Below are 56,039 nucleotides of genomic sequence, written 5' to 3' on the forward strand. Positions count from 1 at the left end.
GCGGCGGTGTCGTCGTCGAGCCGCCCGGCGAGCCGGCCCAGTTCGGCGGCGAACACCAGGCCCACCGACACCGCGGCGCCGTGGCGCCACTGGTAGCGCTCCCGGCGTTCGATGGCGTGCGCGAGCGTGTGGCCGTAGTTGAGGATCTCGCGAAGTTGCGACTCCTTCTCGTCGGCGGCCACCACCTCGGCCTTGACCGCGATCGCGCGGCGGATCAACTCGGCCAGCACCGGGCTCTTCGGGTCCAGCGCCGCCTCGGGATCGGCCTCGATCATGTCGAGGATCACCGGATCGGCGATGAAACCGGCCTTGACGATCTCGGCCATGCCGGCGACCAACTCGTTGCGCGGCAACGTTTCCAGGGTGGCCAGGTCGACGAGCACGGCGGCGGGCTGGTGGAAGGCGCCCACCAGGTTCTTGCCGGCGTCGGTGTTGATGCCGGTCTTGCCGCCGACGGCGGCGTCGACCATGCCCAGCAGCGTGGTCGGGACGTGCACGATGTCGATGCCGCGCAGCCAGGTGGCCGCGGCGAAGCCGGCGACGTCGGTGGCCGCTCCCCCGCCCAGGCTGATGATCGCATCCTTGCGGCCGACCCCGATGCGGCCCAGCACTTCCCAGATGAACCCGACCACCGGCAGGTCCTTACCCTTCTCGGCGTCCGGAATCTCGATGCGGTGCGCGTCGATCCGATTGTCGGCCAGCGTGATTCGGATGGCTTCGGCGGTCCGCGCCAGCACCGGCTGGTGCAGGATCGCGACCCTGTGCCTGCCCTGCATCCGCTGCTCCAGTTCGGTGAGCAGGCCGGTGCCGATGATCACCGGATACGGCGGGTCCACGTGTACTTCTACGGTGACGGGTTCAGTCACGGTTGGCCTTCTGGTTGCGGGCGGCGAGCGTGGCGGGCGACGGCGGCGCCGCCGTGCTCGGTTCTGCGGTCAGCGACGAGGGGCCGCGCCGCCACGGTGAGCGGCGCCGCCGGCGCGGCGGTTCGGGAGCGTCGGGGTTCTCCAACCGGTTCACGATGTGGCGCACGACCGCGCCGGGGTTGCGCCGATTGGTGTTGACCCGCATGGTGGCCACCTGCCGGTACAACGGAACACGTTGGGACATCAACGCTTTGAACTTCTCAGCACGGTCGCCGCCGGCCAGCAGCGGGCGCACGGTGCTGCCGCCGGTGCGGCGGACCCCTTCTGCGGCGCTGATCTCCAGATAGATGACGGTGTGTCCCTTCAGCGCGTCGCGCACCCCGGGGGTGGTGACCGCGCCGCCGCCCAGCGACAGCACCCCGTCGTGGGACGCCAACGCGTCGCGGATGACCTCTTCCTCGATGCGGCGGAATTCCTGCTCGCCGCCGGTTGCGAAGATGTCGGCGATGGTGCGGCCGGTCTTCTCCTCGATCGCGGCGTCGGTGTCGAGCAACGCGAGATCCAGCGCTTTGGCGAGTCGGCGCCCGATGGTCGACTTACCCGACCCGGGCAGGCCGACCAGTACCGCTTTGGGAGCCATCAGCCCGACGCCTGCACCGACTGCGCGGACGGTTCGCGCTCGCGCACCGTGCGCAGGTAGTTGTCGATGTTGGCCCGCGTCTCGGTCAGCGAGTCGCCGCCGAACTTCTGCAGTGCGGCCCGGGCCAGCACCAGGGCCACCATGGTCTCGACGACCACACCCGCGGCCGGCACCGCGCACACGTCCGAGCGCTGGTGGATCGCGGCGGCCTCCTCGCCGGTGGCCATGTCGACCGTCGCCAACGCGCGCGGCACGGTGGAGATCGGTTTCATCGCCGCCCGCACCCGCAGCGGCTGGCCGTTGGTCATGCCGCCCTCCAGGCCGCCGGCCCGGTTCGTGGAACGCACGACGCCGTCGGCGCCGGGATAGATCTCGTCGTGGGCGACGCTGCCGCGGCGCCGCGCGGTCTCGAAGCCGTCGCCGATCTCGACACCCTTGATCGCCTGGATGCCCATCACCGCGCCGGCCAACTGGCTGTCGAGCCGGTTCTCGCCGCTGGTGAACGAGCCCAGCCCGACCGGAAGGCCGTGCGCCACCACTTCGACGATGCCGCCGAGGGTGTCGCCGTCGCGCTTGGCGGCCTCGATCTCGGCGATCATGGACTTCTCCGCCTCCTCGGCATACGCGCGCACGGGGCTGGCGTCGATGGCGGCCAGGTCCGACATCTGCGGCGGCGGCCCGTCATATGGATCGGAGGCGCCGATCGAGATGATGTGGGACAGCACGTCGATGCCGAGCGCCTGTTTGAGGAACTGCTTGGCGACGGTGCCTGCGGCGACGCGGGCCGCCGTCTCGCGGGCACTGGCGCGTTCCAGCACCGGGCGGGCGTCGTCGAAGCCGTACTTGAGCATGCCCGCGTAGTCGGCATGCCCGGGCCGCGGCCGGGTCAGCGGGGCGTTGCGCGCGGAGTCCTCCAGCGCGGCCGGGTCGACGGGGTCCGGCGCCATCACGGTCTCCCATTTCGGCCACTCGGTGTTGCCGATCTGGATCGCGATGGGGCCGCCGAGCGTGACGCCGTGCCGCACCCCGGCCAGCATCGTGACCTCGTCCTGTTCGAACTTCATCCGGGCGCCGCGGCCGTAGCCGAGCCGGCGACGGGCGAGCTGAGCTGCGATGTCGTCGGTGGTGAGCTGCACGCCGGCAACCATGCCCTCGAGCACGGCCACCAGCGCGCGGCCGTGAGATTCACCAGCTGTGGTCCATCGCAACACGCCGCCATTCTCTCATGGCGATTTGGGCGCGTTCACGGTCGCTGAGCGGGGGTTGGCGCGCCGAAATCGCAACGCGGGTGTCACGTGAGCGAAACAGGTCCGCGGCACAGTTTTGCCCATGGAATCCCGAACCGCATTGACGTTGAGCATCGGCGTCCTCGGTGGGCTGGCGGTGGTGGTCACCGCCGAGGTCATCACGGTGCCGATCTGGGTGGTGTTTCTGTCGTGGGCGTCGTTCTTCTTCGTCGGTGGCGCGGTCGCCGGCTGGGTGCGCTCACTGTCGTGCAACCTCGCGGGCGTGCTGATCGCCTCGGCCAGCCTGTACGCGGCCGAGCTGATGGGCGGGGGCCTGTGGGTCACGGCACTGGCGGTCGGTGTCGGCAGCGCGGTGATGGTGGCGGCGTCCCGGGTGCCGCTGCTGTCGACGACGCCGGCGGTGGTGGTCGGGTTCGCCGGCACGGTGTCGACGGTGGCCGGCACCGGCAACGCCATCACGGTGACCTCGGTGTCGCATCCGGGGCTCGTGGCCGCGACGGCGTGCGTGCTCGGCGCCTCGTTCGGGCTGCTCTCCGAATACGTGGCCAACGTGCTGACCCGTGAGGCCGCGACGGAAGGCAGCCCGGCGTGAAACTGCAGCACTATCTCGGGGGTCTGGAGGGCCTGCCCGAGCCGTTGCACTTCGAGAAGCGGGTGTTCGTCGAGGAGTGGGAGAAGCGGATCTTCGGCATCCACGTCGCGATGATGGGGTTGTCCAACCATCTGGGCTCGGCGCTGCCGCAGTACCCGATCGACGAGGTGCCGACCACGTTCAAGGACGAGTGGACCTGGGCCGACCTGCGCACGGGCGCAGAGGCGATGAACCCGTTCGACTACTTCAAGTTCCGTTATTACGAGAAGTGGCTGGGCGGGATCACGCAGTTCTTCATCGACCAGGGCTACGTCACCGACACCGAGTTGTCCTCGCGGCAGGAGGAGTTGGCCGCTTCGAAAGCCCCTCCGCCGCCGGAGCCGGCGCCGGCCGTCGACGCCCAGGTGATCGACTATCTGCGCAAGGGCGACAGCCCGCGCCGCGACGTCGCGCATCCGAAGTTCGGTGTCGGCGACCGGGTTCGGGTCACCAACGTGCCCGCGGCCGCACACACCCGGCTGCCCGGTTATCTCCGCAGCCGCGAAGGCACGATCGAGCGGGTCTTCGAGGGTGATTACGCGTATTTCGTGCACACCGGCGACGGGATCGGTGATCCGATGCCGATTTACATCGTCGCGTTTCCGCCCGAGGAGCTGTTCGGCGCACGCGCCGAAGACGGCCCGCTGACGATCTACGCCGAGCTGTTCGAGGCGTACCTGGAAGGAGTTCAATGACCGGCCAGTTCCAGTATCCCGACGACCGGGAATCCGCCAGCGCCGCCAAAGTCGCTGCGCTGGAGTCACTTCTGGTCGAGAAGGGGGTGATCACCAGCCAGACCGTCGACAAGGTGCTGTCCTATTTCGAGTCGGAGATGACGCCGCTGAACGGGCGCAAGATCGTGGTCAAGGCGTGGACGGACCCCGACTTCGCGGCCCGCGTGGTCGTCGACACGCCCGCGGCGATCGCCGAACTCGACCTGCCCGAGGGCATGGCGGGCGCCGAAGGCGAGCACCTGCAGGCCGTCGCGAACACCCCCGGGGTGCACAACCTGATCATCTGCACGCTGTGTTCGTGTTTTCCGTGGCCGGTGCTGGGCCTGCCGCCGTACTGGTACAAAGACCCGGTGTTCCGGTCGCGCGCCGCGCGTGAGCCGCGCACGGTGCTCAGCGAGATCGGCCTGGATCTGCCCGCCGACACCGAGATCAAGGTGTGGGACAGCAGCGGGCACTCCCGCTGGTTCGTCATCCCCGAACGCCCCGTCGGCACCGAGGATTTCACCGACGAGGAGTTGATGGAGTTGGTGACGACGGAGTCCATGATGGGCGTCGCGCTGGCGGGCAAGGCGTCATGATGCTGCACGAGACCTGCAGGACCGACCAGGCCGCACCGCAGTTCGACCACGAGTGGCAGCGCCGCGCGTTCGGGCTGGCGTTGGCGCTCTCGGAGTTTCGTCACTTCGACTGGAGCGACTTTCAGCAGAGCCTGATCGAGACGATCGGCCGATGGGAGAACACCCCGGAGGACGAACGGGACGATTGGGAGTATTACGACCACTGGGTCGCCGCGCTGGAGAAGGTGATCGACGACCACCAGCTGCTGACCGCGCCGGCCAGGGCCAACGGGGACGGCCATGGCTGAGGCGCGGGTGGCCACCGGTGTCGCCGGTCTGGCCGCGGCTGTCTGGCTGACCGGGACGACGTTCGTGGCGCTGGTGGTGCTCTACTTCGTCGGGTTCGATCAGGGTGCGACGTCGGTTTTCGGGTCCAGCACCGTCGTGCACGAATTCGTCCACGACGCACGGCATCTGCTGGGTTTCCCCTGCCACTAGCGGATCGCCAGCGCGTCCAATACGCGGCCGATCTCGGCCAGTGCCTGGCGGTGGGCGGCCCTCTGGTCGTCGGCGCGGGCGACGATCATCGCGGTCTCACAGAGCCCGCCGTAGAGAAAGTTGGCCAGCGGAGCGGTCGGGCGCCGCGCGATGCGGCCGGCGTCGATCGCGCCCGCGATGCCGCGTTCCATCATCTGCAGCAGCGGCGCTTCCAGGCGGCGCACCTGCTCCCAGCCGATGGCCGCGGGCGCGTCGAGCAGCATGATGCGTTGCAGCTCGGGGTCGAGGCACTCGTCGAGAAACGCGCGGCAGCCCGCGGCGAACGCGTCCCAGGGATCCTTCCTGCGGCCGTAGGCGGCGGCCACCGGCGCCATGATGCGCTCGACCTCACGGGCGAACACCGCCTCGAACAACTGCCGCTTGCCCTTGAAGTGGTGATACACCGCGCCTTTGGTCACCTCAGCGCGGGCGGCGACCGTGTCGAGCGACGTCGCGTCGTACCCGTCGCGGGCGAACAATGCGCGCGCCGCATCGAGAAGCGCCGCCGTGGTCGCCTCGGTGCGCTGCGCTTGGGTGCGTCGTGCCACGTTCGTCGCCACAGCATGACGATAGCCGGAGGTCACCTGGTGGTCGGCTCGGTCGGCTTCAAGGCGATCAGCGGCAGGGGCCGTTCGGTGAACCGGGGATAGTGCTCGGCCTGCGGATACATCTCGACGAACCGCCGCAGCAGCCGGTCACGTTCGGCACCCACCAGCTCGCGCGGCGCGACCGTGATGCGCTGGCCGCCGACGATCGCCTCGCCGACGCCCGCCGCCTGGAGGTTCAGCCACCACGCGGGCGTCCTACTGGCGCCGGCGTTGGCCGCCATCACCACCAGCGCGTCGCCGTCGCGCAGATAAAGCACCGGGGCGCTGCGCTTTTCGCCGCTACGACGGCCGACGGTCTCCAGCACCATCACCGGAGCGCCCGCGAACCACCGGGGCAGCAGGCGCCCGCCGCTGATCCGGTAGATCCAGGCGTGGATCCTCGACATTCTGCGCTGGGCACGCGGCCACCTGCGCACCACCCGATTCGACTGGCGGGCAAGGCGTTCATGGTTCGGCATGGTTGTCACAGCACCTGATAGACGCGGTAGTCGATGTGGTTGGGCGACAGGATGTTGTAGCCGACGGCCACGATTTCGTTCAGCCACGCGTAGCGTTCGTCGGCGGTCTGGAAACTCGGGGTGGTGCGCACGTAGGTCTCGTCGAACGCGAGCACCTCGCCCGCGGCCAGCCGGTCCATGCCGTCCGCCGGGATCTTGATGACCCCGCGGGCCTCGTAGTGGATCAGCGCGCCGTCATGGCTGCGCAGCGTCGCGCGCACGTCGACCTGACCGACGCCGTCGCTGCCCACCACCAGCCAGTCACCTCCGCCGGGCAGGATCTCGCCGCGCAGCTTGGGTCCGTCGAGCACACCGCCGGTGGTGACGAAGGTCAGCCGGGTGCCGATCGGTGTCGGGATCGCCTGGGCCGGCAGCAGATCGACCGCCATGTCGAAGAGGTGTTGCACCGGTAGCTCATCGACCATCGGCACCTGGTCGACGTGTGTCGTCGCGGTCATGACGTCGCCCCGCTCAGCGCGGCCCGCAGCTGCACCGGGTCGATGAACGTGTCCTTGCGGACGACCAGCCCGTCGGGTGACACGTTGACGACGTCGAGGCAGTCGAACCGGATGTCGCCGGAGATCAGCGCCCAGTCCAACACCCAGTGGTCTTGACCGTAGAGGACGCGGTAGACCTCGAACGAGAATCCCGGGAACTGTGTGAAGAGTTCGCCGATCGCCGCCCGCACATTGTCACGTCCGACCACGGGCTCGCCGCCCGTGTGCGTCCAGAACCGGGTGTCGGCGGAGTGCAGAGCGGCGATGGCGTCGGGATCACGTCCCGCCCATGCGTCGAAATAGCGCTCGGAGAGGGCTTTGAGATCCAGTTGTGTGCCGGCGGTTCGGGTCACGGGTGGGCTCCGTTCATGAGTTACATACCTTAGGTAGGTATTAACCTACCACGAGTATGTAATGCGGTGCCAGTCCGAACTAGATCACCGCCAGCGTCACCGCCGCCGCGGCGGCAAGGCACATCGAAGGTCCGTGCGGCACGGTCGATTCGCCACGGCGAACCAGCGCGACGATCGCCCAGCCGGCGGTCAGCAGCGGGGCCGCCAGTGCCGCCAGCAGCCATACGTCGACGCCGAACGCGCCGGTAAGCGCCCCGAGGCCGGCCGCGAGCTTCACATCCCCTGCGCCCATCGCCGTCGGGCGCAGCAGATGCACGGCCAGATACAGCGCGAACAGCGTGACGGCCCCCACCGCGGCCGGGGCGCCCCGTCCCGCCAGCGTCGCGCCCGCGAGAATCACCACCGCGCCCGGCACCGTCAACCAGTTCGGTAACCGGCGTTCGGTGAGATCGAAAACGCACAGCGCCGCCAGCCACGCCAGCGTCGCCGACCAAATCATCGCCCCCACTGTCGAAGGCTAACGGCTGGGCGGGGCCTCGCCGGTCACCGATTTCTGCGCCAGGGCTGCGGAACCGCGCGCACCACAGCCCAGGGGCAGAACTGGGCGCGAACAGCTACTGCTCGTCGAGCGCGGCCCGCATCGCTTCCTTGGGAGCGGGCAGCCCGGTGAACTGCTCGACCTGCGCGAACGCCTGATGCAGCAGCATCTCCAGACCGCTGATCACGCGGCCGCCCCGTGCGGCGACCGCGGCGGCCAGCGGCGTCGGCCACGGGTCGTAGATCGCGTCGAGCAGCACGGGTACGTCGGCGACCGAGTCCGCGAACCGCGCCGCGACGTCGGCGGGCAGGGTGTTGACCACCACGTCGACGTCGACCAGCGGCGTGCCCAGCGCGACCCACCGGACCTCGACGCCCAACCGGGCACCCAACTCGAGTAACGGGGCGGCCTTGTCCGGGTTGCGGGCCACGATCGTGATGTCCTGCACGCCAAGCTGACTGAGCCCCACGATGACGGCGGGGGCGGTGCCGCCCGAGCCCAGCACCGCCGCCTTACCGGACGCCTCCCCCAGCGCGCCGGCCACGCCGTCGACATCGGTGTTGTCGGCGCGCCAGCCGGCCGCCGTGCGCACCAGCGTGTTGGCCGAGCCGATGAGTTCGGCGCGTGGGGTGCGTTCGTCGGCGAACCGCAGCGCCGCGAACTTGCCCGGCATCGTCACCGACACCCCGACCCATTCCGGTCCGAAACCGCCGACCAGCGACGGCAGTTGCTCGGCGGTGCACTCGATGCGCTCATAGGTCCAGTCGTCCAGGCCCAGCGCGCGGTAGGCGGCCAGGTGCAGCTGCGGCGAGCGCGAATGCGCGATCGGTGACCCCAGCACCCCGGCTTTCCGGCGATTTGTGCGCGGTTTGTCGCGCTCGGCGCGCCTAGACGCACACAAATCACTCACCTCGCGGAGTCAAGGACGCCATTGCCCATCGCCAGTTGGATGTTCGCCAAATGCTGCTCGTAGTCGCGGGTGAACAGGGTGGTGCCCTGCATGTCGATGGTGACGAAGTACAACCAGTCCCCCGGCTCGGGTTTCTCGGCGGCGGTCAGCGCGGGCTGCCCCGGCGAGCAGATCGGGGTGGCCGGAAGACCGGGCCGCACATAGGTGTTCCAGTCGGTGAGCTGGGCGCGGTCGGCGTCCGTGGTGGCCACCTCGATGCGGTCGAGCGGGTAGTTCACCGTGGAGTCGAACTCCAGCGTCCGGTTCTCGGCCAGCCGGTTGTAGATGACCCGGGCCACCTTCGCGAAATCCTCCGGGGTGGCTTCGCGCTGCACCAACGACCCGACCGTCAGCACCTGGTACGGCGACAGGTTCATCGCCTGCGCGGTCTCCAACAGCCCGCCCTTGGCGTACTGGGTCGCACTCGCCGAGATCAGCGTCGACAGAATCTGTCCCGGTGACGCCGACGGGTCGATGTTCCACATCCCGGGCGCGATCAGCCCCTCCAGCCGACGGTGGTCCTGGCCCAGCGCCGTGACCGCGTCTCGAGCCCAGTCCGGCACAGCCAGCGCCGCGGGAGTGGCGGTGCTCGCGGTGTCCTTCAGATCCTCCGCGGACACACAGTGCTGTTCACCGTCGAGGTCCACGCACGTGGCGCGCGAGATCAGCGAGAGTATGCCGTCGGTGACGGCGTTGGTCTTGACGTCGCGCACGTCGTCGAGCTGCCGTCCCTCCGGGATCACCAGCTTGCCCACCCGGTTGTGCGGATCGGTAAGCCGCTCAACGGCATTGGATGCCGGTATCTCGGTACGCACCTTGTAGAACCCGGGCTGGATCGACGAGATCGCGGGGTTACCCTCGGCGGCGCTGACGAACGCCCCGACCGTCGCGACGACGCGATGCTCATGCAGCGTCTGACCGATCGCGGTGGTGGAGTCACCGTCGTGTACCTGGATGACCACGTCGTTGACGCCTTCGCCGGCGTAGTCGTTGGCGGTGCCGAACATGGTGTGCCACAGCTTCGATCCCAGAAACACCGCCGCCACGGCGATCACGATCAGCGTGGCCAGCGTCAAGACGCCGACGATCCGACGCCGACGGCGGTTGCGCGCCTCTCGGATCCGCTGGGCGCGGGTCATCGTGCGCCTGGGCGGACCGACGGCGACGGGCTCTGCGCGTTCGCGACCCCATTGGTCAGTCATCCCCGACCTCTCCGTGCGCGGCCATCGCAGTGCGGCGCTGATCCAACCAGTTCTGCAGAATCCCCACCGCGGCCGCCTGATCGATCACCGAGCGCTGCCCTTTGGCGCGGACCCCGGCTTCGCGCAGCGACCGCTGCGCCACAACCGTGGTGAGCCGTTCGTCGGCCAACCGCACCGGTGTCGGCGCGATCCGGCGGGCCAACGCGTCGGCCACCGCGATCGCATCCTGCGCCGAGGCACCCGACCGGTCCGCGAGCGTGCGCGGCAGTCCCACCACCACCTCGACCACGCCAAGTTCATCGACCAGCGCGGCCAGCCGTCGGATATGACGGTCGGTGCGGTCACGGCGGACGGTCTCCAGCGGAGTGGCGAGGATGCCGTCGGGGTCGCTGGCCGCCACGCCGATCCGCACACTGCCCACGTCGACGCCGAGCCGTCGTCCCCGGCCCGGGTCCGGAGGATCAAGCGAAGGTCCGGGTCGATCGGGCACGCGGTCGGTATGGGCCACGAGGTCAGCTCCGGTCGATCTCTGCGCGCAGCGCGGCCAACGCCGCGTCGATACCCGCCGCCCCCCTGCCGGCACCCTGCGCCAGATCGGCCTTGCCGCCCCCACGGCCATTGACGGGCCCAGCCAGCGTCTTCACCAGGTCGTTGGCCCGAAGGCCGAGATCCTGCGCCGCCTGGTTGACCGCCACCACGAACGGGACGGTGTCGTTGTCGCCCTCGGCGATCAATGCGACGACCGCGGGGTCGCTGCCCAGCTTGCCGCGGATGTCGCCGACCAGGGTGCGCAAATCTGCGGGCGACGTCCCGGCGGCCATCCGTTGCGCCACCACTCGGACCTTACCGATAAGTTCCGCGCCCGCGGCGGCATTGGCGGCGGCGGCCTTGGCGTTGGCCAGCCGCATCCGCTCGAGTTCCTTCTCGGCCGTCCGCAGCCGCTCCACCAGGTTGGCCACCCGCTCGGGCACCTCCTCGGACGGCACCTTCAGCGTCGACGCCAGGCTCGCCATCAACGCACGCTCCTTGGCCAGATGGCGGTAGGAGTCGAGGCCGACGTATGCCTCCACCCGGCGCACGCCCGATCCCACCGACGACTCACCCAAGATCGTCACCGGGCCGATCTGCGCCGAGCGGCGCACGTGCGTGCCGCCGCACAGCTCCAGCGAGAAGGGTCCGCCGATCTCGACCACGCGGACCTCGTCGGGATAGGACTCGCCGAACAGCGCCATCGCACCCATCGCCTTGGCCGTCTCCAGTTCGGTGGTGAACGAGTGCACCTCGTAGTCGGCCTCGACGGCCTGGTTGGTCACTTCCTCGATCTGGTTGCGCTGATGCTCGGTGAGCGCGCCCTGCCAGTTGAAGTCGAAGCGAAGGTAGCCGGGCCGGTTCAGCGAGCCGGCCTGAACGGCGTTGGGGCCCAGCACTTCCCGCAATGCCGCGTGCACCATGTGGGTTCCCGAGTGGCCCTGGGTGGCGCCGTGCCGCCACCGCGGGTCGACCGCGGCGACGACGGTGTCGCCCTCGACGAACTCGCCGGACTCGACCTTGACGCGGTGCGTCCACAGCGTCTTGGCGATCTTCTGCACGTCGGTGACGGCGGCCTTGGCCGAGACCGACGCGCCGGTGCCGGTGATGCTGCCCTCGTCGGCGATCTGGCCGCCCGACTCGGCGTAAAACGGTGTGCGGTCGAGAATCAGCTCGACGTTGTCGGACGCGGCAGAGGTTTCCTGGTTGACGACCGGAACACGCCGGCCGTCGACGAAGATGCCGAGAATCCTTGCCTCCGAGGTCAACTCGTCGAATCCGGTGAACTCGGTGGGCCCGGTGTCGACCAGTTCGCGGTACGCCGTCAGGTCCATGTGGGCTTGCTTGCGCGCCGCCGCGTCGGCCTTGGCGCGCGCCCGCTGCTCGGCCATCAGGCCACGGAAACCCTCCTCGTCGACGGACAGCCCTGCCTCGGCGGCCATCTCGAGGGTCAGTTCCAGAGGGAAGCCGTAGGTGTCGTGCAGCGTGAACGCGTCCTCACCCGACAGCACCGTCGCACCCGAGGCCTTGGTCGCGCTGGCGGCCTCCTCGAACAACCGCGACCCCGAGGCAAGCGTGCGGTTGAACGCGGTCTCCTCGGCCACCGCGATGCGCTGGATCCGCTCGAAGTCGCTGACCAGCTCCGGATACGACGGGCCCATGGTGTCGCGCACCGTGGCCATCAGGTCGCCGACGATCGGGTCGTCGACGCCCAGCAGCTTGGCCGAGCGGATGATGCGCCGCAGCAACCGCCGCAACACGTAACCGCGGCCGTCGTTGCCCGGGCTCACGCCGTCGCCGATGATGATGGCCGCCGTGCGGCTGTGGTCGGCGATGATCCGGTAGCGCACGTCGTCGTCGTGCCTGCCCTGCCCGTATCCGCGCGGCGCCCGTGCGGCCACCGTGTCGATCACCGGGCGCAGCAGGTCGGTCTCGTAGACGTTGTCGACCCCCTGCAGCAGACACGCCACCCGTTCCACGCCCATACCGGTGTCGATGTTCTTGCGCGGCAGCGGGCCGAGGATCTCGAAATCCTCCTTGGAGGTGCCCTCGCCGCGGACGTTCTGCATGAACACGAGATTCCAGATCTCGATGTAGCGGTCCTCATTGGCCACCGGGCCGCCCTCGACGCCGTATTCCGGGCCGCGGTCGTAGTAGATCTCCGAGGACGGTCCGCACGGTCCGGGAATGCCCATCGACCAGTAGTTGTCGGCCATCCCGCGACGCTGGATCCGCTCGGCGGGCAGGCCCGCGATCTCCTGCCACAACGCGAAGGCCTCGTCGTCGTCGAGGTAGACCGTGGCCCACAGCCGCTCGGGGTCCAAGCCGTAGCCGCCCTGGTCGACCGGGTTGGTCAGTAGCGTCCAGGCGTATTCGATCGCGCCCTCTTTGAAGTAGTCGCCGAACGAGAAATTGCCCGCCATCTGAAAGAACGTGTTGTGGCGGGTGGTGACGCCCACCTCGTCGATGTCGGGCGTGCGGATGCATTTCTGCACGCTGACGGCCCGCTTCCACGGCGGCGTGCGTTGGCCGAGGAAATACGGCACGAACTGCACCATTCCGGCGTTGACGAACAGCAGGTTGGGGTCGTCGAGGATCACCGAGGCGCTGGGCACCTCGACGTGGCCCGCTTTCACGAAATGATCGAGGAAACGCTTCCTGATCTCGTGTGTCTGCACGTTGCTACTGTCCTCGCCGTCGTGTGTGGTTCTGCAGTTACCTGCGACTATTCGACCGCACTACAGTACCGGTCGCGGTTGGCGGTCTTGAAAGGTCAACGAACCGGCGCGGCGGCGAGTGCCGCGTCAGGACGTGACGAAGCTCAACCGCACCGACCGGCGCGGGTTGTCCCGATTCAGGTCCACCAGCACGACGCTCTGCCACGTTCCGAGCAGCGGGGTGCCGTCCTGCACCGGCAGCGTGACCGACGGCGAGATCAGGGCGGGCAGCACGTGGTCGGCGCCGTGGCCGGGGGAACCGTGGGCGTGCCGGTAGCGGTCGTCGCGCGGGAGCAGTCGTTCCAGCGCGTCGACGAGGTCGTCGTCGGAACCCGACCCGGTTTCGATGATCGCCAGGCCCGCGGTGGCGTGCGGCACGAACACGTTGCACAGGCCGTCGCCGCGGCCGCGGCAGAAGTCACGCACCGCGTCGGTGAGGTCGACGGTGCGGTCGCGGGTGGTGTCGATGGTCAGCACGTCGGAGTCCACGGCATCGAGCCTACGAGCCTCCGGGTTGGTGCTTTTTCGCCCAAAGGGACAAACGGGCGGGAAAGTGCGAGGGGATCACCAAGAGGTCGATCTCGGCGGGGTTCGGTTGACGCCCGCGTTTATTCGTGGGGTGCGTGGGTATTGCACTTGCAACCAGACTTTTGGAGTAGACATGACCATCACCAGCATCATCACTGCAATTCTCATCGGCATCGTCGTCGGCGTGCTCGGGCGCCTGGTACTGCCCGGCCGTCAGCCGATCGGGTTCCTGGTCACCATTCTGGTCGGGATCGTCTCGGCGTTCATCGGCACCGCACTGGCCAGGGCGCTCGGCATTCCGACGGCGACCGCCGGCATCGACTGGTTGGAACTGCTCGTCCAGGTGATCGTCGCCGCGATCGGCGTGGCGTTGGTGGCCGCGCTGATGGGTCGCCGGCGCACCGGCATGATGGGCACTCGCCGCGGCATGCTGCGGTAGCCGCGGGGGTTGGGGTACCCAACGTTGCCGTCGGGGTCGGTGAACCGGTAGAGCGCGTCCCCCCAGCGCGTCCGCCGGTCCAGTGCCGCCCCGGCGGCAACCCCATGCCGCTACAGGTTCTTCAGCAGCTCATCGAGTTTCTCGTAGCCCTCGGCCATACCGCCCTCCATTCCCGAGGACAGCAGGGCGTCGCGGGACTCGACGCTCGGGCAGATCGACCGGCCCCGGAGCCGACTGCGGCCCTCGCCCAGGTCCTCGAACCACAGGTACTCGATGTTGACCATGTCGGGGGCGCCGTCGAATTCGAAGGTCTGCAGGATGAACTCGTTGTCGCGGACGGTGTGGAACGTCCCGTTGAACTCGTACTCGCCGTGCTCGTCGCTGTGCCGGTAGCGGTAACCGCCATGGCTGGTGAAGTTCCATTCGGTGATGTCCATCTTCAGCCTGTGCGGACCGAGCCACTGCTTGACTAGTTCGGGTTCGGCGTGCGCGCGGTACAGCGCGGCCACCGGAGCGTCGAAGTCCCTGGTGAACTCCATGGCCAAGGTGTCCACGGGAGCGTTGAGGTTCAGTGCGTTGGTCATCGGGATTTCCTTTCCTCGTCGGTTATCGACGCCAGCAGGGTGTCCAGCCGGCGGTAGCTGCGTTCGGCGTCGAGCCGGTAGCGGTCGATCCACGCGGTCAGCCGTTCCAGCGCGGCGGCATCCAGGTGCACCGGCCGTCGCTGCGCTTCGCGCGTCCTGGTGACCAGGCCCGCCTGCTCGAGGACCTGAATGTGTTTGGACACCGCTTGTTTCGTGATGTCGAACGGCGCGGCCAGCTCGTTGACCGTGGCCGGCCCGCGTGACAGCCGCGCCACGATGGCGCGCCGCACCGGGTCGGCCAGCGCGAGGAACGCGCGGTCCAACTGAATGTCGTCATCGCCTTCGCCCGCCACTAGTCAACCATATCATTGATCAACTGATTTGTTGAATACGATTTCGCCGAAAGGGACAAACGGGCGGAAAAGTGCGCGTGAAATCCACCAAAACGTCGATTTCGGCGGCGGGACGGGCGCGGGTGAGTCAGCGGTTGCGCCGGATGATGGCGCGCAGCTTGCTCAGTCGGGTGGCGATCTCACGTTCGGCGCCGCGGTTGGTCGGCCGGTAATAGTCGACACCGACCAGCTCGTTGGGCGGATACTGTTGGGGCACAACGCCATCGGGGTCGTCGTGGCTGTACTTGTAGCCGATCGCGTTGCCCAGCTTCTCCGCGCCCGAATAGTGCCCGTCGCGCAGATGAGCGGGCACCAACCCCGCCTTCCCCGCGCGGATGTCGCTCATCGCCGCGCCCAGCGCGGTGGTGACCGCGTTGGATTTCGGCGCGGTCGCCAGGTGCACGGTGGCGTGGGCCAAGGTCAGCTGCGCCTCCGGCATCCCGATCAGCTGCACCGTCTGCGCAGCGGCCACGGCGGTCTGCAGCGCGGTGGGATCGGCCATGCCGATGTCCTCACTCGCCAGGATCATCAACCGCCGGGCGACAAAACGCGGGTCCTCACCGGCGACCAGCATCCGCGCCAGATAGTGCAACGCCGCGTCGACGTCGGAGCCGCGGACCGACTTGATGAACGCGCTGACCACGTCGTAGTGCTGGTCGCCGTCGCGGTCGTAGCGCACCGCGGCCTGATCCAGCGACTGCTCGATGGCCTCGACCGTCACCTCCTCCCCCGCCTCCGCGGCGACCTCGAGCGCGGTCAACGCGCGTCGCGCATCACCGGCCGACAGCTGCACCAGCAGCTCGACGGCGTCGTCGGTGACCGCGACCTTGCCGCCCAGCCCGCGCGGATCGGTGATGGCGCGACGCACCACGGTGCGCACCGCCTCGGCGTCCAGCGGCTGCAACTGCAGGATCAGCGACCGCGACAGCAGCGGCGCGACCACCGAGAACGACGGGTTCTCCGTGGTGGCGGCCACCAGCAGCACCACGCGGTTCTCCACGGCCGACAACAACCCGTCCTGCTGGGTCTTGGAGAACCGGTGCACCTCGTCGATGAACAGCACGGTCTGTTCGCCATGGGCGGCCGCGCGGCGCGCGACGTCGATCACGGCGCGAACCTCCTTGACACCGGAGGACAGCGCCGACAACGCCTCGAAGCGGCGGCCCGTCGCCCCCGAGATCAGCGCGGCCAGCGTCGTCTTTCCGGTGCCCGGCGGGCCGTACAGGATCACCGAGGCGGCGCCGGAGCCCTCGGCGAGCCGGCGCAGCGGCGAACCGGCTTGCAGCAGGTGGTCCTGGCCGACCACCTCATCGAGCGTTGCGGGGCGCATGCGCACCGCCAATGGCGTCGACGCCCCGACCGGCCCGCCCGCGGTTACGCTCGGCTCACCGGGAACGTCGAACAGACCGTCGGACACGCTCCCTGCTTACCACGCCGCTATGACTGCGGGGCCGCCGTCACGAAGTCGATCAGCTCCTCGACGCGCCCGATGAGCGCCGGCTCCAGATCGTTCCAGTCGCGCACCCGGCCCCGGATGCGTTGCCATGCCCTTGCGATGTCGGCCTGCTCCGTGTGCGGCCATCCCAGCGCGCGGCACACGCCTCGCTTCCAGTCGACGCCCTTCGGGATCACCGGCCACGCCGAGATGCCCAGACGCGCCGGTTTGACCGCCTGCCAGATGTCGATGAACGGGTGCCCGACCACCAGCGTGTGCTCGCCGCCCGGACCGCGGCGCACGGCCTCGGCGATGCGGGCCTCCTTGGAGCCGGCGACCAGGTGGTCGACGAGCACACCGAGCCGGCGCTGCGGTGCCGGCGCGAAGTCCTCGACGATGGCCGCGAGATCGTCGACGCCGCCGAGGTGTTCGACGACGACGCCCTCGATGCGAAGGTCGTCGCCCCACACCTGCTCGACGAGTTCGGCGTCGTGGCGGCCTTCGACGTAGATGCGGCTGGCGCGTGCGACTTTGGCCCGCGCGCCGGGGACGGCCACCGAACCCGACGCCGTGCGTGTGGTTTTCGGCGCGGACCGTTTGGGCGCGGTGAGGATGACGGGCCGACCGTCGATGAGGTAGCCGGGCCCGACCGGAAACGGCTTGCGGCGCCCGTGCCGGTCTTCGAGTTCCATTCGGCCGTACTCGATTCGGACCACCGCGCCGACGTATCCGGTCTGGGCGTCCTCGACCACCAGACCCAGCTGCACCGGATGCTCGGTGGAACGGGCCCTGCGGTGGTGCGGATTGTTGGCAAGGACGTCGGAGCCATAGCGATCAGCCACCGGGTGATCGTAGGGTCACCTGCGTGCTGCTCACCCGCGACACGGCCGAGGGAATCGCTAACGGGACCATCACAATGGTGCTGCGCCGCTGGGATGCGCCACGGGTGAAGCCGGGTCCAGCGATGATGGAACCGTGGCAGATCTGAGTGCGTACGGACCCTGGGCGGTGATCGCGGGCGGCTCCGAGGGGGTCGGCGCGGAATTCGCGCGCCTGCTCGCCGAGGCGGGGCTCAACCTGGTGCTCATCGCGAGGAAGCCCGCACCGCTTGAGCAGACGGCCGAGGCGTGCCGGCGTCTGGGCGTCGAGGTCCGCGCGCTGGCAGTCGATTTGGTGGCCCCCGATGCGGTCGGCCGGATCGTCGCTGAGACCGCCGATGTCGAGGTCGGCCTGCTCGTTTACAACGCCGGCGCCAACACCTGCAGCGAGCATTTCCTCGATGGCGCGTTGACCGAATTCCAGAAGGTGATCGACCTGAACATCACCACCATGCTCGCGCTGGTGCAGCACTTCGGCCGGCCCATGCGCGAGCGCCGCCGCGGCGGCATCCTCATGGTCGGATCGATGGCCGGGTATCTGGGCTCGGTGCGCCACACCGTCTACGGCGGGGTGAAGGCATTCGGGCGGATCTTCGCCGAGAGCCTGTGGCTGGAGCTGCGCGACCACAACGTCCACGTGCTGGAGCTGGTGCTCGGGGTGACGCGTACCCCGGCGATGGAGCGGGTCGGCCTGAACTTCGACGTGCCGGGGCTGCGGGTGGCCGACCCGGCCGAGGTCGCGCGCGAAGGGCTCGAGCAGTTGGCGCACGGGCCCGTCTTCGTGGCGGGCGGCAACGCCGACGACGTCGCGCGCCGCAACTATCCGGACCGCGCCAAGGTGGTGCTGGGCACGCACCGCTTCATGCAGAAGCTGATGAACGACGGCTAGTTTCGTGCCCCGGCGCCGACCGCCGGCGACCGACCCGGGTAGAAACGTCATCGTGCGGATGGGTCTGTCGACGCCGGTGGTGGTGCAAGTGCCTGGGGCCGCGTCGGCGTGGGAGCACGACGCGGGCGTCGACGACATCGCGCGTATCGCCGCGGTGGCCGACGAACTCGGCTTCGACCACCTCACCTGCTCCGAGCACGTCGCGGTGCCGGTCGACGACGCCGACGCCCGCGGCGCGACGTACTGGGATCCGTTGGCCACGTTGGCATTTCTGGCCGCCCGCACCTCCCGGATCCGGCTGGTGACATCGGTGGTGGTGCTCGGCTACCACCATCCGCTGGCGATCGCCAAGCGCTACGGCACGCTGGACCGGCTCAGCGGCGGGCGGTTGGTGCTCGGCGTCGGAGTCGGCTCGCTGGCCGCCGAGTTCGATCTGCTGGGCGGCCACTGGACCGACCGCGGCGCCCGCGCCGACGACGCGATCCGCGCGCTGCGGGCGTCGCTGTCGGAACGCCTGCCCAGCTACCAGGGCGAGTACTTCGCATTCGACTCGATGATCGTCGATCCCTGCGCGGTCCAGGCCCGCGTCCCGATCTGGGTGGGCGGCCGCACCCGCCGGTCGCTGCGACGCGCGGTCGAGTTGGCCGACGGGTGGATGCCGTTCGGGCTGCGCCGCGACGAGCTCGAGCGGTTGCTCGCCGAGGTGGAGCGTCCCGACGGCTTCGACGTGGTGCTGTCGACGCGGCCACTGGATCCGGTGGGAAACCCGGACATGGCCGTCGACCAACTGCGCAAGCTCGGCCGGCTCGGCGCCACCGCCGTCTCCTGCTCGGTGTCGGCGACCTCGGCCGGGCACTACTGCGAGCAGTTGGCCGCACTGCACGAAATCGGAAGGGACATCGGATGACTGACGACCGGCTCGCCGAACTGGAACGCCGCCTGCGTCGCATCGAGGACGAGCGCGCGATCGAACGGTCGATCGCGTCCTACGGCCCGCTGGTGGATGCCGGCGACGCCGACGCCGTCGCCGCGTTGTGGGCCACCGACGGCGGCTACGACGTCGAGGGCTGGCAGATGAACAGCCGCGAGGACGTCGCGGCCATGGTGCGCTCGGACGCGCATCAGGGGCTGATCGGCCGCGGCTGCTGCCACTTCCTCGGTCCGGCGGTGGCCACGGTCGACGGCGACGACGCGGTGGCGGTCTGCCAGTCGATGCTCGTCACTCGCCGCGATGACGGGTTCGCGGTGTGGCGGGCGGGCGCCAACCATTTTCGGCTGCGGCGCATCGACGGCAGGTGGCAGGTCGTCCAGCGCACCACCCGCGCGCTCGACGGCAACCCCGACGCGCGCGACCTGTTGTCCGCCGGGATTGCGGGGCTGCCGCCGCGAACCTGAGCTTGTGCGCGAGAATTCGCCGAAATCTCGTACACAACTTCAGTTTCGACGCTTGCCGACCCGTACGGAGAGTTCTTCGGGAGGTACCCGGTGGCCGTCGGCGCAGCGGATCTCGACGGTCGCCTCGGCGCCGCAGCCCCGGTGTGCCAGGCGCAGTGGGGTGCGGTTGGGCAGGTGCCGTCGTCCCCACTCGAACATCGCCCACACCACCGGCATGAACTCGCGGCCCGCGTCGGTCAGCACGTACTCGTCACGGCTGCGCTGCCCGGGTTCCTGATAGGGCCGCCGGACCAGCAACCCCGCCGCGACGAGGTCGTTCAGCCGCGCGGCGGCGGCGGCCTTGGTGATCCCGACCCGCCGCCAGAAGTCGTCGAACCGGGTGGTGCCGTAGTAGGCCTCGCGCATGATGAGCATCGCCGACTTCGTCCCGAGCACCGCCATCGTCTTCTCGATCGGACACTCCCCGACCGCCGACCAGGCGTCACGGTCGGCCAGTCGCCCCTCCAGCACTGTCATGGAAATCACCATACCCCTGAGTTGATTTCGCTATACCTAGCGGGTATAGCTGGGTATAGATGCCATTACTCAGCATTGAGGAGAGAGCCATGGCGGGAATCACTGGCCGCGACGCGGTCATCGTCGGCGCGGTGCGCACACCGATCGGCAAGGGCAAGGCCAGCGGGGCGCTGCACGACGTGCTTCCCGTCGACCTCCTCGCTCACAGCCTCAAGGAAGTGGTGGCCCGCACCGGCATAGACCCGGTGCGCATCGACGACGTCATCGCCGGCGCGGTCACCCAGGTCGGTGACCAGGCGGTCAACATCGCCCGCAACGCGGTGCTGGCCGCAGGCTTTCCGGAGACGGTCCCCGGCACCACCATCGACAGGCAGTGCGGCAGCAGTCAGCAGGCCATCCACTTCGCCGCGCAGGGGGTGATCTCGGGCGCCTACGACATCGTGGTGGCCGCGGGCGTCGAGTCGATGTCGCGGGCCCCGATGGGCTCCAGTGTGCTGCCGGGCAGCGACCCGTTCGGGGCGATGGCACAGCGCTATCCCGAAGGCCTTGTGCCTCAAGGGATCAGTGCTGAGCTGATCGCCGCCAAGTGGGGTCTGTCCCGCCAGCAGCTCGACGAGTTCTCCGCGGGCAGCCACGAAAAGGCCGCCGCCGCGACCAAAGAGGGCCGGTTCGACAACGAGTTGGTACCGATCGCCGGGCTGACCAGCGACGAGATCATCCGGCCGGGGACCACGGTGGACACCCTGGCCGCGCTGAAGCCGGCGTTCTACAACCCGGCCTACGAGCAGCGGTTCCCACAGATCGGCTGGCACATCACGCCCGGTAACTCGTCGCCGCTCTCGGACGGCAGCGCCGCGGTGCTGATCACCACGAGCGACGTGGCCAAGCGACTGGGATTGCGCCCGCTCGCACGGATTCACTCGATGACCGTGGTGGGATCCGACCCGCTGTACATGCTGACCGGCGTCATCCCCGCGACCGAAAAGGTGCTGCAGCGCGCCGGTTTGGCGTTGACCGACATCGACCTGTTCGAGATCAACGAAGCCTTCGCCCCGGTGGTGCTGGCGTGGACCCACGACGTCGGCGCAGACCTGGCCAAGACCAACGTCAACGGCGGCGCGATCGCGATCGGACATCCGCTGGGTGCGTCCGGCGCGCGCATCATGACCACGCTCGTCAACGCGCTGGAGCAGCGTGGCGGGCGCTACGGGCTGCAGACGATGTGCGAGGGCGGCGGTATGGCCAACGCCACGGTCATCGAGCGCCTCTAGCGGTCGTACAGCCCCGGTTCACAGACGCGACGCGCCGGTCACAGCGTATGAAACCGCACAATCGCGGCAATCAAGCTTTCTGCAGCTCGAACAGCGGGATGAGGCGGCTGGTCTTGGCCTGGTACTCGGCGAAGACCGGCGCGATCTCGGCCACCTTCGGATAGAGCTCGTCGCGCTCGGCGGTCGGGAGTTCGCGGGCGATCACGTCGTAGGACGTCGTGCCCACCTCGACATGGGCCCGCGGCTCGGCCCGCAGGTTGTGCACCCAGGCTGGGTGCACGTCGCCTCCGGCGTTGGAGCCCGCGACGAGAATCCTGTCGTCGATGGAGAAGTACGCCAACGGCGAGATGCGCGGTTGGCCCGATTTGGCCCCGGTGGTGGTCAGCAACAGCAGCGTCGCATTCTCGAACGGGCCGCCGACCTTGCCGCGGTTGGCGCGGAACTCGTCGACGATGTTTGCGTTGAAAGCCCTGCGGTCAGTCAGGTCGGTCATGTGCAGTTGAGCGCGCGAAGCCGCGCCGCTATTCCCCGGCCCGCATAATCAACCCCATGCGGGTGATTGTCACGGGCGCCAACAGCGGGGTCGGCAAGGCCACCGCCGCCGCGCTGGCCGCCGAGGGACATAGCGTTCTCATCGGATGCCGGACCGTCGCGAAAGGTGAGCAGGTCGCCGCCGAGATCGGTGGCGATGTCGAGGTGCGCCATCTCGACCTGGCCGATCTGGCCAGCGTCAAGGCATTCGCCGACACGGTGGAAAGCGTTGATGTGCTGGTGAACAACGCCGGCGTGATGGGGCTGCCGTTGAGCCGGACCGCCGACGGGTTCGAAGCCCACATCGGCACTAACCATCTCGGGCACTTCGCGCTGACGTGCCTGCTCGCCGACAGGATCACCGACCGGGTGATCTCGGTGGCCAGCGCGATGTACCTGTTCAGCCGGATCGACCTCACCGACCTCAACTGGCACACGCGCAAGTACTCGAAGTGGGGCGCCTACGGGCAGTCCAAGCTCGCCAACCTGTTGTTCGTCGCGGAGTTGGCCGCCCGCGGGGTGCGCGCGTACGCCACCGACCCCGGCGCCACCGACACCGACATCACCCGGTCGTTGGGTATGGCCGAGCACCGGCGCGTTCGACGGCTGTTGCACACCCCGGCGCAGGGCGCGCGCGCCACCCTTCAGGCGGTCACCACCGACCTGCCCAGCGGCACCTATCTGGCGCCCCGCTTCAACCAGTTGGGACCGCCGAAGGTCACCAGGCCATTGGCCAAAGCACGCGATCGCGTGATGGCGCGCCAACTGTGGGACCTGTCCGCGGAGTTGACCGGCTGCGACTGGCCGCGCTAGTCGGCGTCGACCTTCGGCTTGGCGTCGATCCCGGATTCCTTGCGCTGCTGGGGCGTGATGGGCGCGGGCGCGCCGGTCAACGGGTCCACGCCGCCACCGGATTTGGGGAACGCGATCACGTCACGGATCGAGTCCGAGCCGACCAGCAACGCGGTGATGCGGTCCCAACCGAACGCGATCCCGCCGTGCGGAGGCGGACCGAATGTGAACGCCTCCAACAGAAATCCGAACTTCTCCTGGGCTTCCTCCGAGCTGATGCCCATCACCTTGAACGCGCGCTCCTGGACGTCGCGACGGTGGATACGAATCGAGCCGCCGCCGATCTCGTTGCCGTTGCAGACCAGGTCGTAGGCCTCGGACAGGACGCTGCCGGGGTCGGTGTCGAGGCGGTCCTCGAACTCGGGCTTCGGCGCGGTGAACGCGTGGTGCACCGCGGTCCACGCGCCGGATCCGACGGTGACCTCGCCGTGTGCGGCCGCCTCGTCGGCCGGCTCGAACATCGGAAAGTCGACCACCCAGACGAAGGCCCACGCGCCTTCCTCGATCATGTCGAGCCGCTTGGCGATCTCGACGCGCGCCGCGCCGAGCAGCGCCCGCGAAGTCTTGGCCGGCCCTGCCGAGAAGAACACGCAGTCACCCGGTGACGCGCCGACGGCCGCGGCGAGGCCCTCGCGCTCGGCGTCGGAGAGGTTCTTGGCGACCGGCCCGCCCAGGGTGCCGTCCTCGTTCACCAGGACATAGGCCAGCCCCCGGTGGCCGCGCTGCTTGGCCCATTCCTGCCAGGCGTCCAGCGTGCGTCGTGGCTGCGACGCACCGCCGGGCATCACCACGGCGCCAACGTAGGGCGCCTGGAACACCCGGAACGGCGTGTCCTTGAAGAAGTCGGTCATCTCGACGAGTTCCAGGCCGAACCGCAGGTCGGGCTTGTCGGTACCGAACCGGCGCATCGCCTCGGCATAGGTCATCCGCGGCAGCGGCCAGGGCACCTGGTAGCCGATCAACGCCCACAGCGCCGCGATGATCTCCTCGGAGATCGCGATGACGTCCTCGGTCTCGACGAAGCTCATCTCCATGTCGAGCTGGGTGAACTCCGGTTGCCGGTCGGCGCGGAAGTCCTCGTCGCGGTAGCACCGCGCGATCTGGTAGTAGCGCTCCATGCCCGCCACCATGAGCAGCTGCTTGAACAGCTGCGGGCTCTGCGGCAGGGCGTAGAACGAGCCCGGCTGAAGGCGCGCGGGCACCAGGAAGTCGCGTGCCCCCTCGGGCGTCGAGCGCGTCATCGTCGGCGTCTCGATCTCGACGAAATCATGACGGGCGAGCACCTCACGCGCCGCCGCATTCACCTTGGAACGCAACCGGATTGCGTTGCCGGGGCCCTCGCGGCGCAGATCGAGATAGCGGTATTTGAGGCGGGTTTCCTCGCCCGGCTGCTCGTCGAGCTGAAACGGCAGCGGCGCGCACTCCGCCATCACCCGCAACGCTGTCGCGTTGACCTCGATCTCCCCGGTGGGGAGCTCGGGGTTCGTGTTGCCCTCGGGCCGGATCTCGACGACGCCCTCGACGGCGACGCAGAATTCCGCGCGCAGCCGGTGGGCGGCTTCCAGCACGTCAGCTTCGCGGAAGACCACCTGCGACACCCCGGACGCGTCGCGCAGGTCGATGAAGATGACCCCGCCGTGGTCGCGACGACGTGCCACCCAACCGGCCAATGTCACCTTCTGACCGGCGTCGGCGGGCCGCAACGACCCGGCGGCGTGACTGCGCAGCACTGAAACTCCCTGGAAATCGGCTGATGGGACAACTGTCCCAGTGTAAGGGTGTCGTTTGCGCCGGTAGCGTGGCCGTCGTGCGGACTCCCATCGCCGTCGTCGGTCCCGGCGCCATCGGTTCCACCGTGGCCGCGTTGGCGTACGACGCAGGTCACAAGGTGCTGCTGTGCGGGCGCAGCGCCCGCGACTCCATCGAGGTGCGGCCCGACAACGCGGCGCCGATCGTGGTGCCTGGTCCGGTGCTGACCGACCCGGCCCAGATCGAGGGCCCGGTCGACGTGGTGCTGCTGGCCGTCAAAGACACCCAGACCCCGGACGCCGCGTCCTGGTTGCGCCGGCTGTGCGACGAAGGAACAGTGGTGTGCGCCCTGCAGAACGGCGTCGAGCAGGTGGCGCGCGTCGGCCCGCACTGCCCGACGGCGACGGTGGTGCCCGCGGTGTTGTGGTTCTCGGCCGAACCGCACCCCGAAGGCGGGATCTGGTTACGCACAGCGGTGCGAATTGTGTTGCCCGCCAACGACGCAGCATCACGGGTGGCCGATGTGTTCCGCGGCTCGTCGGCGACGGTCGAACTCGATCCGGACTTCGTCACCGAGGCCTGGCGCAAGCTGCTGGTCAACGCCCTCGCCGGGCTGATGGTGCTGAGCGGGCGTCGCTCGGGGATGTTCCGCCGTGACGACGTGGCCGCGTTGAGCCGTCGCTACCTGGCCGAATGCCTCGCCGTCGCGCAAGCCGAGGGCGCCAAGCTCGGTGCCGGGGTGATCGAGGAGACCGTGAGCTTGTTCGCGCGGGTGCCCGAGGACCTCACGACGTCGATGCTCACCGACCGCGAGGCCAACCGGCCGCTGGAGTGGGACATCCGCAACGGGGTGATCAGGCGCAAGGCGGCCGAACACGGGATCGCCACCCCGATCAGCGACGTGGTGGTGCCGCTGCTGGCCGCCGCGAGCGACGGCCCCGGCTAAGAGCTGCGCGGCCTGCACCCAGACCGACGCAGTGGTCGATTCGGCGGCCAGAAACCAGCCAAAGCGTCGGTCTCGGCGCGCCTGCACCCAGACCCGCCGCCAGCGACGGGCCCGGATCACCGCGCGGCCGACGCTGAACGGCGATATCGTGTCCGGGCACTAACGAGCGACGGCCTCTTGGAAGCGGCGGATGGAAGCACCGGTGCGCTGCCCCACCTGCGCTACCGAAGCGCGCGTCGGCGCCCGGTTCTGCGACGGGTGCGGAACTCCGCTGGATCAGCCTCGCGTCGCCGAGTACAAGCAGGTGACGGTGCTGTTCGCCGACGTGGTTCGGTCGATGGACCTCGCCGCGACGCTTGGCCCAGAGCGGCTACGGGAAGTGATGACGGAGCTCGTGCGGCGCGCCACGCGCGTCATCCGTCGCTACGACGGCACCGTGAACCAGTTCACCGGCGACGGAATCATGGCGCTGTTCGGGGCTCCCAGAGCGTTGGAGGATCACGCTCGCCGGGCATGTCTGGCCGCGCTCGAGGTCCAGAAGGAGATCCGCGCGCTGGCCTCGGAGACCGCCCGCAGTGACGGGATCTCCCTGCAGCTGCGGATCGGGCTCAACTCGGGAATGGTTGTCGCCGGCGACATCGGCGCCGAGGCGCTTGCGTACACGGCGATGGGCGAGCACGTCGGGATGGCCCAGCGGATGGAATCGGTCGCCCCGCCCGGTGGAGTGATGCTCAGCGAATCGACGGCGCGATTGGTCGAAGACGACATGCGGCTCAGCGATCGCCGGCCCGTGCGAATCAAGGGGGCGTCCGAGCCGGTGTCCGCACGCCAGCTTCTCGCCGCCGGCGGCCATCGCATCACGCACCAACGGAGCACCCCGCTGATCGGGCGACAGGAAGAACTGGACGCGGTCGCGGCAGCACTTGACGACGCGCTCGATGGTCGGGGACGCGTGTTGGGAATCAGCGGGGTGCCCGGGATCGGGAAGAGTCGCATCGCCCAGGAGGCTGTGGCGATGGCCAGGACGCACGGTATCGACGTCTTCTGCACGTACTGCGAATCACATTCCAGCCAGGTGCCGTTCTTCGCTGTGGGCGGGCTGCTGCGCGCCTTTTTCGGTGTCGACGAGCTGGAGCCGGCCGACGCGACACGAAGAATTCGAAAGATGTTGCCTGCGGCGGATTCCGATGATCTCGAACTGCTTCACGATCTGTTGGGCATCGGGCAGCACAGTACCGACAGCGGTATCGATCCCGACGCCCGCAGGCGTCGGCTCACCAGACTGCTCGACGCAGCTCTTTTGGCACGTGCCGAACCCGCCATCTACGTCATCGACGACGCACAGTGGATCGACGCCGTGAGCGAGTCGATGCTCACCGACCTTCTCGCCGCGGTCCCGAAAACCCACGCGCTGGTGCTGATCACCTACCGACCTGAGTATCAGGGTGCCCTGACCCGGTCGCCTGGCTATGACACGATCTCCCTTGCCCCGCTTGATTCTTCCGAGACGGCCACGCTGATCGCCGAGATGTTGGGGTCGGATCCGTCGGTCAAGCACATTGCCGCACGGATCGCCGAGCACAGCGCCGGGAACCCGTTCTTCACCGAGGAGATCGTGCGTGATCTGGCCGAGCGCAAGATCCTCGACGGTGTGCATGGCGCCTATGTCTATCGGGGCGATGGCGAAGTCAGCGTTCCGCCGACTGTTCAGGCCGCGATCGCCGCACGGATCGACCGCCTCAGCGCGGCTGCCAAAAGGACGCTCAACGCGGCCTCGGTGATCGGCTCCCAGTTCGGCGAGCGACTGCTGAAGATGATCGGTGTCATCGAGGTGGCCGAGTTGGTTGACGCGAAACTCGTCGAACCTGTGTCGCCCACCGAATTCGCCTTCCGGCACCCGTTGATTCGCGCGGTCGCATACGAATCACAGCTCAGGGCAAGCCGTTCGCAACTTCACCGGCAGGTCGCCGGCGCCATCGAACAGCTGGATCCATCGTCAGCCGAAAAGAATGCCGCGAGGATCGCCAATCATTTCGAGGCCGCCGCCGACCTGCATGAGGCATTCGACTGGCATATGCGTGCCGGCGGCTGGTCGGTACACCGCGACATCGGCGCTGCCCGGATGAGTTGGGAGCGGGCGCGTGCCGTTGCCAACCAGCTTCCCGAAGGTGATCCCGCCCGATTGACGATGCAGATCGCGCCACGAACCCTGTTGTGCGCCACCATTTGGCGCGTCGGCGGAAGCCTTGCCGACGTGGGATTCGACGAGCTGCGCCGGCTGGCGACAGAGGCCGGTGACAAGCGATCGTTGGCGCTGGGGATGACGGGGCTGGTGCAGATGTTGAACTTCTACGGCAAGTACTCGGAAGCGTCGCGCCTGGCCACCGAGTTCATCGACCTGCTGGAATCTATCGACGATCCCGAAATGACCGTGGGTCTGATGCCCATCCCGATCATCGCGAAATGGGATGCAGGCGAAATGACCGAGGCCTTGAGTCTCGCAGATCGGGCCATCGAGCTTTCCAATGGTGACCCGTGCATGGGCAACATGATCATCGGTTCGCCACTTGCGTTCACCCTTGTGCTTCGCGCGTCGGCCGCATCCATCCTCGGAATCAACGGGTGGAAGCAGGATTACGATCGAGCCATCGAGATGGCGCGTGCGTTCGACAAGTTCACCTTCTGCGCCGCGGTGATGTTCAAGTACATCTCGGTTGAGAATTGGGCGTTGCTTCCGGACGAGGCGGCATTGCGCGACACCGCTGAGGCACTAGCGGTAGCGCAGCAGTTCGGCGACGACTTCTCGCTGACCACTTGTGAATTCGTGCGGGGCACGGTGTTGGTACGGCGAAACGACACCGATCGCGAACACGGGTTCGAACTACTCGCCAAGTGTCGGAAGGTGGCCCTCGACCACCGCTTCACGATCATCGCCGCATGGTGCGCCGACCTTGATGTTGCGGCGGACAAGATACGAACGGGCGACTTCGATACGGCGATCGAACTGTGTCGCGGTGTCCTCGAAGATGAGATCCGCTGCGGCGAGATGATGAATCGAGGATGGACCACCACGGTGCTCGTCGACGCGCTGCTTCGGCGTGGACGACCTGGAGATCTGGAACAAGCCCAGGCCGCCGTGGATCGTTTGGCCGCCATGCCGACCGAGCCCGTTTATCTCTACCACGAGTTACCACTGATGCGGATGAGGGCCCTGTTGGCGAAGGCACGAGGCGAGGATGCGGCCTACCGCGATCTGCGGGACCGCTACCGCGCGCGTGCGGAGTCCACCGGTATGGAGGGGCACATCGCGCTCGCTCACGCGATGGACTAGACACTGTCCTTTAGGGTGTATGGCCATGCACGCATGCGAGCGCGTCGGCCTGGACTTCATCGAGAGCGCACCGTATCGGTTCGTCAGCACCGTCGACCTCAACATCACGCCCGAGCAGTTGTTCGAGGTGCTCGCCGACGCGGACTCCTGGCCGCAGTGGGCCACGGTGATCACCAAGGTCACCTGGACCAGCCCCGAGCCGCGTGGTGTCGGCACCACCCGCACCGTGCACATGCGCGGCGGGATCGTCGGCGACGAGGAGTTCCTCGCGTGGCAGCCCCACAGCCACATGGCGTTTCGGTTCAACGAAGCCTCCACCGGCAGCATCGCCGCGTTCGCGGAGGACTACCGGGTGGTGCAGACCCCGGGCGGCTGCCATCTCACCTGGGTGATGGCGATGAAGCCCAACGGCGTCGCGGCCCGCGTCGGCATGGCGCTGGGGCGCCCGGTGATGGGCTGGATGTTCCAGAAGTTCCTCTACAACCTGCGCGACTACACCAACGAGCGCTACCGGGTGTCCTGACCCGAAGACCGGCCGCGGTGAATGTGCAAAGCTGGTCGACATGACCTTCAACGAGGGCATGCGGATCGACACGAGCACCACCTCGACCAGCGGCGGAGGCCGCGGACCCGGCCGGGGAATCGCGATCGGCGGCGGGGTCGGCGGGCTTCTGGTCCTGGTGGTGGCGCTGTTTCTCGGCGTGGACCCCAGCACCGTCGTGCCCCAGCAGCAGATCGGCACCGGCGCTGTCGACGCGCCGGGCTTCGACCTGAGCCAGTGCCGGACCGGCGCGGACGCCAACGAGATACCCGAGTGCCGCGTGGTCGCCACCGGCAACTCGCTCGACGGGGTGTGGTCTCAGCAGATGCCGGGCTACACCCGGCCGCATGTTCGGCTCTTCGCCGGCAGCGTCGACACGCGTTGCGGTCCAGCAACCAGTGCGGTCGGGCCGTTCTACTGCCCGGCCGATCAGACCGCCTATTTCGACGTCGACTTCTTCAACGTCCTGCGAGACGACTTCGGCTCGAGCGGCGGGCCGCTAGCGCAGGAATACGTTGTCGCCCACGAGTTCGGGCACCACATCCAGAACCTCACCGGTGCGCTGAGAGAGTCGCAGGGCCCCGGCGCCGCGGGCGCAACCGGCGGCGGTGTGCGCACCGAACTGCAAGCCGACTGCTACGCGGGCGTGTGGGCCCACCACGCCACCATCACCAAACAGGAGGGCACCGACGTGCCATTCCTGGAACCGTTGAGCGACAAGGACATCGCCGATGCGCTGTCGGCTGCGGCGTCGGTGGGCGATGACCGCATCCAGCAGCAGACCACCGGACAGGTCAACCCTGAGGCGTGGACGCACGGTTCGGCAGCGCAACGCCAGAAGTGGTTCACCGAGGGGTACCGCACCGGCGACCCGAACGCGTGCGACACCTTCACCACGAACGATCTTGGCTAGGCCGACGTCGGCGGTCGACGCCGTCGCCGAACGCTACCTGGAAGTGTTCGCCGCCCTGGATCCCTGCGCGGCAACGGAAATGGGGATCACCGGACACGATGACAACATCACCGACTACTCCCCCGCCGGTGTCGCCGCGCGCGCTGATGCGGCCCGCGAGGCGTTGCGCGAACTCGACGGCGCGCAACCCACGGACGACGTCGACCACGTCACGATCGCCGCGATGCGCGAACGGCTCGGAATCGTCCTCGAACTCCACGACGCCGGTCTCGACGTCGGCGCGCTGAACGTGACCGCGTCGCCGCTGCAGTCGATGCGCGACGTGTTCGACCTGATGGCCACCGAAACCGAGGACGACTGGGCGCTGATCGCCAAGCGGTTGTCCCGGCTGCCGGACCGGGTCGGCGGCTATGCGGACGCCCTTCGCGCGGCGGTGGCCGACGGGCGCGCGCCCGCCGTGCGCCAGGTCGTCCGCGGTATCGAGCAGGCCACCGGGATCCAGCAGTTCTTCGTCGACATGGTCGCCGACGCCGTGCCGGACAACGCGGCCCTGCAGGAGGAGCTGCGCCAGCACGCCGCCAACGCCGCCATGGCCTACCGGGAGCTGGCCCGGGTCCTGGGCGACGAGATCGCACCGCACGCACGCCAGCACGACGGCGTCGGCCGCGACGAGTACCGCCTGTGGTCCCGGTCGTTTCTGGGTACGACGGTCGACCTCGACGAAACCTACGAGTGGGGTCTCACACAGCTGGAAGGCATTGTCGGCGAACAGGAATCCATCGCCCACCGGCTCTATCCGGACGCGACGGTGGCCGAGGCGCTGAGCCGCCTCGACGAGGAGAAGCGCTACGTCGTGCACGGCGTCGACGCGCTGCAGGCCTGGATGCAGGGTCTGTCCGACCGTGCCGTCGAGTCGCTGGCCGACACGCATTTCGACATCGCCGCGCCGCTGCGACGGCTGGAGTGCCGCATCGCGCCCACCCACACCGGCGGCATCTACTACACCGGTCCGTCGGAAGACCTGACGCGGCCGGGACGCATGTGGTGGTCCGTGCCGCACGGCGTCGAGACCTTCCACACCTGGCGCGAGACCACGACCGTGTATCACGAGGGTGTTCCCGGACACCACCTGCAGATCGGGCGCGCCGTGGTGTTGGCCGACCGGCTGAACCGGTGGCGCCGGCTGGGCTGTTGGGTGTCCGGGCACGGTGAGGGCTGGGCGTTGTACGCCGAGCGCCTCATGGCGGAACTGGGCTGGCTCGACGATCCCGGCGACCGGATGGGAATGCTTGACGCGCAACGTTTCCGGGCTGCCCGGGTCTGCATCGACATCGGGGTGCACTGTGGCCTGGCGGCGCCCGACGGCGGGGTGTGGGACGCCGACCGGGCGTGGACGTTCCTTCGGTCCCACAGCGCGATGAACGACGAACACCTGCAGTTCGAACTGGACCGCTACCTGGGCTGGCCGGGTCAGGCCCCGTCGTATGCGATCGGCCAGCGGATCTGGCAGCAGCTGCGCGACGAATCGGCCGCCCGCGGCGTGGGGCTGAAGGAATTCCACAGCCGGGCACTGGATCTGGGTGGCTTGCCACTGGACGTGCTCAGGTCGGCGCTGATGAGCGATTTCGCCACGGGCTGATTCTCTGGCGATCGGCGCCGGTCGGCCTCTAGCGTCCTGGCATGGACACCTTCCCCGTCACGCCCCACCTCACCATGCTGCGGGTGCACGGCTGGCAGGTCTATGTCTGGAATGACGCGGGCACGGTCACGCTGATCGACACCGGCGCACCCGGCTCGGGCGCGCAGATCGCCGCCGCGGTCCCAGGGATCGACAGGATCATGCTGACCCACGGCCACGTCGACCACGTCGGATCCGCCGCCGAACTGCGCAGCCTGACCGGCGCCGCCGTGTGCGCGGGCGCAGGAGACGCGGCCGCGATCCGGGCGGGCACCGCGCTGCCACCACCGGTGTTCGAGGACTGGGAAGTACCGATTCATCAACAGGTTTCGGTGGGCCTGCCCGACGCCGCACCGCCGGTCACCGTCGACCGGGAGCTGGTCGACGGTGACGTGCTCGACTTCGGTGGCGGCGCCGAGGTCCTCGCGGTGCCCGGTCACACCGAAGGCAGCATCGCGATCCACCTGCCCCGGTACGGGGTGCTGTTCACCGGCGACACGGTCGCCAACGTCGGCCGGGTCATGCTGGGAACCTTCAACCAGGACCGGGCACGAACCGTCGCGTCGTTCCGGCGGCTCGCCGAACTCGATGTCGAAACCGCCTGTTTCGGCCACGGCGACCCGATAGCGTCAGCTGCCGGTGTGCGGCTTCGTGAAGCCGCGGCGGCGTTGTAGATCCGAGGAGGTCAGATCATGCGCATCGCGGTGGCCGGAGCGACCGGCAACATCGGGGCTCGCGCGGTCAGATTCCTCGAGCGGGACGGCCACGACGTGGTCCGCATCAGCCGATCGCTCGGTGTGGACCTGATGACCGGTGAGGGGTTGGACGCCGCGCTCGAAGGGGTCGACGCGGTCCTCGACGCCGTCAGCGCACCGCCCACCGACCGTGAGCAGACCGAGGCCTACTTCGGCACCACCACCGCCAATCTGCTTTCCGCGGAACAGCGCGCCGGGGTGCGCCACCACGTGTTGTTGTCGATCGTGGGTATCCACGGCATCGAGGGCAACCCTCACTACGCCGGAAAACGCGCGCAGGAGCGGCTGATCACGGAGGGCCCGGTGCCGTGGACGATCGTGCCCGCCACGCAGTTTCACGATTTCGCGGCCATGGTCGCCGGGTGGACCGAGCAGGACGGCGTGGCCACCATCGCCCCGCTGCTCGTCCAGCCGATCGCGCCCGACGACATCGCCCGCGTGCTCGCCGAAGTCGTGACGGGGGACCCACAGGGCCGCCATGTCGACGTGGCCGGCCCCGAAACCCAGGACCTCGTCGACATGGCGCGCCGCACGCTGGCCGCCAGGGGGCGCCAGGTCAAACTGGTGCCGACGTGGTCGGGCGTGTTCGGGGTGTCGATGGCGGGAAACGTGTTGCTACCCGGCGAGAACGCCCGCATCGAACCGACGACATTCGACGACTGGCTGGCCGCGGGCGCGGAGTAGACAGGAGAACCCGGCATGACCGAACTCGACGCCCCGTTGGCGGGCAAGGTCGCTTTCGTGACGGGTGCGGCCCGCGGGCAGGGGCGCTCGCACTGCGTACGACTGGCGCGGGCCGGGGCCGACATCGTCGCGATCGACGCGTGCGGCCCGGTCGCCGAGCACAACGGCTATCCACCCGCGCTGCCCGAGGACCTCGCCGAGACCGTCAGCCTGGTCGAGGGCGAGGGCCGCAAGATCCTCGCCGATCGCGTCGACGTGCGTGACGCCGACGGGCAACAGCGCGTGGTCGCCACCGCCGTCGAGCAGTTCGGCCGTCTCGACATCGTCGTCGCCAACGCCGGGGTGATGAATTGGGGCCGGCTGTGGGAGATTTCGGCGAAGCAGTGGCAGGACGTGCTCGACGTCAACCTGACCGGGGTGTGGAACACGATCAAGGCCGTGGTGCCGCCGATGATCGAGGCGGGCAGCGGCGGGTCGATCATCACGATCAGCTCGGCCGCGGGGATCAAGGCCGTTCCGGGTTGCGGGCACTACTGCGCCAGCAAGTTCGGCCTCGTCGGCTTGACCAACTCACTGGCAGTCGAGTTGGGCGAGTTCGGTATTCGGGTCAACTCGGTGCACCCGTACGGCACCGACACCCCGATGGGTAACGACACCTCGATGTGGCAGATCTTCGCCGACCACCCGAACTACATCCACAGCTTCTCCCCCGGCGCGCTGCCGACGGATTCGCTGGCCGACCCCGACCTGATCTCCGACATCGTGGTGTGGCTGGCCAGCGACGCGTCGTCCTTGGTGACCGCGGCGCAGATACCCGCCGACAAGGGCTATCTGAAGATCTGAGCGGTCACCTTCTTCCCGCGAGCAGACGCGTACACCCCCAATTCCCCGCCGAATCGGGGGTGTACACGTCTGCTCGCGCCTAAAAAAGCTCGCGCTGAAAAAGTTAGAGCCGAGACTGTTCCTTGATCGCGGTGTCGGTGGTGCGCAGCGGACGGATCAACGCGTCCTGGGCGAAGGAGGCGATCAGCTCACCCGCCTCGGTGTGCACCGTGCCCCGCACATAGGACATCCCCGCGCCGACCTGCGTGCTCTCGTGGCTGTACAGGATCCAGCCGTCCCAGGCGAACGGCTCGTGAAAACTCACCGACACCGTCATCGGCGCGGTCGACACGGTCAGGTGCGCCTGCGCGGTCCCGATCCCCGCGTGCGCACGCATCGTCGTCGAAATGCCGAGGTGCCCGGTGAAATACGCGATCAGCGCCTTGGCTAGGTCATCACGGCTCGGGATGGGGTCGTAGTGCAGCCAGGCGTGCAACTCCGGCGGGCCGACCTCGTCGGGACTGTTGACGTCGACCACATCCACCAGCCGCAGCTCGCGCCCGACCATCGGCATCTCCGAGACGTTGGCGTCGGCAGGGCCCGCCACGTCGGGGCGCGGCAGGTGGTGGCGGATGACGTCGGCGGTGGGCACGTCGGCCAGCACCGTCACCGTGATGCACCGCTTGCCGTTCTGCTTGGCCGCGATGACAGCCGTTGCGGTGGAACGTCCTTCGGCGACGACGTCGACCTCCAGCTCGACCGGGCCGGCGCCGACCATCACCGCCCGCGCGAACACCGCGTGTGCCGAGCGCACCGACTTGTCCGGAAACCGTTTGGCCGCAGCGACAATCGCCTGTGCGAGCACCTGAGTGCCTTCGACCACCTGACGTTCATCCTCGCCGGCGGGACCGGTCTGTGCCAGAAAACGGTCCTGCCCGTCGGGGTCGACGTCGAACAGGTCGAGCAGTCCCTGAACCGTCCACGGCGTCTGCGCTGAATCTGTCGTCATGGGACCGAACAGTAACCGAGCTTCGGCAAAAGCGGTAACGTCATTACCAGCCAGTCATCGCGAGCCCCGGAAGGTTGTCCACCATGGCGAAGAGCACCGGCCGCTCGGCCGGCGCCGCCCGGCAGGCATCACCCGGGGACGCCGCCGTCGACCCGGAGTCGCGCTCCAAGCGCTTCATGAAGTCGGCGCTGGCGATTCTGGGCGAGACGGGTCGCACCGACTTCACCGTGCTCGAGGTGGTCGAGCGGTCCAAGACCTCGCTGCGGTCCTTTTACCAGCACTTCTCCACGAAGGACGAGTTGCTGCTGGCCCTGATCGACAAGATCATGTCGGAGTCCACCCGCAGGTGGCGCGAGGAGACCGCCGGGCTGCCGAGCACGACGGCGCTGCGCGTGCTCATCGACCGGATCTGCACCCCGGCCGAATCGTCCACTCAGGACAAGGTCAACCGCGGCCTGACGTACTACAACGACCATCTCGCCGAGACGTTGCCGCGGGAGTACGCGCGCGTGCTGTCCCCGCTGCACGAGCTGATCAAGGACATCATCGAACGCGGCATCGCCGAGGGAGTGTTTCGGGCCGGCCTCGACGTCGACGCCAAGGCCGCGCTGATCATGCAGTCAGCGCTGGGCGCGATGCGGCTGCAGGTGCTCGGCGCCGAACTCAACGGCGTGCCGATCGACGCCGACGACATCTACGAATTCTGTGTCGGCGGGCTGCGAACCGGTTCCGACGACCGCGCCTGACCTGCGCAACACCGGCCCAGAAGCCCGCGTCTCGGGGGTGGTGTTTACGCTGGTACAGACGTGGTAATGTCATTACCAGCAGTGCAGAACGCGACTTCCAGGAGGCGGAAATGGCCCGCAAGCTCCCCTATCCGGTGTTCGACGCCGACAACCACTTCTATGAGCCCAAAGAGGCGCTGACCAAGTTCCTGCCCGACCACCGCAAGAACGTCATCGACTACATCGAGGTCCGCGGCCGGACCAAGATCATGGTGCGCAACCAGGTCAGCGACTACATCCCCAACCCGACGTTCGAGATCGTGGCCCGGCCCGGCGCGCAGGAGGAGTACTTCCGGCACGGCAGCGGCGGCAAGAGCTTCCGCGAAGTGATGGGCAAGCCGATGAAGGCGATCCCGGCGTTCCGCGACCCCGCGGCGCGCCTCGAGGTGATGGACGGTCTCGGCCTGGACTACTCGCTGATGTTCCCGACCCTGGCCAGCCTGGTCGAGGAACGCATGAAGGACGATCCCGCGCTGATCGCCGACGTCATCCACGCGCTCAACGAGTGGATGTATGAGACGTGGCAGTTCAATTACGAGGACCGGATCTTCTCCACCCCGGTGATCAACCTCGGCATCGTCGACCGCGCGCTCGAGGAGCTCGAGTGGTGTCTGGAACGTGGCGCGAAGACCGTGCTCGTCCGCCCGGCGCCGGTACCGGGCGTAGGTGGCTCCCGCTCGTTCGGCCTGCCCGAGTTCGACCCGTTCTGGCAGGCGTGCGTGAAGGCCGGAATCCCGGTGTCGATGCACGCATCGGACTCCGGGTACGCCGAGTACCTCAACGACTGGGAACCCGCCGCCGAGTACCTGCCGTTCAAGCCGACCGCATTCCGGATGGTCTCGATGGGCAAGCGTGCGATCGAGGACTCGATGGCCGCGCTGGTGTGCCACGGTGCGGTGACCCGCAACCCCGATCTGCGCATCCTGTCCATCGAAAACGGCGCCGACTGGGTGCCGTACCTGTTCAAGCAGTTCGACAGTGTCTACAAGAAGATGCCGCAGGAGTTCCCGGAGAACCCGATCGACGCCTTCAAGCGCGCGGTCTACGTGGCGCCGTTCTGGGAGGACGACTTCACGCAGATGGCCGACCTCATCGGCGTCGACCGGGTGATCTTCGGTTCGGACTGGCCGCACCCCGAGGGGCTGGCCGAACCTACCCACCTGATCGACGACCTGCAGGGCCTCGACGAGGAAGGCCAGCGAAAGGTCATGGGCGGCAACATGATCGACCTGTTCAAGGTCCCCAACGAGATCGTCCACAACCCGGATGTGCCGCCTCTCGTCATCCCCGCCTGATCCGTTTCGGCGCCGGGGAGCGTGCCGCCGACATCGGCCCGCTCCCCGCCGCACGAGAACCGACTCTCGAAGAGGCTGAACTGATTCCATGACCGACGCCGCAAACCCCGAGGTCCTGCTATTCGCCTCGACGACGCAGTCGTTCCTCGAGAAGGAAGCGTCGCTGACCCGGCTGCGCGAACTGCACGATGCCGGAACCTCGTTCGACCGCGATTGGTGGCGTCGCGCCGCCGAACTGGGCTGGACCAACCTGCTCGTTCCCGAAGACCTCGGCGGCGGCAGCGTCTCCGGCGACGGGGTGAAAGACCTGGCGCTCGTCGCCGAACTAGCCGGCAAGGTCGTCGCTCCCGGCCCGCTGCATCCCGTCAGCACGGTGCTCGCCGCACTGGCGGAGGCCCCGGAAAACCACGGCGACACCATCGAATCGCTGGTGTCCGGCGAAACCGTCGGGGCGTGGGCTGTCTATGAGCCCGGCAAGCGGTGGTCGTCGACGCAGCCCTCGGTCACCGCCACCCCGACCGGCAGCGGTTTCCGCATCGACGGGGTGAAGGACCGCGTCGAAGCCGGCGCCGACAGCGCGCTCCTGCTGGTGGTCGCCCAGTGCGACGGCGCCGTGCGCCAGTTCCTGGTGCCGACCGCTGCCCCAGGCGTGCGCGTGGAACGGCAGCGTTCGATCGACATGGTGAAGTCCTATGCCCGTGTGCATTTCGACGGCGTCGAGGTTGACGACTCGGCGCTCGTCGGGTCGGCCGAGCAGACCCCGGCGATTCTCGCGAGGCAGAACCAGATCGCGGTGATGCTTCAGTGCGCCGAGATCGTCGGCGTGCTGGACACCGTGTTGGACTTCACGATTCAGTGGGGCTTCGACAGGCATTCGTTCGGCCGACCGATCGGCTCGTATCAGGCGCTCAAGCACAAGTACGCCGACCTGAAGATCTGGTTCGAGGCGTGCCTCGCGACGACGAACGCGGCCGTCGCCGAGGTGGCCGCACGCTCGCCGAGGGCCGAAATGGCGGTCAGCGTCGCGAAATCCTATTGCGCAGAACATGCCCCGGGGATGTTGCAGGACTGCATCCAGCTGCACGGCGGCATCGGTGTGACATGGGAGCACGACCTGCACCTGTACCTGCGCCGCGTCACGTTGTATCGCTCGCTGTTCGGCACACCCGAGGAACACAACCTCCGCGTGTACACGCTCACCAAGGCAGGCGGGGAATTGGAGCAGGCTTCATGACCGAGATCGCATCGGCGCCAACGGAGACGACGGAGTCCGTCGAGGAGTTCGCCGCCCGCGCGCAGGCGTGGCTGGCGGAGAACATGCCCCGGATCGATCCGAACAACCCGCCCGAACACGACCGGGGCGAAGAGAAACCGTGGCTGCGGGCCCGGGAACTGCAAAGGCGGCTCTGGGAGGGCGGATTCGCCGGGATCTGCTTCCCGAAGGAGTACGGCGGCCTCGGCCTTCCGATCGCGTATCAGAAGGCGTTCGACGAGGTCTCGCGCTGTTACGAGCTGCCCATCATCCTCAACACCCCGACCTTCACGATCTGCGCGGCCACGATCCTGGACACGGCCGGCGAAGAGCAGAAACAGAAGCACATCCCTGCGGTGCTGCGCGGCGACGAGGTTCTGGTGCAGCTGCTCTCGGAGCCCAGCGGCGGGTCCGATCTGGCCGGGGTCATCACCCGCGCCGACCGCAGGGGCGACAAGTGGGTGATCAACGGCGCCAAGACGTGGAGCACCAGTGCGTTCGCCGCCGACTACGGGTTGATGCTGGCGCGCACCGACTGGGACGCGCCCAAGCACGAGGGCCTGACGATGTTTCTGGTGCCGATCAACAGCCCGGGCATCACGCTGCGCCGCATCAAGCAGGTGAACGGTTCGGTCGAGTTCTGCGAGGAGTTCTTCGACAACCTCGAACTCGGCGACGACGCCGTCGTCGGCGAGGTCAACGGCGGCTGGCAGGTGGCCTCGCGGCAGCTCTACCACGAGCGGCGCGCGGTGGGTGGCGGCTCGGAGTTCGCCAGCGGCATCGGCGCCGAGGGCAAGTCCGATGTGCCCATCGACTACGTCGCCCTGCTGGAGGCGACCGGTCAGGCCGACAACGAACGTGCCCAGGAGATGGCCGGCCGCGCCTTGGTGCACCGCGCCGTGCGCGAGCAGCTCATCGAGCACGTGTACCACGGTGTGCTGGACGGGTCGCTGCCCCCGGCGGCCGGGTCGATCATCCGCGTCACCCACGCCGACATCCACCATCTCGAGTTCGACACCGCGCTGGCGATCACGGCCAGTGCCGGTGTGGTGGACCTCGGCGATGAACTGATCCGCCACGGTGAGCGCTACCTGTCGCGGCAGGCCGCTGCGCTCGGCGGGGGCACCACCGAGATCGCGCGCAACATCATCGGCGAGCGGGTGCTGGGCTTCCCCCGGGAGTACGCCGCCGACCGCGGGGTGCCGTTCAAAGAGGTCAAGCGCAACAAGGGCTAGCTAGAACAGCGTGGGCTGCAGGGGTTCCGCGGGAGCGGCGGCCGGCGTGGTCACCGTCCGAAACGAGCGACGGTCCGGGGCCAGCCCGTGTTTGGCGATCAGCGGCGTCGCCCGTTCGTGCAACATCGCGCGGTAGTCCTGCGGCAGGTACGCCCCGCGCCGGTACAGGTCGCGGTAGGGCGCGACCAGTTCGGGATGTGAGCGCGCCAACCAGTCCATGAACCAGCCGCGGGTGGAACCGCGCAGGTGCAGCCCGAACGCCGTCACGCCGGTGGCGCCGGCAGCGGCGATCTGGCCCAGCAGCGTGTCCAAATCCTCGGCCGAGTCCGTCAGGTACGGCAGCACCGGCGCCACCATGACGTGGCAGTCCAGGCCGGCGTCGCGGATGGCCGAGATCAGCCCGAGGCGCGCCTGCGGGGTCGGCGTGCCCGGTTCGACGTCCTTGTGCACCTCCGGGTCGGCCACCGCCAGCGACACCGCGACGCTGACGTCGACCCGGCCGGCGGCCTCGGCGATCAGCGGCAGGTCCCGCCGCAACAGCGTGCCCTTGGTGAGGATCGAGAACGGTGTGCCCGAATCGGCGAGGGCGGCAATGATTCCGGGCATCAACCCGTAGCGTCCTTCAGCGCGCTGATACGGGTCGGTGTTGGTGCCCAGCGCGACGGTCTCGCGCGACCACGACGGCCGCGACACCTCGCGGCGCAGCACCTCGGCCACGTTCGTCTTGACGACGACCTGGCTGTCGAAGTCGGCGCCGCAGTTCAGGTCGAGGTATTCGTGGGTGGGCCGCGCGAAGCAGTACCGGCAGGCGTGCGAGCACCCGCGATAGCCGTTGACGGTGTATTTGAACGGCAGTTGCGACGCCTTCGGAATCCTGTTGAGCGCCGACTTGCACAGCACTTCGTGGAACGTCACGCCGTCGAACTGCGGGGTGCGCACGCTGCGCACGAAACCGATGCGCTGCAGGCCGGGCAGTGCGCCGTCGTCGACGCTGACCGCCTGACCGTCCCACCGCATACCCATCATTCGAACTGACGTTCGAGCTGATGTCAAGGTGGTCGCGGGCGCGTCGGTACGCTGCCTTTGGGTGGGGCAGGTTTCCGCGTCGCGGCGGCTTGTTTTCACGAGTGGCATTTCGCGAGGCGTACGCCAGGATCGTTCGATCGGCGGCGTTCACATCCCTGGTGTGCAACTCGCGAACGAAAATGACCGCCTGAACGGAAGCCCTCGGTGCTTCCCCTTTCACCATACCGCGCACAGGGGGGCTTGCGGCAAGACCGGGGTGATGCGTCAAACTCCTTGGCCGAAGCGCTATCTCACGAAATGAGGCATGTGACAACTCGCGACTACGAGATCGAACTGCACGCCGAGCGGGACCACGTGGCCGGGCTCTATGCGCGGCTGGACGCCGAGCGCGCCCGGCTCAAGAACAAGTACGACGCCGCCCTGCGCGCCCCCATCGACAAGCAGGACGGCGGCACGCTGGTCGAACGCGATGCCGCGGTGCGCGGGCTGGCCGCACAGATGGACCGGCTCAACGTGGCCGACCACGGATTGTGTTTCGGACGCCTCGACAGCATCACCGGTGAGCGCTCCTACATCGGGCGCATCGGGCTGTTCGACGACGACAACGGCTACGAGCCGCTGCTGGTCGACTGGCGGGCGCCCGCGGCACGCGCCTTCTACGTCGCCACCGCCGCCAACCCGGAGGGCGTGCGTCGTCGCCGCCAGTTCCACACACTGGGGCGTCGGATCCTCGACTTCACCGACGAGGTCTTCGTCCGCCCCGGCGAGGCCAGCGGTCCCGACACCGCCTTCGCCGGGGAGTCGGCCCTGCTCGCGGCGATCAACGCGCCCCGCGGAGAGGGGATGCGCGACATCGTCGCGACGATCCAGGCCGAGCAGGACGAGATCATCCGCCTCGACCATCCCGGCGTTTTGGTGATCGAGGGCGGGCCGGGCACCGGGAAGACCGTCGTGGCGCTGCACCGGGTGGCCTACCTGCTCTACACCCACCGCAAACGCATGGAAAGCCACGGCGTGCTGGTGATCGGGCCCAACCCGGCATTCCTGGATTACGTGGGCCGGGTGCTGCCGTCACTGGGCGAGACCAACGTCGTGTTCATGACCACCGGTGACCTGGTGCCCGGCTTGCGCGTCACCGCCCAGGACACGCCGCGGGCCGCCCGGCTCAAGGGGTCGCTGCAAATGCTTGACGTGCTCGCCGCGGCGATCGCCGACCGGCAACGGCTGCCCGATACCCCGCTGCAGATCGAGCTCAGCGACGTCACGGTGCGCATCGACGCCGAGACCGCGCAGTGGGCGCGGCAGGAGGCACGCGACAGCGGCCGCCCGCATAACGAGGCCCGCGCGGTGTTCACCGAGATCGTCACCTACGTGCTTACCGAGCGGGCGATCGCGCGCATCGGACGGGGCTGGCTGACGCGCGAGGACCGTCAAGCCTGGGAGGACCTGCGCGCCGACCTCGTCGAGGAGCTCCGCGATAACCCGGCGTTCACCGCCGCACTCGACGAGTTGTGGCCGATCCTGACACCTGAAACCCTGCTGTCCCAACTGTATTCGTCGAAGGAGCGGCTGGCGGCGGCGGGGGCCGACGCCGCGCTTTTCCGCGCCGACGGCGACGCGTGGACCGTGGCCGACGTGCCGCTACTCGACGAACTCGTCGACCTGCTCGGCCGTGACCAGGCCGCGGACCGGACTGCCGAGCGGGAACGCAAGGCCGAGGCCGCCTACGCCGAGGGTGTGTTGGATCTGATGGTCGCGCGCGAGGACCTGATGGACGATGAGGACCATTTGTTGGCCCAGGACCTGTTGTACGCCGAGGATCTCGCCGAGCGGTTCGCCGAACGCGACACCCGCGACGTCGCGGAACGCGCTGTGGCGGACCGGGATTGGACGTACGGACACGTCGTGGTCGACGAGGCTCAGGAGCTCTCGGAGATGGACTGGCGGGTGCTGTTTCGGCGCTGCCCGAGCCGGTCGTTCACGGTGGTCGGCGATCTCGCCCAGCGCAGGTCGGTGGCGGGCGCGACGTCCTGGGATGCGATGCTGGCACCGTACGTGCCCGACCGCTGGGTCTACCGGTCGCTGACGGTGAATTACCGCACGCCCGCGGAGATCATGGATGTCGCGGCGGCATTGCTCGCCCAGTTCGCACCAGGTGTGCAGCCACCGGAATCGGTGCGCGCGTGCGGCGTTCGGCCCTGGTCTCGACGCGTCGCCGCCGAGGACCTGCCCGCCGCGATCGACGAGTTCCTGCGCGACGAGGCCGACCGGGACGGGACCAGCGTGGTGATCGGCCCACCGGGGATACCCGGCGTCCGGACGCCGGCGCAGACCAAGGGGCTGGAGTTCGACGCCGTTTTGGTGGTGGAGCCGGACCGCATCCTCGCCGACGGCCAGCGCGGCGCCGCCGAGCTCTACGTCGCGCTGACCCGCGCCACCCAGCGCCTCGGGGTGCTGCACACCGAGCCGCTGCCGGCGGTTCTGACCGGCCTGGACCCGCTCGTCGAGAAGGAGAAACAACAGTTGGCGTAACCGCGACGGCGGCACCGCCGGTTTGGCAAGATTCGCACCGTGGTCGGAACGCAACCGTACGGGCAGCTGCGGCACACGCAGGTCAACGGTAAGCGGATGGCCTACGTCGACGAAGGCGTCGACGCGGACGGTTGGACGATCGTCTTCCAACACGGCAACCCCACCTCGTCGTACCTGTGGCGCAACGTGATGCCGCACCTGGAGGGGCTGGGCCGGCTGGTGGCGTGCGATCTGATCGGGATGGGCGGTTCGGACAAGCTCGACGACTCCGGACCGGACCGCTACCACTACGCCGAGCAACGCGAGTACCTGTTCGCGCTGTGGGATGCGCTCGACCTCGGCGACCGCGTCGTGCTCGTGCTGCACGACTGGGGCTCGGCGTTGGGTTTCGACTGGGCGAACCAACACCGCGACCGCGTCGCCGGAATCGCGTATATGGAAGCCATTGCCATGCCGATCAATTGGGCCGATTTCCCTGAACCCGTCCGCCCGCTCTTTCAGGGATTCCGCTCCGCGGAGGGTGAGGCGATGATCCTGGAGCAGAACCTGTTCGTCGAGGCGGTTCTACCCGGCGCGATTCAGCGCACGCTCACTGACGAGGAGATGGACCACTACCGCGCGCCGTACCGCACTCCCGGGGAAGACCGGCGCCCGACACTGTCGTGGCCGCGCAACATCCCGATCGAGGGTGAGCCCGCCGACGTCGTGGCGACCGTCGAGGAGTTCGGCCAGTGGCTGGCCCACAGCGACGTGCCGAAGCTGTTCGTCAACGCCGAACCCGGCGCGATCACTCGCGGGCGTGTCCGCGACTTCGTGCGCACCTGGCCGAATCAGACCGAGGTCACCGTCGCCGGGACGCACTTCATCCAGGAGGACAGCCCCGACGAGACCGGCCAGGCGGTCGCCGCGTTCGTGCGCGCCCTGCGCGCCGCGAGCTAAGGCTGCGTCACCACTTCCCGAGCTGGCAGTTCGCGGTGTAGGGACCGCTGTTCTGCACCACGACCTCGCCGTCGACGGCGATCTCGCACTGCGGGTTGGGTGCGGCCTGCATCGCGTGCACGCCGGTGCTCGCGGTGATGATCGCCCACTGCGGATCTTCGAGCGTGGTTTCGAACACCCACGGCACACCCGGTGCGAGATCCACCTGCTCGCTCTTCAGGTATGCGTACGCGTCGGCGTTGTAGGCCTCCATGCTCGGCGGCTGCGCGACGAGGTAGTTGAGTTTGTAGTCCGCGGCGTTACCCGGTGACGTGAGGGTGTATCGGACCTGATGGACGGTCGGCTCCGCGTTCGCCGTCGCCTGGCTGACCCCGATCGATGCGGCCGCCAGCGCGAGCGCTGCCCCGACCCGAATTGTCACAGTTCGCATATCCGTCACATCGCCGAACCCTACCGAACCGTTACACCGCCATTTTCGGCGAGCGGACGTGTTTGCGACCGACACGCCGACGATCTGGGCGAGTTCACGCACACTCGCCACGAGCGAGGTGGCACGCTGCATCCGTGGACGCAACATCGCACCCCCGGGTACTCACCGACACGGGCGGGCTCGTCGTCACCGACGACGGGCGCCGCGTCCTGGTCATCGACCGCGGCACGGGACCGCTGGCGGTGCTGGCCTTCGTGCTGGGCGTGCTCGCGCTCATCGCAGGTGGGTTCGGCGCCGTCGCGCTCATCACCGGCGCGCCGTCACGAGCATTGGGCGCGGCGTTCGTGGCAGCCGGGGTCGTGTTGGCGGCGTTGACGTTCGTCGTGGTGCGCAAGATCCGCCGCCACCGCCGCCGACCGCTGCACGAATGCCGGCCCGTGGCGGTGATCGACCGCAAGCTCGGGTTGTTCAGCTACCGCGGCGGCGCGGTGGTGCAGCTGGATCAGGTGCGGTTCGCCCGTCGGATCCAAATCGGTTCCAGCTCACCCAAGTTGGTGGCGGTGACGCCGGGCGGGACGAAGGTCCTCAAGCGCGGCAACCCATTCGACGGCGGCGTCGGCGGCGTCGACGAGATTCTCTCCGCGGTGGTGAGAGGCACCTGACCGCATCTCGTCGCCACAGGCACGCTGCCGAGTTGCCGGTGGTCCTGTCGCCGGACCCGTTGCCGCTGGTCGCCGAGATCGAGGCGAATGTTGGACCTGTCAGCCCATCACCTTTTCGCCGTAGGCGAGGTCGCCGGTGACGACACCATTCACGACGAAGTAATAACCGTCGTAAACCTTGATGGTCACCGGCCAACCGCCACTGGGGAACGTAAGGGAACCGGTACCCAGGCTAAGAGACCCCGAGGTAAGTGACCCTCCGTTACTCAGGACGTAACCCGAGTTTCCGGGAGACGGATTTCTGGTGGTCGAGATGCTATCTCCATCGTCGTCGTCCGCCCCGATCAGTCCGACGGTGCCCAAGAACAGGGGTCCCGATGTCACCGTCGGCGGGGTGTTGATGGCGTAGATCGGCACCACCACCGTGAGCTGGGCGGTGCCGCCGAACCCGTCGGTGACGGTCATGGTGAACGCGTCCTCGTAGGCGGCCAGGTTGACACCGTTGTAGGTGCTGCCCGCGGCGCCGACCTTGGCGACGGCGTGCCGCTGCGCTTGGCTGAGGTTGCTCGTGTAGGTGAACGTGCCGTCGGCGGCGATGGTGACGGTGGCCCCGCGCGAACTGGTCACACTGGTCGGCCAGATCGGCGCGTCGCCGTCGGCGTCGGCGTACGTCAGCTTCCCACCGCTGGTCTGGGTGGTGCCGATCAGCGTGCCGACCGTCGGAGCCTCGGTCAGCGTCAAGGTCGGAGCGGTGTTGGGCACATCCGGCTGGACGGGCAACCGCAGGGTGACCGTGCGGCCATTGGCGTCGGTGCCGATGATGGTGACCACGTCGTCTGCCGTCGTACTGTGGCCCAGGCTCGAGTCACGGACGTAGGTGAAGGCCCCGGTGATCGGGTCGAACGCCGTGATCGTGCCCTTCGCCGGAGGCGTGCCCAGCGCGTAGCCGGTGAAGATGCCGACGTCGGCGGGCGGGATCGGCACCGAACCGGTGACGACGTACTGCGTCGAGGTGTCGACGTTGGCCGGGGTGATCGAGGTGACGTTCGGCACGGTCACCGTCACGATGGCGCTGCCGTAGTGACCGTCGCCGACCCGCACCTGGAAGCTCTGGGTGGCGCCGGCCGTCGACGACGACACATAGGTGAAGTCGCCTGTCGTCGGGTTGATGGTGACGATGCCGCCGTTGCCGCCGGAGCCGTTCTTGGTGTAGGCGGAGTTGCCGTCCAGGTCGTTGACCGACGACCCGACCAGCGTGTAGGTCAACGTGTCGCCGTCGGAGTCGCTGGCGTTGATCTTGCCGCGCACCACACCCAGCGCGTCGGGGGTGCCGACGGTGGGCGTACTTGTCGTCGGGTTGGCGTTGGTCCCGTCGATGATCAGAATCTTGAACGGGAGGGTGTATGTGACACCGTCCGCGGATTTCACCGGGATGTGGACGATGTCGTACCTGTCGGCCTCGTTCTCCGAGGTTGCCCGGTGGAAGAACGCCGCGCCGGGAAGCGTGTTGGTGTATGTGTAGCCACCGCCGGCGGTGTTGATGGTGACCAACGCCCCGCCCTCTGACACGAATGTCCCGAGTAGCGATCCCCCGAAGTCCACCCCGTTACCGTCGGGATCGGCCGCGTGGAACGATCCCGCGGCGTACTGGGACTGCGAGCTCGGGCCACCCAAATTGAGGGTGTAAAGCCAACTCTCGTACGTCGTCCAGGTCTCGAACTGGGTCAGGACAGCCATCTCCTGGAACCGCTTGTAAACCGCGACGAGCCCGACGTAGACCACGAGCGTGAACGGGTTCACCTGTTCGGCTGTCCAGGCGGGCAGGATCACATTCCAGGCCCGCTCCGGTTCGTGGAATGCACCACCGTCTCCGAGTCCGAGCATGGCCGCCGTCTGCGCTGCGGCGACCTTGGCCAGGAGGCTGTCGAAGTCATTGAGGTCCGCTTCGGTGACGGTCGCCCCAGTGGTCGCCTTGATGACGTCGATCTCGATCTGAACCGGGTCGTAGACGCCGTTCAGCATGTTCTTGAGAACCGTCGCCGCCCCGACCACGGCAGCGCCCATGATCTTGTACGGGGTGATGATGCCCAGAGAGTCTGCTCCCGGGGCGATCGTGAACGGCGGCACCACCCGGTTCAGAAAGTCGCCCATCGCATTGAGCGTGTCGACGAAGGTATAGCCCGGGATGGCCGATACGAAGAACAGCCCGAGGATTCCTTGAAGGTCAGGGACCCACCGCGCGGGACTGCCCGGAAGCGCGCCCGCGAGCACCGCCTCGAGTTGGTCATTGGCGAGGTCGAGCGTCCAGTCGGTTTGGTAGTTGGTGATGTCGGTGAAGTTCCACGGCGGCCCAGGCCAGCCGACCAACCGGTTGACTGCGCGGGTGAGGACGCCCTGGAAGTACCACTCGGCCGATCCGGGCGTAAGCGTCGCCAACGCCACATCGGCACCCTGGACCCCGAAGAGCGCGGCACCCGGGGCCGCAAAGAGTGCGGCACCCGGTGCGGCACCCGGGGCCCCAAAGAGTGCGGCCATGCCGGGGACCGAGTTGATCCCGGCGTACATATCGGCTGCAAGCGGCGCACCGACGATCGGAATCATGCCGACGAAATCACGTGCAAGATCATGGATCTCGTCAACGATGTCATCCTGATCGCCACGCAGCACGGCAGCGACCAATGCGGAGGCGTTGAACAGGGCGCTGACCCCGTACATCACTGTGCCCACTCCGAGGATCCAGCCGATCGACCGGCTGGCCTCTGCGAGCACCGCTTCGCCCATCATCTCGGCGACGGCGCCGACCGCCCCGGCCAGCGCAATGAAGGGGTCCTCGTTCCGACGGGCGGATACCCACATCGCTTGAAGCAACATGCCGACTGGCGACGTCGGCGCTGAGTTGCCGTCCGGAGTGATTCCGAGCTGCTTCAACAGCTCACGGGACAGCTCAGTGACAGCCGCTTCGAGTGCGGCGGCGTCGAGTTCCTCGTGCTCGGCGGGATTCTCGGACTCGGCCGAGGTTGTCGGCCCGTCGCTGTCGCCCAAAGCACTTGAGATGTCGACGGTGTCACTGTTCGCTGTATCGGTCGATGCTTCGGTGTCGATCGGATCGGGGCTGTCGTCGGTGGGCGGTGTCGGTTCTCCCGCAACCGAGGTGTAGGCGTACGTGGGCTGTGGAGCGCTCGCCTCAGCGGCTAATTGATCAGCTGCATCGGGCTGCTCGGGCTCCGTGGTGATCTCCGAGTCGTCGGCCTCTTCGGAGAGCTCCAGCTCCCCGTCATCTTCTGGTTCTGCAGCGTCGTCGATGCCGGTCTCGGTGTCCTCTTCGGACAGATCGTCCTCGATGTCCCCCTCGGACAGCTCGTCATCGCCATAGTCGGTGTCGTCGAGCTCGTCATCGAGCTCGTCATCGATGTCGTCATCGAGGTCGTCGTCGAAGTCGTCGTCGAAGTCGTCGTCGACTCCGCCTACTCCTGCGGAAATGCCCGGCGTGCCGGCAGAGTCACCCCCATCGGTCTCACTGCGGGTGTCGGTGCCGCCGCCCCTGGGGTCACCCGGTGAGGCCGTCGAGTTCGCCGTGTCTGCCGCCGCCACACCCTGGCCGGCGGCCAGTGCCGCAGCCAACCCGACGCCGACGGCGCCGACGCCCAGCCACTGCTTGGTCTTGGCGGGTTTGCGGTGACGGCCTTTCATTCGGCGCGGCTTTCGCGGGCTGGGAGCGGCCAACGCATCTCCTTAGCTGCATCACTGTCGGTCTCACCGGTACTGCAACGTCTGTCAGTTGCCAGCAAAGACGCCAGCGCATGGCCGTCGGGTGCAGCCAGTGACTCCCCCGCCGCCCAGTTCGGGCTTCGCTAGGCTAGACATCAAATTAACATGATCGAAAATTATTCTGGAGCGGCAAACGCCGCTGAGTTATCTGTGTGGCCTCAGCACTGTGTGACCGGCAGATCGTCGGGCCGTGCGGACTTGCGCGGGATATGTACTGGTCGACGCGCGCTGACCCTGGCGTGAGCGTGCGCGAACTCGCGATATTTCTCGGCGTGTCACCCTCTGACACGCACGCTCGCGAGGAAAAGGAGAGTTAAGCCCGGCCGAGGCGGGACAGCACTTCGGTGAGCACTCCGTCCGCCGGCACGTCGACCTGGTCGCCGGTGGCCATGCTCTTCACCCCGATGGTGCCGGCCTCGATGTCGCGGTCGCCGGCCACCAACGCGATCGACGCCCCGGAGCGGTCCGCGGCCTTCATCGCCGCCTTCATGCTCCGGTCCCCGTAGGCCAAATCGACCCGCACACCGGCCGCGCGCAATCGGGCGGCCAACACCACCAGCTTGGCCTTGGCCTGCTCCCCGAGCGGCACCCCGAACACCTCGACGCGCGCGGGGCCGCCGACCGTCTTGCCCTCGGCCGCCAGCGCCAGCATCGTGCGGTCGACTCCGAGCCCGAAACCGATGCCGGACAGGTCTTTTCCGCCGAGTTGGCGCATCAGCCCGTCGTAGCGGCCGCCGCCACCGATCCCGGATTGGGCGCCGAGACCGTCGTGCACGAACTCGAACGTCGTCTTGGTGTAGTAGTCCAGCCCGCGCACCATCCGCGGGTTGATGACGTAGGGCACCTCGAGCGCGTCCAGATGCGCCAGCACGGTGTCGAAGTGCTGTTTGGCGCCGTCGGAGAGGTGGTCCAGCATCACCGGCGCGTCGGCGGTCATCTCCCGCACGTGCGGCCGCTTGTCGTCGAGCACCCGCAGCGGGTTGATCTCGGCGCGGCGGCGGGTCTCCTCGTCGAGGTCGAGCTTGAACAGGAACTCCTGCAGCAGTTCGCGGTACTGCGGGCGGCAGGTGTCGTCGCCCAGCGAGGTGATCTCCAGCCGGAACCCGTCCAGCCCGAGGGAGCGGAAACCGGCGTCGGCGATGGCGATGACCTCGGCGTCCAGCGCGGGGTCGTCGACGCCGATCGCCTCAACACCGACCTGCTGCAGCTGGCGGTACCGGCCGGCCTGCGGACGCTCGTAACGGAAGAACGGCCCGGCGTAGCAGAGCTTGACCGGCAACGGCCCGCGGTCCAGGCCGTGTTCGATGACCGCGCGGATCACCCCCGCGGTGCCCTCCGGGCGCAGGGTCACCGAGCGGTCGCCGCGGTCGGTGAAGGTGTACATCTCCTTGGACACCACGTCGGTGGACTCCCCCACCCCGCGCGCGAACAGCGCGGTGTCCTCGAAGATCGGCAGCTCGACGTCGCCGTATCCGGCGCGGCGGGCGGCCTCGAGCAGGCCGTCGCGCACACCGACGAACTGCGCGGACGCGGGCGGCAGGTAGTCCGGGACGCCCTTGGGCGCCTGAAATTCAGTCACTAGCTCAAGCCTTCGAGAAATGGGTTGTTGCGGCGTTCGAAGCCGATCGTGGACCTCTCACCGTGCCCCGGTAGTACCACGGTGTCGTCGTCGAGCACCAACAGTTTTTTCACGATCGAGCCGAGCAGGTCCCGGCCGCTGCTGCCCGGCAGGTCGGTGCGCCCGACGGACTGGCGAAACAGCGTGTCGCCGGAGAAGACGACCTCCTGCGGGCCCTCTGAGACCCGGAACACCACCGATCCGCGGGTGTGTCCGGGAGTGTGGTCGACGGTCACCGTGATCCCGCCGAGCTCGACCTTGTCCCCGTCGTGGTCCAGCTCGACGACCTGTTTGGGCTCGCGGAACATCGCGCCGACGGCGAACTGGGCCAGGCCTCCGACCAGCCCCCGGCCGAAGTCCTTGATCGGGGCGGTGAGCATGTACCGGTCCTCGGGATGGATGTAGGCCGGGCAGCCGTACATGTCGGCCACTTTCTGCGCCGACCAGATGTGGTCGATGTGCCCGTGGGTCAGCAACACCGCCGCCGGGGTCAGGTGGTTTTCGTCGAGGATCCGGCGCAACGGGCCCATCGCCCGCTGCCCGGGGTCGACGACGATGGCGTCGGCTCCGGTCCGCGGGGCCAGCACGTAGCAGTTGCACGCCAACATGCCTGCCGGAAAGCCGGTGATCAACACGACCTCCAGTTTTCCATCCCGCCACGGCGCGGGCCGCAGCGCCACACTCAGCAATGCCTGGCACACTCGTTTCCGACCAATCGACATGAGGAGGACACAGGCGGTGCCGACCAACGAACAGCGTCGTGCCACGGCGAAGCGCAAACTCGAGCGTCAACTGGAGCGACGGGCGGAACGGGCCCGCAAGCGCCGGATCTTCACGATCATCGGCGCGGCCGTCGCGGTCGTGGTCGTCGTCGCCGCCGCCGTCACGGCCTTCTTACTCACCCGCGACTCCGACACCGAGACCGCGTCGGACAGCACCACCACCGCGCCGACCACCTCGGCGCCGGCGCCGGCGGGCCCCGGTGGTCTGCCGGCGTTCGCCGCGCCGGCCGGTCTCGGCGAGAACTGCCAGTACCCCGAGACCGGTGAGCCGGCCAAGGAGGTCAACCCGCCGCGCAGCGGCAAGGTGCCGACCGAGCCGGCGCAGGTCAGCGCCAGCATGTCGACCAACCGGGGCAACATCGGGCTGATGCTCGACAACGGCAAGTCGCCGTGCACGGTCAACAGCTTCGCCAGCCTGGCCCAGCAGGGCTACTTCAACGACACCCCGTGCCACCGCCTGACCACGAGCGAATCGCTGTCGGTCCTGCAGTGCGGCGACCCGACCGGTCAAGGCACCGGCGGCCCGGGCTACCAGTTCGCCAACGAGTACCCGACCAACCAGTACCAGCCCGACGATCCCAAGCTGATGCAGCCGGTCACCTATCCGCGGGGCACGCTGGCGATGGCCAACGCCGGAGCCAACACCAACGGCAGCCAGTTCTTCCTCGTGTACCAGGACTCCCAGCTGCCACCGAACTACACGGTGTTCGGCACCATCGACGAGACGGGGCTGGCCACGCTCGACAAGATCGCCGAGGCCGGGGTCGCCGGCGGCGGCGAGGACGGCCCGCCGGCTCAAGACGTCCAGGTGACGTCGGTCCTGCTGGACTGATGCGGTGACCGCTCCGCCGCCACCGCCACCGCCGCCGGGCGGCGAGTACGGGCAGCCATACGGCTATCCGCCGGAGTACTACGGATACGGATACGGATACGGCTCGGGCTACGGCTCTGGCTATGGCTATCCCCCGCCCGCGCGCACCAACGCGCTGGCCGTCGCGTCGTTGGTGTGCGCGTTCGTGTTGGCGCCGCTGGGCATCGTGTTCGGCCACCTGGCGCTGTCGCAGATCAAGAAGACCGGCGAAGAGGGCCGCGGTCTGGCGGTGGCGGGCCTGGTCATCGGCTACGTGATCACGGCGATGACGGTGTTGGCGGTCGTGATCAGCGTGCTGTTGTTCATGTTCTTCGCGAGCGCCCCGCAGGACGTCGAGCTGTATCCGGAATCGCCGCGCTACACCGCCGCACCCGCCGAGCTGCCGGCGTTCGACCCGCCGGCCGCTCCGGGGGCCAACTGAAACCGCTCCGGGCAGGTCGGGTGGCGAACGAGTCGGTCCGGGTGGCCTGGCGCTATCGGTAGCCGCGCTTCAGCAGATACCGCGCGCCGGCGGTCATCGCCTCCGGCGTGGCCAGGTCGAAGTCAAAGGCGTCGGCCAGCCGGTCGGTGATGTTGAACGCCAGGCACACCGCCAGGGCATCCTCGATCTGCGCACCCGTCACACCCTGGGCCAGCACGGCGCGGACGTCGTCGGGATCGACACGGTGTTCACGCGTGAGGGTGCCGAGCAGACGGAGCGTGGCGCGCAGCCGCTCGTCGATCGGCGCGGTGCTCAGATCGTCCAGCGTGGCGGCGACCTTCTCGTCGTCGCGGTACCACAGCCTCGACGTGGCCGAGTGCGCCGCGATGCAGAACGGGGTCTGGTTGACCTTCGACACATAGGCCGCCATCAGCTCACGATCGCCGATCGACCATTCCGACTGTCCGCGCATCGCCTCATGGGTGAGGTCCCCGGCGCCGTAGAACTCCGGGCGATACAGCGCCAGCTTCACCGCGTCCACGACGGGTTGGCGCGAGATCAGCCGCACCAGTTTGAACAACGCCTTGGTGCGCAGGCGGTGGCCTCGCTCCAGGACGGCGAGCCTCATCGCTGATCGCCTCGCGCGGCGGCCAGTGCCGCCATTGCGCTCTCGTACTGGCGGGTTGCCTGTCCGACGGCGGCGCACACCACGACTTCGAAGATCTGATCCTCGCTGAGGCCCGCGGCCCGGGCGGCGGCGACGTCCTCGTCGGTCACCTGACGGGCGCGGTAGGCCACCTTGTCGACCAGGGTGTGCAGCGGTTCGGTGAGTCCGGCGTTGTCGAAGGCGGCCCGGCGCAGCGCCGACGGTGCCCGTCCCGCGCCGCCGAGGACGCGAGCGATGAGCGCGCGATGCGACTCGGTGATGTCAGCCATCTTCATACGCCTACGACCATAGCCCCGCGAGCAGACGTGAAAACCCCTGAAATGGACCCAAAGTGGGGGTGTTCGCGTCTGCTCGCGAGTGAAAAGGCGAGCCGTTACCAGCGCAGCAGCGCACCGATGCCGTCGGCCTCGGCCAGCACACCGCCGGCCGCACCTTCGACGGGCGTGATCCGCGCCCCGATCTCGAGTGCCCGCTCGACCAGCCGTTCGGTCAGCCGGGGCTCCGCGGTGACTTGCGCGCCCGCAGGGGCCTCCTCACCGGCGTAGAGCAACCCGTTCGTGTCCACCGAGCCCACGTAGCGAACCTCCGGGTCGTACACCAGGTGCGCGACCCGTCCGTCGTTCAGCGCCCCGGTCACCTCCGACAACCCCAACGCCCCGGACTTGGTGCCGGCGGCGTCGCGCACCTCGGTCAACAGCTGTTGCTCGTACTCCTTGTGCTGGGCGTGGAGGCGTTCGGTGACCATGCGCGCCAGCGAGGCGTCGTCGACGCCGCTGAGGACGCGGGAGTCGGCGAGCACCTTGTCACGAAGGGTCGCCGGGAACCTCGAGACCGCTGCCTCCGTCCAGGTGTCGCCTCCGGAGACGAGGATCCGCTGCCAGCCGTTCTCCTCGGCCACCTTCACGGCCGCCTCGACCGCCTGGTCCAGGAATCGCTCGATTCGCTCGCGTTCGCGGGCCTTGCGCTGTTCGCGCACCGGAGTGTTGAACTGTCCGGGCGGGCCGCCGCCGATCTGACCGGCTCGCTCATGCGGCGCCTCGACGTACTCGTTCTCCATCGACTGCACGGTGCGCAGCGAACCCAGGTGCCATTCGAGCAGGCGAGCGTCTTCGGCCGTGATGATCACGACACCGGCCCTGCGGCCCTCGTCGAGCATCTCGAGCAGGGGGTGGATGAACGGGCCGCTGTCCAGCACCAATCGGGGCGTCACCGGCATCGCGCTGTCGAACTGCATCGTCCAGTCGCTGTCCAGCGCGAAGAACACGATCCGCCCCCGGCCCGACACCGCCGAGGCCACCAGGGCCTCGACCTGCGGCCAGAGCCGGTCGAGCGCGGCGGCGACGTCGCGGCCGCGCTCGATACCGTCGCCCTCGGAGGCTCGGCGCCGCAACTCGCGGAAGCGGTTCTTCAGGTCGATGCCGGCGGCGAGCAGGTTCGGGTCCTGGCTCGGGTCCGCTTTCACGTACACGGACAGCACGCCGAGGTCGTCGCTGCGTCGCGACAGTTCCCGCACTCCTGCGTCGTCGAGTTGCTCGAGCATGGCCACGTTTCACACCCCCAAACAGCGGCAGTCAGGCCGCGGACGTCACCCGGTACACGTCGTACACACCCTCGACATTACGCACCACGTTGAGTACATGGCCCAAATGCTTGGGGTCACCCATCTCGAAGGTGAAGCGACTGATCGCCACCCGGTCATTGGACGTCGTCACCGACGCCGACAGGATGTTCACCTTCTCGTCGGCCAACACCCTTGTCACATCGGACAGCAGCCGGTGCCGGTCCAGCGCCTCGACCTGGATGGCGACCAGGAACACCGACGACGGCGACGGCGCCCACAGCACCTCGATGATGCGCTCCGACTGTTCCTGCAGTGAGGCGGCGTTGGTGCAGTCGGTGCGGTGCACGCTCACCCCGCCGCCGCGGGTCACGAAGCCCATGATGTTGTCACCGGGCACCGGCGTACAGCACTTGGCCAGTTTGGTCAGCACCCCCGGCGCGCCGGGCACCGCCACACCGACGTCCTCGGAGCTGCGGTGACGCACCGGCATGGTGGACGGGGTAGACCGCTCGGCGAGTTCGTCGACGGCTTCCTCGTCGCCGCCGACCTGGGTCACCAGGCGCTGCACCACGTGGCGTGCCGACACGTGCCCCTCGCCGATCGCGGTGTACAGCGCGGACACGTCGGCGTACCGCAGATCCCTGGCCAATCCGGCCATCGACTCCGCACTCATCAAGCGCTGCAACGGAAGTCCGCCGCGGCGTACCTCCCGGGCGATCGCCTCTTTACCCGCCTCCAGCGCCTCCTCGCGTCGCTCCTTGGCGAACCACTGGCGGATCTTGGCCTTCGCGCGCGGCGACACCACGAAGCTCTGCCAGTCGCGTGACGGCCCGGCGTTGGGCGCCTTCGACGTGAAAACCTCGACGACTTCCCCGTTTTCGAGCTTGCGCTCCAACGCCACCAGCCGGCCGTTGACCCGCGCGCCGATACACCGGTGGCCGACCTCGGTGTGCACC

General features: G+C 68.3%; 59 protein-coding genes (2 of these 59 cut by a window edge). 29 read left to right on the forward strand and 30 right to left on the reverse strand.

Annotation, left to right across the window (positions count from 1 at the left end):
* The 3 genes in view from aroB to aroC are tightly spaced (each overlapping or abutting the next) and all read right to left on the reverse strand, a layout consistent with a single transcriptional unit that may run on beyond the window.
* Positions 1–866, reverse strand: the 5' portion of a protein-coding gene (gene aroB / locus MELE44368_RS26200; RefSeq protein WP_128111131.1) for a 3-dehydroquinate synthase. Its footprint begins 223 nt before the window's first position; 866 of the gene's 1,089 nt are visible here — the first part of the coding sequence; it begins with the start codon at positions 864–866; the stop codon falls past the left edge of the window.
* The gene (locus MELE44368_RS26205) at positions 859–1,506 is read right to left on the reverse strand and encodes a shikimate kinase (protein ID WP_064891564.1); all 648 of its coding nucleotides are present in this window, start codon (positions 1,504–1,506) and stop codon (positions 859–861) included. The genes aroB and MELE44368_RS26205 overlap by 8 nt, the downstream gene beginning before the upstream one ends.
* Complete coding sequence (gene aroC / locus MELE44368_RS26210; RefSeq protein WP_064891565.1) at positions 1,506–2,717, reverse strand: chorismate synthase; 1,212 nt, start codon at positions 2,715–2,717, stop codon at positions 1,506–1,508. The genes MELE44368_RS26205 and aroC overlap by 1 nt, the downstream gene beginning before the upstream one ends.
* Positions 2,718–2,835: 118 nt before the next feature.
* On the opposite strand from aroC, the gene MELE44368_RS26215 reads away from it, so the two are divergent.
* Genes MELE44368_RS26215 through MELE44368_RS26235 form a run of 5 tightly spaced genes read left to right on the forward strand, consistent with a single transcriptional unit; the run spans position 2,836 to position 5,173 of the window.
* The gene (locus tag MELE44368_RS26215) at positions 2,836–3,345 is read left to right on the forward strand and encodes a DUF1097 domain-containing protein (RefSeq protein WP_128111132.1); all 510 of its coding nucleotides are present in this window, start codon (positions 2,836–2,838) and stop codon (positions 3,343–3,345) included.
* The gene (nthB, locus tag MELE44368_RS26220; protein ID WP_128111133.1) at positions 3,342–4,079 is read left to right on the forward strand and encodes a nitrile hydratase subunit beta; all 738 of its coding nucleotides are present in this window, start codon (positions 3,342–3,344) and stop codon (positions 4,077–4,079) included. The genes MELE44368_RS26215 and nthB overlap by 4 nt, the downstream gene beginning before the upstream one ends.
* The gene (nthA, locus tag MELE44368_RS26225) at positions 4,076–4,696 is read left to right on the forward strand and encodes a nitrile hydratase subunit alpha (RefSeq protein WP_128111134.1); all 621 of its coding nucleotides are present in this window, start codon (positions 4,076–4,078) and stop codon (positions 4,694–4,696) included. The genes nthB and nthA overlap by 4 nt, the downstream gene beginning before the upstream one ends.
* A complete protein-coding gene (locus tag MELE44368_RS26230) occupies positions 4,693–4,983 on the forward strand; it encodes a nitrile hydratase accessory protein (protein WP_128111135.1) in 291 nt (96 codons plus the stop codon). Before nthA ends, MELE44368_RS26230 begins: the two co-directional genes overlap by 4 nt.
* Positions 4,976–5,173 (forward strand): CbtB domain-containing protein, encoded by a 198-nt coding sequence (locus tag MELE44368_RS26235; protein WP_128111136.1) that lies wholly within the window; start codon positions 4,976–4,978, stop codon positions 5,171–5,173. Before MELE44368_RS26230 ends, MELE44368_RS26235 begins: the two co-directional genes overlap by 8 nt.
* Here MELE44368_RS26235 and MELE44368_RS26240 read toward each other — a convergent pair.
* The 10 genes from MELE44368_RS26240 to MELE44368_RS26285 all read right to left on the reverse strand — a co-directional run bounded on the left by MELE44368_RS26240 (position 5,170) and on the right by MELE44368_RS26285 (position 13,590).
* On the reverse strand, positions 5,170–5,772 hold the full coding sequence (locus MELE44368_RS26240; RefSeq protein WP_128111137.1) for a TetR/AcrR family transcriptional regulator: 603 nt from the start codon (positions 5,770–5,772) through the stop codon (positions 5,170–5,172). The genes MELE44368_RS26235 and MELE44368_RS26240 overlap by 4 nt on opposite strands.
* 20 nt (positions 5,773–5,792) lie before the next feature.
* Complete coding sequence (locus tag MELE44368_RS26245; protein WP_128111138.1) at positions 5,793–6,278, reverse strand: nitroreductase/quinone reductase family protein; 486 nt, start codon at positions 6,276–6,278, stop codon at positions 5,793–5,795.
* 5 nt (positions 6,279–6,283) lie between these two features.
* On the reverse strand, positions 6,284–6,775 hold the full coding sequence (locus tag MELE44368_RS26250; protein ID WP_128111139.1) for a DUF3237 domain-containing protein: 492 nt from the start codon (positions 6,773–6,775) through the stop codon (positions 6,284–6,286).
* A complete protein-coding gene (locus MELE44368_RS26255) occupies positions 6,772–7,167 on the reverse strand; it encodes a nuclear transport factor 2 family protein (RefSeq protein WP_206613870.1) in 396 nt (131 codons plus the stop codon). The genes MELE44368_RS26250 and MELE44368_RS26255 overlap by 4 nt, the downstream gene beginning before the upstream one ends.
* Positions 7,168–7,246: 79 nt before the next feature.
* Positions 7,247–7,666 (reverse strand): prepilin peptidase, encoded by a 420-nt coding sequence (locus MELE44368_RS26260; RefSeq protein ID WP_128111194.1) that lies wholly within the window; start codon positions 7,664–7,666, stop codon positions 7,247–7,249.
* 115 nt (positions 7,667–7,781) lie between these two features.
* Positions 7,782–8,606 carry a shikimate dehydrogenase gene (locus tag MELE44368_RS26265; protein WP_128111195.1) on the reverse strand — a complete coding sequence of 275 codons (825 nt, stop codon included), beginning with the start codon at positions 8,604–8,606 and terminating at the stop codon, positions 7,782–7,784.
* 5 nt (positions 8,607–8,611) lie between these two features.
* Positions 8,612–9,856, reverse strand: coding sequence for an endolytic transglycosylase MltG (locus tag MELE44368_RS26270; RefSeq protein ID WP_128111140.1), 1,245 nt, complete (start codon positions 9,854–9,856; stop codon positions 8,612–8,614).
* The gene (gene ruvX / locus MELE44368_RS26275; protein ID WP_241566780.1) at positions 9,849–10,364 is read right to left on the reverse strand and encodes a Holliday junction resolvase RuvX; all 516 of its coding nucleotides are present in this window, start codon (positions 10,362–10,364) and stop codon (positions 9,849–9,851) included. The genes MELE44368_RS26270 and ruvX overlap by 8 nt, the downstream gene beginning before the upstream one ends.
* A gap of 4 nt (positions 10,365–10,368) precedes the next feature.
* Positions 10,369–13,062 carry an alanine--tRNA ligase gene (alaS, locus tag MELE44368_RS26280; protein ID WP_128111142.1) on the reverse strand — a complete coding sequence of 898 codons (2,694 nt, stop codon included), beginning with the start codon at positions 13,060–13,062 and terminating at the stop codon, positions 10,369–10,371.
* A 126-nt stretch (positions 13,063–13,188) separates the two neighbouring features.
* Positions 13,189–13,590 carry a secondary thiamine-phosphate synthase enzyme YjbQ gene (locus MELE44368_RS26285; RefSeq protein WP_128111143.1) on the reverse strand — a complete coding sequence of 134 codons (402 nt, stop codon included), beginning with the start codon at positions 13,588–13,590 and terminating at the stop codon, positions 13,189–13,191.
* 172 nt (positions 13,591–13,762) lie between these two features.
* Between MELE44368_RS26285 and MELE44368_RS26290 the strand changes: the two genes are divergently transcribed.
* Positions 13,763–14,068 carry a GlsB/YeaQ/YmgE family stress response membrane protein gene (locus MELE44368_RS26290; protein ID WP_128111144.1) on the forward strand — a complete coding sequence of 102 codons (306 nt, stop codon included), beginning with the start codon at positions 13,763–13,765 and terminating at the stop codon, positions 14,066–14,068.
* 110 nt (positions 14,069–14,178) lie between these two features.
* On the opposite strand, the gene MELE44368_RS26295 is transcribed toward MELE44368_RS26290, so the two are convergent.
* From MELE44368_RS26295 to MELE44368_RS26310, 4 genes are all read right to left on the reverse strand, one after another.
* The gene (locus tag MELE44368_RS26295) at positions 14,179–14,652 is read right to left on the reverse strand and encodes an SRPBCC family protein (RefSeq protein ID WP_128111145.1); all 474 of its coding nucleotides are present in this window, start codon (positions 14,650–14,652) and stop codon (positions 14,179–14,181) included.
* Positions 14,649–15,005, reverse strand: coding sequence for an ArsR/SmtB family transcription factor (locus MELE44368_RS26300; protein WP_128111146.1), 357 nt, complete (start codon positions 15,003–15,005; stop codon positions 14,649–14,651). The genes MELE44368_RS26295 and MELE44368_RS26300 overlap by 4 nt, the downstream gene beginning before the upstream one ends.
* Positions 15,006–15,132: 127 nt before the next feature.
* Complete coding sequence (locus tag MELE44368_RS26305; protein WP_128111147.1) at positions 15,133–16,461, reverse strand: replication-associated recombination protein A; 1,329 nt, start codon at positions 16,459–16,461, stop codon at positions 15,133–15,135.
* 20 nt (positions 16,462–16,481) lie between these two features.
* The gene (locus tag MELE44368_RS26310) at positions 16,482–17,321 is read right to left on the reverse strand and encodes a DUF3097 domain-containing protein (protein WP_128111148.1); all 840 of its coding nucleotides are present in this window, start codon (positions 17,319–17,321) and stop codon (positions 16,482–16,484) included.
* Positions 17,322–17,344: 23 nt separating this feature from the next.
* Here MELE44368_RS26310 and MELE44368_RS27395 point away from each other — a divergent pair, with 23 nt between their 5' ends.
* Genes MELE44368_RS27395 through MELE44368_RS26325 form a run of 4 tightly spaced genes read left to right on the forward strand, consistent with a single transcriptional unit; the run spans position 17,345 to position 19,641 of the window.
* Positions 17,345–17,467, forward strand: a complete 123-nt coding sequence (locus MELE44368_RS27395; protein ID WP_264032520.1) for a hypothetical protein — start codon at positions 17,345–17,347, stop codon at positions 17,465–17,467.
* Entirely contained in the window at positions 17,455–18,246 is a 792-nt protein-coding gene (locus MELE44368_RS26315) for an SDR family NAD(P)-dependent oxidoreductase (RefSeq protein ID WP_128111149.1), read from the forward strand. Before MELE44368_RS27395 ends, MELE44368_RS26315 begins: the two co-directional genes overlap by 13 nt.
* A gap of 52 nt (positions 18,247–18,298) precedes the next feature.
* Positions 18,299–19,153: an LLM class F420-dependent oxidoreductase gene (locus tag MELE44368_RS26320; protein WP_128111150.1), complete on the forward strand. Its 855-nt coding sequence runs from the start codon at positions 18,299–18,301 to the stop codon at positions 19,151–19,153.
* Complete coding sequence (locus MELE44368_RS26325) at positions 19,150–19,641, forward strand: nuclear transport factor 2 family protein (RefSeq protein ID WP_128111151.1); 492 nt, start codon at positions 19,150–19,152, stop codon at positions 19,639–19,641. Before MELE44368_RS26320 ends, MELE44368_RS26325 begins: the two co-directional genes overlap by 4 nt.
* Before the next feature lie 39 nt (positions 19,642–19,680).
* On the opposite strand, the gene MELE44368_RS26330 is transcribed toward MELE44368_RS26325, so the two are convergent.
* Complete coding sequence (locus MELE44368_RS26330; RefSeq protein WP_128111152.1) at positions 19,681–20,157, reverse strand: winged helix-turn-helix transcriptional regulator; 477 nt, start codon at positions 20,155–20,157, stop codon at positions 19,681–19,683.
* A gap of 89 nt (positions 20,158–20,246) precedes the next feature.
* On the opposite strand from MELE44368_RS26330, the gene MELE44368_RS26335 reads away from it, so the two are divergent.
* Entirely contained in the window at positions 20,247–21,428 is a 1,182-nt protein-coding gene (locus tag MELE44368_RS26335; protein ID WP_128111153.1) for a thiolase family protein, read from the forward strand.
* Between the two features lie 70 nt (positions 21,429–21,498).
* Here the strand turns inward: MELE44368_RS26335 and MELE44368_RS26340 are convergent, their stop codons facing one another.
* On the reverse strand, positions 21,499–21,921 hold the full coding sequence (locus tag MELE44368_RS26340) for a nitroreductase/quinone reductase family protein (protein WP_128111154.1): 423 nt from the start codon (positions 21,919–21,921) through the stop codon (positions 21,499–21,501).
* Positions 21,922–21,977: 56 nt separating this feature from the next.
* Here MELE44368_RS26340 and MELE44368_RS26345 point away from each other — a divergent pair, with 56 nt between their 5' ends.
* Positions 21,978–22,772, forward strand: a complete 795-nt coding sequence (locus MELE44368_RS26345; protein WP_128111155.1) for an SDR family NAD(P)-dependent oxidoreductase — start codon at positions 21,978–21,980, stop codon at positions 22,770–22,772.
* Here MELE44368_RS26345 and aspS read toward each other — a convergent pair.
* Positions 22,769–24,541, reverse strand: a complete 1,773-nt coding sequence (aspS, locus tag MELE44368_RS26350) for an aspartate--tRNA ligase (RefSeq protein WP_128111156.1) — start codon at positions 24,539–24,541, stop codon at positions 22,769–22,771. The two genes, MELE44368_RS26345 and aspS, sit on opposite strands and share 4 nt — an antisense overlap.
* 77 nt (positions 24,542–24,618) lie before the next feature.
* On the opposite strand from aspS, the gene MELE44368_RS26355 reads away from it, so the two are divergent.
* From MELE44368_RS26355 to MELE44368_RS26390, 8 genes are all read left to right on the forward strand, one after another.
* Positions 24,619–25,506: an oxidoreductase gene (locus tag MELE44368_RS26355; protein ID WP_241566781.1), complete on the forward strand. Its 888-nt coding sequence runs from the start codon at positions 24,619–24,621 to the stop codon at positions 25,504–25,506.
* Between the two features lie 337 nt (positions 25,507–25,843).
* On the forward strand, positions 25,844–28,837 hold the full coding sequence (locus MELE44368_RS26360) for an ATP-binding protein (RefSeq protein WP_306439176.1): 2,994 nt from the start codon (positions 25,844–25,846) through the stop codon (positions 28,835–28,837).
* Positions 28,838–28,856: 19 nt separating this feature from the next.
* Entirely contained in the window at positions 28,857–29,360 is a 504-nt protein-coding gene (locus MELE44368_RS26365; protein ID WP_128111159.1) for an SRPBCC family protein, read from the forward strand.
* Between the two features lie 40 nt (positions 29,361–29,400).
* The gene (ypfJ, locus tag MELE44368_RS26370) at positions 29,401–30,291 is read left to right on the forward strand and encodes a KPN_02809 family neutral zinc metallopeptidase (protein ID WP_128111160.1); all 891 of its coding nucleotides are present in this window, start codon (positions 29,401–29,403) and stop codon (positions 30,289–30,291) included.
* Positions 30,284–31,930, forward strand: coding sequence for a DUF885 domain-containing protein (locus tag MELE44368_RS26375; RefSeq protein WP_128111161.1), 1,647 nt, complete (start codon positions 30,284–30,286; stop codon positions 31,928–31,930). Before ypfJ ends, MELE44368_RS26375 begins: the two co-directional genes overlap by 8 nt.
* A 41-nt stretch (positions 31,931–31,971) precedes the next feature.
* Positions 31,972–32,643, forward strand: coding sequence for an MBL fold metallo-hydrolase (locus tag MELE44368_RS26380; RefSeq protein WP_128111162.1), 672 nt, complete (start codon positions 31,972–31,974; stop codon positions 32,641–32,643).
* 18 nt (positions 32,644–32,661) lie between these two features.
* Positions 32,662–33,408: an SDR family oxidoreductase gene (locus tag MELE44368_RS26385; protein ID WP_128111163.1), complete on the forward strand. Its 747-nt coding sequence runs from the start codon at positions 32,662–32,664 to the stop codon at positions 33,406–33,408.
* 15 nt (positions 33,409–33,423) lie between these two features.
* The gene (locus MELE44368_RS26390) at positions 33,424–34,251 is read left to right on the forward strand and encodes a mycofactocin-coupled SDR family oxidoreductase (RefSeq protein ID WP_128111164.1); all 828 of its coding nucleotides are present in this window, start codon (positions 33,424–33,426) and stop codon (positions 34,249–34,251) included.
* Positions 34,252–34,354: 103 nt separating this feature from the next.
* Here MELE44368_RS26390 and MELE44368_RS26395 read toward each other — a convergent pair whose 3' ends face one another.
* Complete coding sequence (locus tag MELE44368_RS26395; RefSeq protein WP_128111165.1) at positions 34,355–35,239, reverse strand: acyl-CoA thioesterase; 885 nt, start codon at positions 35,237–35,239, stop codon at positions 34,355–34,357.
* Positions 35,240–35,322: 83 nt separating this feature from the next.
* Here MELE44368_RS26395 and MELE44368_RS26400 point away from each other — a divergent pair, with 83 nt between their 5' ends.
* The 4 genes from MELE44368_RS26400 to MELE44368_RS26415 all read left to right on the forward strand — a co-directional run bounded on the left by MELE44368_RS26400 (position 35,323) and on the right by MELE44368_RS26415 (position 39,806).
* Positions 35,323–35,985 carry a TetR/AcrR family transcriptional regulator gene (locus MELE44368_RS26400; protein WP_128111166.1) on the forward strand — a complete coding sequence of 221 codons (663 nt, stop codon included), beginning with the start codon at positions 35,323–35,325 and terminating at the stop codon, positions 35,983–35,985.
* Between the two features lie 110 nt (positions 35,986–36,095).
* Positions 36,096–37,319: an amidohydrolase family protein gene (locus MELE44368_RS26405; protein ID WP_128111167.1), complete on the forward strand. Its 1,224-nt coding sequence runs from the start codon at positions 36,096–36,098 to the stop codon at positions 37,317–37,319.
* Positions 37,320–37,407: 88 nt separating this feature from the next.
* Positions 37,408–38,553: an acyl-CoA dehydrogenase family protein gene (locus MELE44368_RS26410; RefSeq protein ID WP_128111168.1), complete on the forward strand. Its 1,146-nt coding sequence runs from the start codon at positions 37,408–37,410 to the stop codon at positions 38,551–38,553.
* Positions 38,550–39,806 carry an acyl-CoA dehydrogenase family protein gene (locus MELE44368_RS26415; RefSeq protein ID WP_128111169.1) on the forward strand — a complete coding sequence of 419 codons (1,257 nt, stop codon included), beginning with the start codon at positions 38,550–38,552 and terminating at the stop codon, positions 39,804–39,806. Before MELE44368_RS26410 ends, MELE44368_RS26415 begins: the two co-directional genes overlap by 4 nt.
* Here the strand turns inward: MELE44368_RS26415 and MELE44368_RS26420 are convergent, their stop codons facing one another.
* Positions 39,807–40,823 (reverse strand): Rv2578c family radical SAM protein, encoded by a 1,017-nt coding sequence (locus tag MELE44368_RS26420; protein WP_128111170.1) that lies wholly within the window; start codon positions 40,821–40,823, stop codon positions 39,807–39,809. It abuts the gene before it with no gap.
* A gap of 315 nt (positions 40,824–41,138) precedes the next feature.
* On the opposite strand from MELE44368_RS26420, the gene helR reads away from it, so the two are divergent.
* Complete coding sequence (helR, locus tag MELE44368_RS26425) at positions 41,139–43,364, forward strand: RNA polymerase recycling motor ATPase HelR (protein ID WP_277749998.1); 2,226 nt, start codon at positions 41,139–41,141, stop codon at positions 43,362–43,364.
* A 39-nt stretch (positions 43,365–43,403) separates the two neighbouring features.
* Positions 43,404–44,303, forward strand: coding sequence for a haloalkane dehalogenase (locus MELE44368_RS26430; RefSeq protein ID WP_128111171.1), 900 nt, complete (start codon positions 43,404–43,406; stop codon positions 44,301–44,303).
* A 7-nt stretch (positions 44,304–44,310) separates the two neighbouring features.
* On the opposite strand, the gene MELE44368_RS26435 is transcribed toward MELE44368_RS26430, so the two are convergent.
* Entirely contained in the window at positions 44,311–44,733 is a 423-nt protein-coding gene (locus MELE44368_RS26435) for an Rv2576c family protein (RefSeq protein ID WP_128111172.1), read from the reverse strand.
* A gap of 134 nt (positions 44,734–44,867) precedes the next feature.
* Here MELE44368_RS26435 and MELE44368_RS26935 point away from each other — a divergent pair, with 134 nt between their 5' ends.
* Positions 44,868–45,395, forward strand: coding sequence for a hypothetical protein (locus MELE44368_RS26935; protein ID WP_206613872.1), 528 nt, complete (start codon positions 44,868–44,870; stop codon positions 45,393–45,395).
* Between the two features lie 99 nt (positions 45,396–45,494).
* Here MELE44368_RS26935 and MELE44368_RS26445 read toward each other — a convergent pair whose 3' ends face one another.
* The 3 genes from MELE44368_RS26445 to MELE44368_RS26455 all read right to left on the reverse strand — a co-directional run bounded on the left by MELE44368_RS26445 (position 45,495) and on the right by MELE44368_RS26455 (position 51,416).
* Complete coding sequence (locus tag MELE44368_RS26445; RefSeq protein ID WP_128111173.1) at positions 45,495–49,118, reverse strand: ICP22 family protein; 3,624 nt, start codon at positions 49,116–49,118, stop codon at positions 45,495–45,497.
* 358 nt (positions 49,119–49,476) lie between these two features.
* Positions 49,477–50,742, reverse strand: coding sequence for a histidine--tRNA ligase (gene hisS, locus MELE44368_RS26450; protein ID WP_128111174.1), 1,266 nt, complete (start codon positions 50,740–50,742; stop codon positions 49,477–49,479).
* Positions 50,742–51,416 carry an MBL fold metallo-hydrolase gene (locus tag MELE44368_RS26455; RefSeq protein WP_128111198.1) on the reverse strand — a complete coding sequence of 225 codons (675 nt, stop codon included), beginning with the start codon at positions 51,414–51,416 and terminating at the stop codon, positions 50,742–50,744. The genes hisS and MELE44368_RS26455 overlap by 1 nt, the downstream gene beginning before the upstream one ends.
* 103 nt (positions 51,417–51,519) lie before the next feature.
* On the opposite strand from MELE44368_RS26455, the gene MELE44368_RS26460 reads away from it, so the two are divergent.
* A complete protein-coding gene (locus MELE44368_RS26460; RefSeq protein WP_128111199.1) occupies positions 51,520–52,395 on the forward strand; it encodes a peptidylprolyl isomerase in 876 nt (291 codons plus the stop codon).
* Between the two features lie 4 nt (positions 52,396–52,399).
* Positions 52,400–52,855: a DUF4190 domain-containing protein gene (locus MELE44368_RS26465; RefSeq protein WP_128111175.1), complete on the forward strand. Its 456-nt coding sequence runs from the start codon at positions 52,400–52,402 to the stop codon at positions 52,853–52,855.
* 52 nt (positions 52,856–52,907) lie between these two features.
* Here the strand turns inward: MELE44368_RS26465 and MELE44368_RS26470 are convergent, their stop codons facing one another.
* The 4 genes from MELE44368_RS26470 to MELE44368_RS26485 all read right to left on the reverse strand — a co-directional run.
* Positions 52,908–53,483 carry a carboxymuconolactone decarboxylase family protein gene (locus MELE44368_RS26470; RefSeq protein WP_128111176.1) on the reverse strand — a complete coding sequence of 192 codons (576 nt, stop codon included), beginning with the start codon at positions 53,481–53,483 and terminating at the stop codon, positions 52,908–52,910.
* Positions 53,480–53,791: a carboxymuconolactone decarboxylase family protein gene (locus MELE44368_RS26475; RefSeq protein ID WP_128111177.1), complete on the reverse strand. Its 312-nt coding sequence runs from the start codon at positions 53,789–53,791 to the stop codon at positions 53,480–53,482. Before MELE44368_RS26475 ends, MELE44368_RS26470 begins: the two co-directional genes overlap by 4 nt.
* 104 nt (positions 53,792–53,895) lie before the next feature.
* Positions 53,896–55,062, reverse strand: a complete 1,167-nt coding sequence (locus MELE44368_RS26480) for an MSMEG_1130 family ribosome hibernation factor (protein ID WP_241566787.1) — start codon at positions 55,060–55,062, stop codon at positions 53,896–53,898.
* 31 nt (positions 55,063–55,093) lie between these two features.
* On the reverse strand, positions 55,094–56,039 hold the end of the coding sequence (locus MELE44368_RS26485) for a RelA/SpoT family protein (protein WP_128111179.1). Its footprint extends 1,406 nt past the window's final position; 946 of the gene's 2,352 nt are visible here — the last part of the coding sequence; its start codon lies beyond the right edge, outside the window — the gene reads right to left on this strand; it ends in the stop codon at positions 55,094–55,096.

The organism is Mycolicibacterium elephantis DSM 44368, from assembly GCF_004014805.1.
Lineage (GTDB): Bacteria > Actinomycetota > Actinomycetes > Mycobacteriales > Mycobacteriaceae > Mycobacterium > Mycobacterium elephantis.

Bases quoted from the DNA above. Each gene is read 5' to 3' on its own strand.
- MELE44368_RS26480 (WP_241566787.1), bottom strand. From the start codon at position 55,062: ATGCTCGAGCAACTCGACGACGCAGGAGTGCGGGAACTGTCGCGACGC.
- MELE44368_RS26365 (WP_128111159.1), top strand. From the start codon at position 28,857: ATGGCCATGCACGCATGCGAGCGCGTCGGCCTGGACTTCATCGAGAGC.
- MELE44368_RS26410 (WP_128111168.1), top strand. From the start codon at position 37,408: ATGACCGACGCCGCAAACCCCGAGGTCCTGCTATTCGCCTCGACGACG.
- MELE44368_RS26235 (WP_128111136.1), top strand. From the start codon at position 4,976: ATGGCTGAGGCGCGGGTGGCCACCGGTGTCGCCGGTCTGGCCGCGGCT.
- MELE44368_RS26435 (WP_128111172.1), bottom strand. From the start codon at position 44,733: ATGCGAACTGTGACAATTCGGGTCGGGGCAGCGCTCGCGCTGGCGGCC.
- MELE44368_RS26295 (WP_128111145.1), bottom strand. From the start codon at position 14,652: ATGACCAACGCACTGAACCTCAACGCTCCCGTGGACACCTTGGCCATG.
- MELE44368_RS26395 (WP_128111165.1), bottom strand. From the start codon at position 35,239: ATGACGACAGATTCAGCGCAGACGCCGTGGACGGTTCAGGGACTGCTC.
- MELE44368_RS26230 (WP_128111135.1), top strand. From the start codon at position 4,693: ATGATGCTGCACGAGACCTGCAGGACCGACCAGGCCGCACCGCAGTTC.
- MELE44368_RS26345 (WP_128111155.1), top strand. From the start codon at position 21,978: ATGCGGGTGATTGTCACGGGCGCCAACAGCGGGGTCGGCAAGGCCACC.
- MELE44368_RS26405 (WP_128111167.1), top strand. From the start codon at position 36,096: ATGGCCCGCAAGCTCCCCTATCCGGTGTTCGACGCCGACAACCACTTC.
- MELE44368_RS26415 (WP_128111169.1), top strand. From the start codon at position 38,550: ATGACCGAGATCGCATCGGCGCCAACGGAGACGACGGAGTCCGTCGAG.
- nthA (WP_128111134.1), top strand. From the start codon at position 4,076: ATGACCGGCCAGTTCCAGTATCCCGACGACCGGGAATCCGCCAGCGCC.
- MELE44368_RS26360 (WP_306439176.1), top strand. From the start codon at position 25,844: ATGGACCTCGCCGCGACGCTTGGCCCAGAGCGGCTACGGGAAGTGATG.
- MELE44368_RS26380 (WP_128111162.1), top strand. From the start codon at position 31,972: ATGGACACCTTCCCCGTCACGCCCCACCTCACCATGCTGCGGGTGCAC.
- MELE44368_RS26400 (WP_128111166.1), top strand. From the start codon at position 35,323: ATGGCGAAGAGCACCGGCCGCTCGGCCGGCGCCGCCCGGCAGGCATCA.
- MELE44368_RS26250 (WP_128111139.1), bottom strand. From the start codon at position 6,775: ATGACCGCGACGACACACGTCGACCAGGTGCCGATGGTCGATGAGCTA.
- MELE44368_RS26330 (WP_128111152.1), bottom strand. From the start codon at position 20,157: ATGACAGTGCTGGAGGGGCGACTGGCCGACCGTGACGCCTGGTCGGCG.
- MELE44368_RS26290 (WP_128111144.1), top strand. From the start codon at position 13,763: ATGACCATCACCAGCATCATCACTGCAATTCTCATCGGCATCGTCGTC.
- MELE44368_RS26325 (WP_128111151.1), top strand. From the start codon at position 19,150: ATGACTGACGACCGGCTCGCCGAACTGGAACGCCGCCTGCGTCGCATC.
- MELE44368_RS26385 (WP_128111163.1), top strand. From the start codon at position 32,662: ATGCGCATCGCGGTGGCCGGAGCGACCGGCAACATCGGGGCTCGCGCG.
- MELE44368_RS26340 (WP_128111154.1), bottom strand. From the start codon at position 21,921: ATGACCGACCTGACTGACCGCAGGGCTTTCAACGCAAACATCGTCGAC.
- MELE44368_RS26475 (WP_128111177.1), bottom strand. From the start codon at position 53,791: ATGGCTGACATCACCGAGTCGCATCGCGCGCTCATCGCTCGCGTCCTC.
- ypfJ (WP_128111160.1), top strand. From the start codon at position 29,401: ATGACCTTCAACGAGGGCATGCGGATCGACACGAGCACCACCTCGACC.
- MELE44368_RS26390 (WP_128111164.1), top strand. From the start codon at position 33,424: ATGACCGAACTCGACGCCCCGTTGGCGGGCAAGGTCGCTTTCGTGACG.
- MELE44368_RS26270 (WP_128111140.1), bottom strand. From the start codon at position 9,856: ATGACTGACCAATGGGGTCGCGAACGCGCAGAGCCCGTCGCCGTCGGT.
- MELE44368_RS26245 (WP_128111138.1), bottom strand. From the start codon at position 6,278: ATGCCGAACCATGAACGCCTTGCCCGCCAGTCGAATCGGGTGGTGCGC.
- MELE44368_RS26420 (WP_128111170.1), bottom strand. From the start codon at position 40,823: ATGCGGTGGGACGGTCAGGCGGTCAGCGTCGACGACGGCGCACTGCCC.
- MELE44368_RS26470 (WP_128111176.1), bottom strand. From the start codon at position 53,483: ATGAGGCTCGCCGTCCTGGAGCGAGGCCACCGCCTGCGCACCAAGGCG.
- MELE44368_RS26335 (WP_128111153.1), top strand. From the start codon at position 20,247: ATGGCGGGAATCACTGGCCGCGACGCGGTCATCGTCGGCGCGGTGCGC.
- MELE44368_RS26215 (WP_128111132.1), top strand. From the start codon at position 2,836: ATGGAATCCCGAACCGCATTGACGTTGAGCATCGGCGTCCTCGGTGGG.
- MELE44368_RS26260 (WP_128111194.1), bottom strand. From the start codon at position 7,666: ATGATTTGGTCGGCGACGCTGGCGTGGCTGGCGGCGCTGTGCGTTTTC.
- MELE44368_RS26205 (WP_064891564.1), bottom strand. From the start codon at position 1,506: ATGGCTCCCAAAGCGGTACTGGTCGGCCTGCCCGGGTCGGGTAAGTCG.